The following is a 57671-nucleotide window of genomic DNA, read 5'->3' as shown; positions in this document are numbered from 1 at the left end:
TAATCACTGGAAATTTTCACTTTTTTAATTCTTTCATCTTCTACTGATACCTCGGTGATTGCTACTTTTTGACAAGTTTTTAATTTCTGTAATTTCAATCCTCAATATCTTTATATTAAAAGATCACTCTTCACTATTACTGCTAATTTTAATCCTCTTTATGGTTGGTATCGTAGGAATTAAGATCGTATTACTTTTTGAACTGCTTTGCAGATATGGCAATGAGTTTTTTATTGTGGATTTCCAATCGGCAATCGGGCGGTTAAAATTGTTTTTCCACCCATTGTTAATCCAATCGAGGTACTTCAGCTTCACCGGCTCATCTAAAGAGCTATCGTACATCTGTAATGACTTCACATAGGAGTAAACTTGCTCGAGCGTTGGAATTGGTGTTGATTTCCTTTTATGCAATCGCGTTTCTGGCGGCCATTTTTCAATACTGCGTTCTGGATTTTGTATTTTATGAACTACAGCGTCCGAAATCTTTATCTCCTTTTGCCTTTTACGTGTTTGGTGGACTCTTAGTATCGAAGTGTCTGCTGGCTTAGTTTCTGATTCTAACGTTTGAAATAAATAATCAGGAATGATTGTGTAAGTGCACGCAAGTCCGTTCTTTGTAACGTATTTTATAACTCCGGAGTTTTGAAGTTTCTCCTTGGTAACTTTTACAGTCTTTCTTGTCAATCCTAATTCTTTTCCAACTTTAATATCAGAAATGCTGACACTGTAACTATTTTGATCATGTCCTAGTTTTAACAAGTAGAAATAAATTAATAAAGCTGTAGAGCCCAATGGTTGACTTTTATTGTATTCCCAAAACCGCTGAATTAAATTATGGTAATTCCTAATCATTTTTTGCAAAAAGTTGAAGTGCTTTATCTTTATCTATGACGATAATTTTCCCATTCTGAACGATGGCATCGTCCAAGAGACCCGATCTTTTAACTTCAGAAGCTTTCGAAATTGAGCATCCAAGAATTTTTGCTAATCCTTTTAGTCCAAATTCATAGTTCTTTTCAGCATTAATCAGTTTTGAAACCTCTAAGAATTCTTCAACAGTCAGCTGCCAAATTGGAGTTTTGGGATCGATAATTCTCATCACGTTCTATTTTTGAAAAGCTCCAAAGCTTTTTCCGAATCGATAATTATTTTTCTACCGTTCTGGATGATCGCCTCATCAAAAATTCCAGTACCTTTTAGTTTTCCAGCATGATTTTTTGAACAACCCAGTAGATTTGCCAATCCAGATAAGCCGTAAACATATTTTGTTTTAATATCAGTAAGTTCACTGGCAGCACGTTCAATCTTCGTCGATCTGGAATCTAATATATCTACCAATTCCCCTATTGTCAGTTGCCATATTGGTTTATTGAAGTCCTCCATTGTTAAATCGGGTTTAGTTGTCTATCGTAAAAAATTTCATTTTCTGTAAATCCTTTTTCTTTGTAAAATTGAACAGCGATAAATAATGTTAGCTTATTGCTGTTTCGTTTTGCCAATCCCAATACCGACTGTTGCTGAATACCAAGTCTTTTAGCCAATTCAATACTAAAAGCATTTTCACTTAAAATTTTTTCAATAATTTTTCCACTTACTTTCTGCATTCCAATTATATTTTAATATAAATTATTTACTATATTTGTATTGCAAGTACAAAGCAAATATAGATATTATTCTATATATCACCAAAAAATAATGATAACGTTCAATATTACTGATATGACAATCACTGAAAGATTACAGAAGTATATGGTACACAGAAATTTAAATGCAAATAAAATGACGGTAGATGCGGGACTGTCTGTAGGATTAATTGGCAGAGCCATAAAAAAGGGTTCTGGGTTAAATTCTGAAACTATCGAGAAAATCCTTCTTACTTATACCGATTTAAATCCAGAATGGTTTATTTCCGGTAATGGAGAGATGATTAGAACTAACAATCAAACTATAAACAGTAATGGTTCAACAAACAGTGTAAACAGTAATATCAATGGAAATATTAGTGGTAATATAAACATTTCTCATAGTGAGTTTTCCGGTATGATTGAATTGCAAAAAGGTTGTCAAGCACATCAGGCAGAGTTAGCAGATAGATTAAGAGCAAGCCAGGATCAATTAACAGAATGCATGAAGCAGGTCACTTTAGTTCTAGAACTTTTAAAAAAATAAAATGAAAAGAATTATACTTCTAACCTCACTTGTCTTATCGGGAACTTTCTTTGCGCAAAAGAAAAAAACAAGTCTTAACAACTGGCAAAATAAAGACACCGAAACTGCAAAGAAAATTTTTTCGAGATATGGTGAAAAATCAAAATCTGCTGAGGAAATAAAAAAAGAACTTACCAGATCACAAAAAATCATAAAAATTGAAATCATCAACCAGGGGGATTGGGATCAATTAAAAGAAATTTCTTGGTTTCGCTTTGTGAAGGTCAATGACGGAAATTTTGACCAAATAATTTATTCTGAAAATTTAGACTTGATAGCAAATTCCTCTCATACTAATAATTGGAAGGACGAAAATGGAAATGTAAGTTTTAGATCTGTATCTGAACCTCTGAAAATCTCGCAGGAATTCAACGGTAAGAAGAATGAAAAAGGGCAATTGAATACGCCGTTAACAGAAACACAAATCTATGAAACCACCTTGCCAATTTTCTCATTCTCTTTCCAGATTTACACCCACCGAAAAGATAACAACCCAGCGATTTCAACTAATCTGTCAAAAACCATCAATATTTATGCAGACAATAAATTAATTAAAACATTTACATATGCTTACGCAGATTTAAGAAAAGTGAGCGGTATCTCTTTAAAGGACTTCAATGTAAACGAGGCGAAATAATAAAAGCAATAACAATGGAAGTAAAATATCATGCTCAGTTCTTACTTGATAAAGAAAAAGATAAACCTACTGCAAAAATTCGTTATAGAATTAAGTGGGAAGATAATATTGTGGCTTTTAATTTAGGTTATAGGGTAGAAATTGACAAATGGAGCCTCGAAACTCAACGCTGTAAAACCAATACAACGCATGGTGACAAGAGAGTTAGCGCATCAATCATCAATAAAAAAATCAAACAATTTGAATCGGTTTGCGAGAAACTTTTTCGCAAATTCGAAATCGAAAATTCTACACCTGAAAAAGAGAACTTTAAAAACTTGTTTAATCTTGAAATAGGCAAAAAAGCCGTAGTTCTGATTGAACTAGATAAAACTTTGTTTGAACTATTTGATGTTTTTACGAAAGAAGAGTCTTTGCTGAATCTATGGTCTATTAAGACACAGGCAAAAATGAAAACTTTCAAAAAGCATTTGAAAACATTTGATGAAAATCTAAGTTTTAAATCCCTGGATGAAAACAAATTAATAAAATACCAATATTTTTTACAAGATGATCTAAAACTCCAAAACTCCACAGCCTTAAAAAATTTTTCGTTCCTCCGGTGGTTTTTAAGATGGGCGACTAAAAAAGGTTTTAATGAAAACAAAGCATTTGAACTTTTTAAACCGAAGCTCAAAACTATTCAGAAAAAGATAATTTTTCTTACTCAACCCGAGCTAAGTAAATTGAAGAATTTTGACATTCCAAAAGAGAAAAAATATTTAGAAAGGGTGAGAGATGTTTTTATGTTCCAATGTTTTACCGGTTTGAGATATTCGGATGTAGAAAATTTAAAACGAAGTGACATTAAAGATAATTCCATCGAAATAATAACAGTTAAAACTTCTGATAGTTTAATTATTGAACTTAATGATCACAGCAGAGCAATACTTGAAAAATATAAAGATGAAGTATATGAAAAATCTAAAGCTTTGCCAGTGATTAGCAATCAAAAAATGAATGAATATTTACGGGAACTAACGGAATTGGCAGAAATTGATGAACCGATTCGCGAAACCTACTATAAAGGTAATCAGAAATTCGATGAAGTTTCCCCAAAATACGCGCTTATGAGCTCTCACGCCGGGAGACGAACTTTTATCTGCAACGCTTTGGCTTTAGGAATTCCACCGCAGGTCGTGATGAAGTGGACAGGTCACAGTGATTATTCTGCAATGAAGCCCTATATTGATATTGCAGATCAAACTAAAATAAATGCGATGGCAAAGTTTAATATGCTGTAATCTGATTTAATCTGATTTTGTTTCCGGTAGATAATTATGTGATCTGTGAGGTCTCTCTGTGGAATAACACTACAAGAACGTCTTTCGCGAAGCACATGATTAATAATAAATAATGGCTTACCAAAATACTTTTTCTAACTTATCACCGCGAAAATTTTTGCAATGCAGTAAGGATTCAGAAGATGAAATTAAATTTAGCGGGCTGCGGTCCGCTTTTTCATCACAATCTTCAATTAAGTTAAAAATAATTTCCTATATTTGTACTGTTTTACTTTATAATGCAAGGAAATTTAAAAACTTTATTGCTTTCCCTCACACTCGCGTTATTTCTGGCGCCGGGGATTTCCTTAGCCTGCAGTAAAAAGAACAAGCAGATTTTGAAATCAGAGGCTCATGCCGAAACTTTCATTAAACAGTCATTCGCGAAATTTCATCCGTCTTGCGACAGCGGCGATTGCAAAGATGAGTGCTGTCACCCCCAATCTCACAATTGTCAAACGGAAGGATGCTCAGGAAACTGCAGCGGCAACCTTTGCAGTTCTGCTCAGTACACTGTTTTTGCGGACAATAAATTTTTAGAGGATTCTAAAAATGGAATGTCCGGTTACTATGACAAAAATTCTAATTTCTATTATCAGAATCCCCTGTACTCAGGTGGATTCCATACCATTTGGGAACCGCCCAAAATAGGTTAATACCTTCTATTACATCCCGTATTATGTCCGGTCGTGAAGTGTTTTGGCACTTTATCCCTGATTATTTAACGGCGCTGTATTTCCCTTCGAACTGCCACTTCTCCTTTAAGAGTAAATTTCACAAAAGAATTTTCTTTTTTGAGCAAGGACACCTTGAAGATTAGGATCTTCGTAAGCAGTTTCTAAACACGGAGGCTCAAAAATTAACCTATAATCTAAAATTTAATGAAGAATATTCTTTTGGGAATACTCGCTTTTATAGCAGTATTCCTCGTTTCCTGCACCAATACAAAAGCAGAAAATACCCAAATTACCAATGCACAGTTTAAGACGGGCGACATTGTTCCCCACGACCAGGTTTGTATGGTAAACAATGCCTACATGGGCAAAAAACAGCTCGAAGTAAAACATGATGGTAAGACGTATTACGGCTGCTGCGAAAACTGCAAGCTCAGAATCCCGCAGGAAGAAAACGCACGCATGGCCTACGATCCTATATCTCATCAACTCATCGATAAAGCAACCGCTATTATTGCAATCTCCGATAAGAATGATAACGTCGTGTACTTCGAAAATAAAGCAAACTACGAAGCCTTTTTCAATAAAAAATAAATAACCTTTAAACTTATAAAAAAATGAAAACAGTATTATTCAGCCTTTTGGCCATCGGCACATTTGCATTCACTTCTTGTAAAGAAAATAAAGAACAGAAAAGCACCACTGAAACATCCATGCAGCATGACATGAGCACAATGTCCGACAGTGTAGCGATGGACAATATGCCTATGGACGCAAAGGTAACCGTAATCGACGCAAAAAAAACTTCCGCTGATCTTTCGGAACTTTTTTCCCATTACACCCACCTTACATTCGCTTTGTCCGGAGATGATGATAAAGAAGCGGTAAGTGCAGCAAAAGGGATCCTGGCCTCCTTTCCTAAAATAGAAAAGAGCGGGTTTTCCGCTGAACAGAAGAAAGAATTTGCTGACCTCGAATCAAGCATCCGGGAACACGCCGAGCACATTGCAGATAATGCCGGAAAAATTGATCATCAGCGCGAACACCTGGACATAATGAGTGCAGATTTTTACGACCTACTGAAGGATTTCGGAACTCCAAAACCGGTGTACAAAATATTCTGCCCAATGTTTAATGACAACAAAGGAGCATTCTGGCTTAGCGATTCACGTGAGGTGAAGAATCCCTATTACGGCAAAGAAATGCTGTCGTGTGGCGAGGTTCAGGAAAAGATTAAGTGAAAACATACTGAACCATGATTCAAAATTTAATTAAACTGTCCCTCCGCAACAGGTATTTCGTTTTGCTAATTGCAACCGGCCTTTTTATCTGGGGTATTTTTGCGGTAAGGGACAATCCCATCGATGCGATCCCCGATCTGAGTGAGAATCAGGTCATCGTTTTTACAGAATGGATGGGCAGAAGCCCCCAGATTATTGAAGATCAGGTTACTTTCCCACTGGTCAGCAACCTTCAGGGCATTCCTAAAATTAAGAACATCCGGGCTTCTTCCATGTTTGGGATGAGTTTCGTATATGTCATTTTCGAAGATAATGTGGACATCTATTGGGCCAGAACGCGGGTAATGGAACGGCTCAACTATGCCCAGCGTTTACTCCCGCAAGACGTTACGCCTACTCTCGGACCGGATGGCACCGGTGTAGGTCACGTCTTCTGGTACCATTTCGATGCACCCAAAATGGATTTGGGAGACCAGCGCGCCCTCCAGGACTGGTATGTAAAGTTTGCGCTTCAGACGGTTCCCGGTGTGGCGGAAGTGGCCTCCTTTGGCGGTTTCGAAAAACAGTATCAACTCATTGTAGATCCAGTAAAACTGCAATACTATAACGTCTCCCTGATGGATGTGATGAACAAAGTGAAAGCCAACAATAATGATGTGGGCGGACGTAAATTTGAGATGGCCGATATGGCCTACATCATTCGCGGTCTGGGTTACATCAAGAACGTAGCCGATATCGAAGAAATTGCTTTGGGAAATTACAACGGTATTCCCGTGCGGGTCAAAGATATTGGCTCTGTACAGATGGGTGGTGATCTGCGTCTGGGTATTTTTGATGCAGACGGTGAAGGCGAAGTCGTGGGCGGTATCGTGGTGGCACGGTATGGCGAAAATGCGGATAAGGTCATCAACGATGTGAAAGAGAAAATGAAGGATGTAGAAAAAGGCCTGCCCGAAGGCGTCACTTTCAAAACATCGTACGACCGCAGTACTCTGATTGAAGGGGCAATCGACAATATTAAAACCAAGCTGATCGAAGAGATCATCGTGGTCGCCATCATTGTTATTCTGTTCCTCTTTCACTGGCGAAGTGCATTCAGTATCATTATTCAGATTCCGGTCACCATTGCCATCAGCTTTATTCTGCTCAATGCGTTTGGACTTTCATCCAATATCATGTCGCTTACCGGAATTGCACTGGCAATCGGGGTGATCGTAGATAACGGAATTATCATGTCTGAAAATGCGTATAAAAATCTCTCCGATTGGCAGAACCATCATCAAAATAAAAACCCATAACAATGAAAACCAACTGGTTAAAAAATATATTCAGAAAGAAAGATAAGGAGAAAGACAGTTACGTTAAAATTCCCGAAGACATTCGGATGAAGATTATCGAAAAATCATCCTTACAGGTATCCAGAGGCGTATTTTTTTCTACGGTGATTATCGTGGTTTCTTTTCTCCCCGTATTTATGTTGACAGGTCAGGAAGGTAAACTTTTTCACCCCCTGGCGTTTACCAAAACCTTTATCCTGATCGTTGATGCAATCCTGGTGCTTACCCTTGCACCGGTGCTGATCTCCTTTTTTATGAAGGGTAAATTTAAGGACGATAATAAAAACCCAATAAACAGGGGCCTGGAGCGGGTGTACGAACCCATCATTCGCTGGTGCATGGAATGGAAAAAAACGACCCTCGGAATCAATATTCTTGCCCTTCTCATCAGCATCCCTTTAATTATGAACCTCGGCCGTGAGTTTATGCCGCCCTTAGATGAAGGATCTTTGCTCTTTATGCCGGTCACTTTGCCTGATATTTCCAACTCCGAAGCTAAAAGATTACTGCAGGTACAGGATAAAATCATTAAAGGAGTCCCCGAAGTGGATCATGTCCTCGGAAAAGCAGGAAGAGCCAACACAGCGACAGATAATTCACCCATTTCAATGATTGAAACCATTATTTTGTTGAAGCCTCAGGACGAATGGCGCGACGGCCTTACAAAAGATGATCTTATTAATGAATTGAATGCCAAACTGCAGATTCCGGGCGTAACTAATGGCTGGACTATGCCGATTTCCAACCGGATCAATATGCTTTCCACAGGGATTAGAACTGACGTTGGGGTGAAGGTGTATGGACAGAATCTGGATAGTATCGCGGTCCTTTCCGAAAAAATAAAAAAGGAACTCACCGGTATTGAAGGAATAAAAGACATGTACGTAGAACCGATTACCGGCGGAAAATATGTGGATATTGAAGTGAAACGCGAAGAAATAGGAAGATACGGCCTAAGTGTGGATGACGTAAATGCCGTGGTGGAAAGTGCCCTCGGCGGAATGAAACTCACCACCACCGTGGAAGGCCGACAGCGCTTTTCGGTAAACGCCAGATACGGCCAGGATTTCAGAAATAATTTGGAATCTCTGAGAAGACTCCCAATGCAAACGATGGAATTTGGTTCCATCCCCCTGAGTGCAGTGGCCGACGTTCGCCTGACTGAAGGTCCTCCAATGATCAATTCGGAAAACGCAATGTTGCGCGGAACCGTTCTGTTCAACGTGCGTGACCGGGATTTGGGCAGCACCGTAGAAGAAGCACAGAAAAAACTCAACAGCATGGTCACCAAAATGCCCAAAGGCTATTTCGTGGAATGGAGCGGCCAGTATGAAAACCTGATTCGCGGCGAGCAGACCTTAAAGATGATTATGCCCCTCGTATTAATCGTGATCTTTCTTTCCATGTACTTTGCATTCAATTCTTACCGTGAAGCTTTCTTTAATCTCATCAGTATTCCTTTTGCCTTAATCGGCGGTGTCTTTATGATTTCGATTTGGGGCGTCAATCTCTCTGTAGCTGTAGCAGTCGGCTTTATTGCACTGTTCGGACTTGCGGTAGAAACCGGAATTGTGATGGTCATTTACCTGAACGATGCCATGATTCAGCTTATTGCCAAAAATGGAAACTCACGGGAGACCATTACCAATGAAGAACTTCGTGAATATGTAATCAATGGTGCAGCCAAAAGATTAAGACCTAAAATTATGACCGTGTGTGTCACCCTCTTCGGACTTGTACCCATCCTTTGGAGCCACGGCGTGGGAAGTGATATGATGAAACCAATCGTATTACCCATGGTCGGTGGCGTTTTTACTTCGGCAATTCACATCCTTTTGGTAACACCTGTTATCTTTTATATGCAGAAAGAGTGGGAACTGAACAAACTGGGGAAAATCGACGTGCTCGACGCTTCCCATTAATCCTTAAATGATTACAAAATGAAAAAATTCATAATAACAGCAGTACTTGCTTTGCTTTGCACCACCAGTTATGCTCAGCGGATGCCGTTGCCGGCTGTAATGGACAGTATTGCAGCCAACAATCCTGTGGTTAAAATGTATAATGCGGAAGTCCGGTCAATGGACGCTGCAGCCAAAGGCGCAAGAAGCTGGATGCCACCAACCGTTGGAGCCGGGTTGTTTATGACACCTTATAATCCAAAACTCTGGCAACGCGATGGCGACATGCTCGGCATGGGTTCCGTAGCAGTTTCTGTGGAGCAGATGTTTCCCAACAGAAGGAAACTTGATGCCAACGAAAATCTGATGAAGGCAATGTCTTCTGTAGAAAAGGAAAAACTCTATGCCAACCTCAATGAAAACTTTCAGGATGCGAAAAAACTATATTACAGTTCAATCGTCCTGGATAAAAAGCTGAAGGTCGTAAAGGAAAACGAAAAGATGCTGGATTTCATGATCAGAAACGCCGAGATCCGGTACAAAAACGGACTCGGTAAAATATCAGCCTATTACAAAGCGAAAGCTGCGCTTGGCAGTTCCAAAAACATGCAGCTCATGTACGAGAACGACCTTAGGGTGAACCGGATTCGTCTAAATGCCCTCATGGGAAGAGACGCGCTCGCACCGCTGGAGATTGAACCGGAATACAACCTGAATGACTATTCTCTCGATACTTTTGGTCAGGATCTCTTTTATCAGAACAGAAGTGATCTTCGCGGCATTGATAAGGAAATTAATATTGCCAAACTGAAACAGGATCTGGAAAAACAGAATCTAAAGCCGGAATACGGAGTGAAGTTCGAAAACATGTTCGGTTTCGGCGGCCAACCCATGCAGTTTTCCCTTATGCTGATGGCAAAGCTGCCTTTCGTGTCCTGGGCTTCAGGCATGAGTAAAGCCAATATTGAAAGCCTGAAACTGAAAGAAGAAGCCTTGCAGGCACAGAAAGAAATGATGGTAAACGAATACAGTGGAATGGCCTACGGAATGCGCAATGAACTGGATCTGAATAAAAATCAGCTCAAACTCTATGAAGACACCATCATTCCGGCCTTAAAAAACAACTACAAATCCATGCAGTTGGGCTACGAGCAGAATACGGAAGAACTCTTCATGTTGTATGATGCCTGGGAACAGCTGAATATGACCCAGTTGGAATATTTCGATATCCTTACCAAAGCACTGCAGACGCAAACTGAAATTGACCGCTTAATTGAAAGAAGATGAGAAAGCTAATAATGTACACCATGCTTTTGTTGGCTTTAACGGCCTGTGATAAAGTGAAGTTCTGGGAAGATAAGCACACAGCAGAGGCGGCAATGCACACCTACACTTGTCCGATGCATCCGGAAATAATCTCAGACAAACCCGGTCAGTGTCCCAAATGCGGTATGGATCTGGTCCTGAAAGATGCTCCTGCTAAAAAGGAAGAAGGGATTAAACTCGACGATTTGCTGAAACCCACCAATGAATTTGTCGTCTCGGAATTGCCGGTCGTAAATTTAAAAAAGGAAAATATTCCCACCACCGTTGATGCTTTAGGGACGGTGGAATACGACACGCGGCAGATTGGCAGTATTTCGTCCCGCGTAGCTGGAAGGATCGAAAAACTCTATGTGCGGTACAAATACCAGAAAGTGTCCAAAGGGCAGCGTATTTTAGATATATACAGCCCGGAACTGTTAACCGCGCAGCAAAACCTGCTCTTTGTTCTGAAAAATGACCGCTCAAACAAAACAATGATCGATGCCTCACGGCAGAAACTACTTCTTTTGGGAATGCCTGCTTCACAGATTCAGAAAGTTATCCAGAGAGGAAAACCTGATCTCACAATTCCGGTTTTCAGCAATTACAGCGGACATATTCAGCAAGCAGGAGCGGCAGGAAGCATGGGACCCGCACAGCAACCCGCACCGGAAATGGAGGCTACCAGTGCGGTGACCGCTGAATTACCGCTGAAGGAAGGAATGTACCTGCAGAAAGGACAGAATATTTTCAGTGTCTATAATCCCAACAGAACCTGGGCCCTGATCAATATTTTTTCTGAAGATATTGGCTTGGTCAGCAAAGGACAGTCTGTAATGGTCATTCCGGAATCCAATCCGAACAGCCGCTTCAAAGGAACCATAGGTTTTATTGAACCCTTTTTCAGGCAGGGCAGCAAAACCGTAACGGCGCGCGTCTATTTTGATAATTCCACCGCAAAAATTCCTGTTGGAAGTCAGGTTAAAACGGAGATTATGAGCCACAATAGAATGGCAGACTGGCTTCCGAAATCAGCGGTGGTTTCATTGGGCATTGATAAAATCGCGTTCAAAAAAGTAGAGGGCGGTTTTATTGCCCATAAAGTTGTTACTGGCGCTGTGGTAGGGGATAAAATTCAGATCATAAGTGGTTTGCTTCCTGAAGATGGTGTTGCGGAAAACGCACAGTACCTTATGGACAGCGAAAGTTTCATAAAAATTAACAGATAAAAATTGATAAGATGAAATTCAATATTTTAATGTTGGCCTTGCTGGTTTTTCTTTACTCCTGTAAAAAGGAAGAAGATCCTCATGCGGGTCACGATATCTATTACACCTGTTCCATGCACCCACAGGTGGTATCTGACAAACCGGGAAAATGTCCCATTTGTCACATGGATTTGGTACCGGTGGAGAAGAAAAAGAACGCGGATCCCAATGAACTCATCCTGAATGACGAACAGATTAAATTAGGAAATATAAAGACACTCGCGCTTTCTGACGGTTCCATGGCCGATAAACTCACGCTTACCGGAACACTCAATTTTAACCAGTACCAGATGCAGGCGGTCAGTTCCAGAGTAATGGGCAGAGTTGAACGTTTGTATTATAAAAACATTGGCGATTTTGTTCCGAAGGGGGCGCCGCTGGTCGATATTTACAGTGAAGAACTCAACAATGCAAAGCAGGAATATCTGCTGGCACTGGAAAGACGAAAACTTTTCGTCGGCAATACATCCATTGATTTCGATCAGTTGCTCCAAAGTTCCCGTAACAAGCTTTATTTATGGGGAATGTCGGAAAACCAGATCAAACAATTGGAAAAATCAGGAAAAGCTACGCCTACCACTACCGTGTTCAGCAATGCAGCCGGGTACATCACCGATCTCAGCATTGCCGAAGGCGATTATCTTGCCGAAGGTGGCACCATCGTGAATCTGGCAGATCTTTCATCGCTGTGGGCGGAGGCGCAGGTTTATTCTTCTCAAATGTCACTCCTTCAGAAAGACAGCAAAGTCACGGTGTATATACCGGATATGGATAATTTGAAGATTAATGGGAAGATCGATTTTACAAACCCTGAAATAAGCGCCTCCAGCAGGATAAATCTGGTTCGCATTTCCGTGCCCAACAAAGGAAACCTGCTGAAACCCGGAATGCCGGTATATGTTCTGGTGGAAAACAAATCCCGCGATGGTCTTTCAATGCCTGTGGATGCGGTAATCAGGGATGGTAAATCCTCCACGGTCTGGGTGAAAACCGCGAAGAATACCTTCGTAAACAGAATGGTGGAAACGGGTCTGGAATATGAAGACAGAATTGAAATCACCTCTGGAATTAAAGCAGGTGACGAAGTAGTGGTTTCGGGGGCCTACCTGCTAAACAGTGAATACATATTCAAGAAAGGAGTCGATCCAATGGCGGGTCACGATATGAGCACCATGTAATATGAGAAAATTGAATATCATAGGTTGGCTGTCGGTGATCGTGGTGGCGGTTGTATTAGCCATTCACTTCATACCGGTGGAGCGTAATGTCTCCACCGTTCCGGCAGGTCAAAGTTTTGAAAGAACCGAAAAGGTGCCCGCCAACGTGGCTGCAATACTTAAAGTTTCGTGTTATGACTGTCATTCCAATAACACCCGCTATCCGTGGTATTCGGAATTGCAGCCAGGAGCATCGTTTATGGCTCAGCATATTAAAGAAGGCAAAGAAGAACTCAATTTTGATGAGTTCAATGATTATTCAAAAAGACGTAAAAAAGCGAAAATAAAAAGCATCATCAGCCAGATTGAAAAAGACGAAATGCCCTTGAAATCGTACCGCATGATGCACGGAGGTTTCAACTTATCAACAAAGGACAAAAAGGAGCTGCTCGATTTTTTTAATAAACTTAACTAACTTTTAAAAACGCAAAATATGGAAAATTCACAACACAGCCACAAAGTTTCTCGGAACCATGACGCCTCGGGGGAAACTCATTCTACACAGAATACGGATTCAAAAAAAGAAGATGGGCAAATGGGTCATAGCGGCGCATACAAAAAACTTTTTTGGATGCTTCTGATTTCCTTTGTATCGATGTTTATTTTAATGTATGCGATGGTCGATCGGTTAGCCAACGTAATTCCCAATATCAATCAGTTTTATATGGCCGGGCTCATGGCTTCTCCTATGTTGATCATCGAACTGCTGTTAATGGGAAAGATGTATCCCAATAAAAAATTCAACAAAGTCCTGATAGGTGTCGGTGTGTTGTCGATGGTGCTGTTTTGGTCTGGCATTCGGCAGCAGACCGCCGTTGGAGATATGCAGTTCTTAAAGTCAATGATCCCGCATCACGCCGGTGCAATCTTGATGGTTGAAGAAAGTAATTTAGTTGATCCGGAAGTCAGAAAATTGGGCGAGGAAATTATCAAAGCACAGGAGGAAGAAATTGCTGTCATGAGGGCGAAAATTAAGGAACTTCAAACCCGGAAGTAATCTCAAATAGCAGAATTGAACGCAAAAAAATTAAATTATGAAAAAATACACCTGTCCCATGCATCCCCAGATATTGAAGGACGAACCGGGGAAATGTCCGCTCTGCGGAATGAACTTAATTCCATTGGGAGGAACGGCTCAGGCTGTAAAAGAGCAGCACGGCCAACATCATCAGAATCATGATCATCACACAGAATTAGAAGGTTCTGGGGCGGGATTTGACAAACATGCGGGTCATCATACACCGGATTTCCTGAAGAGATTCTGGATTACACTGGTGCTTTCTGTTCCGGTGCTGCTGCTTTCACATATGATTCAGCAGTGGCTTGGTTTCACCATAGTTTTTCAAGGCGATAAATACGTGCTGTTGGTTTTAGGAAGTATTATTTATTTCTACGGTGGAATGCCTTTTTTAAAAGGGTTTTTGGGTGAAGTGAAAGCCGGAGCTATTGGGATGATGACGCTCGTTGCTTTGGCTATTACTGTAGCTTATGTCTATTCCGTTGCAGTCGTATTCGGGCTGCCGGGCATGGATTTCTTTTGGGAGCTCGCCACCTTAATCGTCATCATGCTGCTTGGCCATTGGCTCGAGATGCGTTCACAGATGGCTGCTTCAAAAGCGTTGCAATCTCTAGTTGCCTTACTACCAAATGACGTCACCGTCGAGCAGAACGGAAGTCCGGTTAAAATAAAACTGGAACAGCTGAAAAACGGAGATACCGTAATCATAAGACCGGGCGAAAAAGTCGCCGCAGACGGTCTGATTGTCGAGGGCAGTTCCTATTTGAATGAAAGTATGCTTACCGGAGAAAGTGTTCCTGTAAGAAAAGAGTCCGGCGGAAAGGTAATCGCAGGGGCTATTAACGGAGACGGGGCTTTAAAGATAAAAGCAACAGGGGTTGGAAAGGATTCGTACCTCAATAAGGTCATAAATTTGGTTCAGGATGCGCAGGCAGCAAAGTCGAACACTCAGAATCTGGCGGATAAAGTAGCCAAATGGCTTACTATAGTAGCAATTGTGGTGGGAGTAGGAACTTTCGCTTACTGGTACATCACCATGGGAGATTTGGCTTTTGCTCTGGAACGGATGGTAACGGTAATGGTAACGGCCTGCCCTCATGCTTTAGGAGTGGCAATTCCTTTGGTTGTGGCCATTTCCACTACGCTTTCAGCTACAAATGGTTTACTCATCAGAAACCGTACAGCTTTTGAAACAACCAGGAACTTATCCACCATAATTTTCGATAAAACCGGCACCCTTACGAAAGGTTCCCACACCGTGCAGAAAATCATTCCTCTAACGGAACACTATTCGGCAAACGATTTACTCCAGTATGTAGCGGCAGTGCAGCAGAATTCCGAACATCATATTGCAAAGGGAATCATGCAGACCCTCGCCGAAAAAAAACTGGACTTATGGAAGTCAGACAATTTCCGCTACATGCAGGGAATTGGAGTTACAGGAATGGTAAGTGGTAAATCGGTAGTCGCGGCCGGTCCTAATTATTTTGTTCAAAACAATAAACAGGTACCTGCCATTCCGGAAGAAATCAACCAGGATGCAGAAACAGTGAACTTTATTCTGATTGATGACGTGCCCGTGGGTATTGTTTCTTTAGCAGATACAATTCGCGAAGGCGCAAAAGAAGCCATTGACCAATTACGCAGCATGAACATTAAATCATTCCTGCTTACAGGCGATAACGAAAAGGTAGCGGCAGCGGTGTCGAAGCAGTTAGGGATGGATGGATATTTGGCCAATGTACTTCCGCACCACAAACAGGAAAAAGTAAAAGAATTCCAGGACAAAGGAGAAATCGTTGCCATGACAGGAGACGGCGTAAATGATGCACCGGCTTTGGCAGCAGCAGATGTAGGCATTGCAGTTGGCAGTGGAACTGATGTTGCTGCCGAAACCGCAGATATTATTCTGGTCAACAGTGACCCTCGTGACGTCGTGAAAATGATAGATTTTGGAAAGAAAACCTACAGCAAAATGATTCAGAATCTCGTATGGGCAGTGGGCTACAACGTCGTGGCTATTCCACTTGCTGCAGGTGTTCTGTATCCCACATTTGTCCTGAGTCCCGCCATGGGCGCAGTGCTGATGAGTGTCAGCACCATCGTGGTCGCACTTAATGCAAGTTTGTTAAAAATTAAATAATCACAAGATGAAATATATATTTTCGCTCTTTCTATTTATGGCAATGTCCATAAACAGTTATTCACAGAGCACCAAAACTGTGTACACCTGCCCGATGCATCCGCAGGTCGTGAAATCAGCACCCGGTAACTGCCCTATATGCGGAATGAGTCTGGTGAAGAAAACCGTTGCCGTAAAAAAGCCACAGGCGAAGCCAGCACCCGTGGTGAAGAAACCACAACCGGCTCCCGCTCCCGCCAAAAAGGCAGCAGTAAAAAAGGTGACACCTCCGAAAGCTAAGGCCATTCCTGCAAAAGCAGTGGCGAAACCTGCAGCTAAGCCGAAAGCGGCGGTCAAAAAACCTACGGCACCCAACGTTAAAGCTGCTGCAAAAGCAACCGATTCAGTACCCGTGCATCAACACGTGGAGCCTAGGACGGACGCCGCTCAGAAAGAAATGGTGCACAAAACGTTTACCTGTCCGATGCACCCCGAAGTGGTTTCTGATAAACCCGGAAAGTGTCCGAAATGCGGGATGAACCTCGTCCCAAAAAACGAAAGTGAGCAGCACACTGCCCCAGTCAATAAACAGGCAGATCCCACTTCAGATAATCATCAGCATGAAGCTACGCAAAAAAAATATACCTGTCCGATGCACCCCGAAGTGAGTTCAGATCAACCGGGCAAATGTCCGAAATGTGGAATGAACCTGGTGCTTAAGGAAGATCATTCAAAAATGGATCACAGCAAAATGAATATGGAAAGTATGGATTCAACAAAACCTGTTTTGCCGCTTCCAAAAATTAAATATACTGACGAAAAAAAGAAAACCTATCACCTGTATGTAAAAGATACGCTCGTGAATTATGCCGGAAAACAAAAAAGAGCAATCGCAGTTAATGGACAGATTCCCATGCCTACGCTGAACTTTACTGAAGGAGATATCGCAGAAATTGTGGTTCATAATTTAATGGATGAAGAAACTTCCCTCCACTGGCACGGCCTGCATTTGCCGAATAAAGAAGATGGCGTTCCATGGCTTACCCAAAAACCAATTCCGCCCCATTCTATCTATACCTATTCTTTTCCGATTATCCAGAGCGGAACGCATTGGTACCATTCGCATTCCGGCCTTCAGGAACAGATTGGGATGTACGGATCTCTTATTCTGGAAAAACGGAATGAAGATCCCACCTACCGGAAAGGAATTGATGATCTTCCCACTGTAAACCTGATATTAAGTGAATGGACAAACATAAATCCTAACAATGTTCAACGAATGTTACGAAACGCAAATGATTGGTTTGCCATCAAAAAACATACTACACAAAGTTATTCCGAAGCCATTAAAGAAGGTCATTTCAAAACAAAGCTCACCAACGAATGGAAAAGAATGCTTGCAATGGACGTTAGTGATGTATATTACGACCGCTTTTTAATTAATGGAACCTGGGATCAGCAACTGTCACAGTTTAAAACAGGTGATAAAGTTCGGTTGAGAATTTCTAATGCAGGAGCTTCCTCTTACTTTTGGCTTACCTATGCAGGCGGCAAAATCACTGTCGTGGCAAACGATGGAAACGATATTGTTCCCGTGGATGTAGATCGTTTAATAGTTGGGGTTTCAGAAACCTACGATGTGGTGGTTACCATTCCTCAAAAGGATCTTTCTTACGAGTTTATGGCAACCCCCGAAGACCGTACAAAATCGGTGTCTGTTTTTCTCGGTGAAGGTAAAAAAGAGCTGGTTGCACCCCTACCGAAACTGAAGTATTTCGAAGGAATGAAAATGATGAACGATATGATGGATATGAACGGAAATATGAAGGATATGGGCATGAACATGAGCCTGCAGAAAATGGATATGAACAGTGTGATGTATCCGGAAGTTACGGGAGACGGCAAAGCCGAAGATCATTCAGAAATGCAGATGGTCGACGATCATTCCGTGCACAACATGAGCAGTTCGGAAATCACCACGCTCAACTACAATATGTTAAAATCTCCTTATGACACCTCACTCCCTAAAAAAGCGCCGGTTCGCGAAATGACTTTTACCCTCACGGGAAATATGAACCGTTACGTTTGGAGTATGGATAACAAGGTCCTGGCCGAAAGTGATAAAATACTGGTAAAAAAAGGAGAAGTTTTACGCCTCAAACTCGTTAATAATTCCATGATGAGGCATCCGATGCACCTTCATGGTTTCGATTTCCGTGTAATCAATGACAATGGAGTACAGTCTCCACTGAAAAATGTATTGGATATCATGCCGATGGAAAGCGATATCATTGAATTTGAAGCAAAAGAAGACGGAGATTGGTTTTTCCACTGCCATATCCTATACCACATGATGGCAGGAATGAACCGTGTTTTTGCCGTTGGCGACTATCAGAATCCTGAACTGCCTGATAAAAATGCCGCCTACAAAAAGCTTCAGCGCGAAAGCAACATGCTTCACTTATTTGCAGAAAATGATTTTGCGTCTAATGGTAATGATGGCCAGGTGATGGTTCACAATACCAGATGGAATATAGGAACCGAATGGCGTTTGGGCTATAACGGTGAACATGGCTACGAAGTAGAAACACATATCGGAAGATATGTAGACCGAATGCAGTGGTTCATGCCGTTCGTTGGCTTTGATTACCGATACAGAACAATGGGCAGTCACGAAATTGAAAAAAATATCTTCGGACAGAAAAACACCAAAAACAAAAGAGCCACCTTTTCTGCTGGTTTTGTTTACACGCTGCCAATGCTCGTTAATTTCCAAACCGAGATTTTTACGGACGGTATTGTAAGGTTACAGTTGTCCAGAGAAGATATTCCGTTATCACCTAGAATGCGCGGTGCATTTATGGTAAATACTGATAAAGAATATATGGCTGGTTTAAAATATATTTTAACCCGAAACGTCGCAATTTCTACTCACTATGACAGTGACATGGGATGGGGAGCAGGATTTACTCTAACTTATTAAAAAGTGTTTACTTAATATTTAAAATTAACAGAAAGGTGCGGCAAGGCGCCTTTTTGTTTTTTATAGTTTTTTAACGCTTTCTGTATTTGTAACAAACAATTAAGAAATACCAATATATATCTGCCAATTGCATAATTGTTAAAAAACAATGAACGAAAGAAATGTCTTTTTCAATTTTTTCCTATATTTGCACCGTGCGTCCACTGTCCTTAATACTCGCAATATTTTTTGCATTCCTTCTCACTGCTCCGTGCGGTGATGTTTCTGCCCGATCTAAAGATAGGCAATCGACAGTTCAACACGACAAAAATTCCGAAAAACAACAACATTCAGATAATTGTACTCCCTTTTGCACCTGCAATTGTTGTGGGGCACAGTTAAGCGTAGTGAGTGTAAAACTTTTGATCTTCCCAGAAGACGCACCCATTTATTCAGAAAAAATCAATTCTTACCATTCATTATTCCAACCTGGAATTCCTTCCGGCATTTGGCAACCCCCTCAATTAGGTTAGTAAATTAAGCAAAAAAGCATGTCTTTTTTGTAAAACTGCATTTCACTAAGAAAATGCTGTCATTTTACGTTTTAATCTAATTTATTTTTCCGATGCTAAATAAAATCATTGAATTTTCTATTAAGAATAAGCTAGTGGTGGGAATATTTACCATAGCTTTAATTATATGGGGCGTTATGTCCCTTCGAACTCTTCCGATAGATGCCGTCCCGGATATTACAAATAATCAGGTGCAGGTCATAACATTAAGTCCATCATTGGCAACCCAAGAAATAGAACAGTTTATCTCTTACCCTATTGAACAAACGATGTCCACTATTCCTGAAATTCAGGAAGTAAGATCTATTTCTCGATTCGGTTTGTCCGTTGTCACAATTATCTTTCATGATGATATTGATATTTACTGGGCTCGTCAACAAGTTTCTGAACGACTTCCTGAAGCCAAAAGTTCTATTCCTGCTGGTCTTGGCAATCCTGAAATGGCACCAGTTTCCACGGGGTTAGGCGAAATTTACCAATATACCGTACATGCTAAACCAGGTTTTGAGGATAAATATGATGCTACAAAATTGCGTACAATTCAAGATTGGATTATTAGAAAACAACTTTTAGGTACACCCGGAATTGCCGAAGTAAATAGTTTTGGTGGTTACCTTAAGCAGTATGAAATAGCATTAAACATAAATCAATTAAGGAGTTACAATTTATCTATATCTGATGTTTTCACAGCGCTTGAAAAAAACAACCAGAATACGGGTGGATCATACATTGATAAGAAACCCAATGCCTATTTTATTAGAAGCGAAGGATTAATCACAAGCCTTGCCGATATAGAACGAATTGTGGTCAACAATTCAGAAAATGGTTTACCTATTACCATTAGAGATGTCGCAAAAGTTCAGTTTGGAACTGCTACACGCTACGGCGCACTTACCCGAAACGACAAGGAAGCGGTGGGAGGAATAGTTATGTTGTTGAAAGGGAGCAATGCTTCTGAAGTAGTTGGAAAAGTAAAGGAAAAAATTGACCAAATACGAAAAACTTTACCCGAAGGTGTTGAAATAGAACCCTTTCTAGACAGGAGTGAATTTGTGGACAGAGCAATGAGTACCGTTCAAAAAAATTTAGTAGAAGGTGCTTTAATCGTAATATTAGTTCTAGTTCTTTTCCTTGGCAATATTCGATCAGGCTTAATTGTGGCTTCCGTAATACCTTTAGCGATGCTCTTTGCGGTCTCCATGATGAAAGTTTTTGGCGTATCGGGAAACTTAATGAGTCTTGGTGCAATAGATTTTGGATTGATTGTGGACGGCGCAGTGATTATTGTGGAAGCAACTATGCACCAGTTAGCAAGGCAAAAAGCAGGAAAAATTTCGCAGGTAGAAATGGATACACAGGTTTCAGGTTCTGCAAAAAAAATGATGAACTCAGCAGCTTTTGGTCAATTAATTATTTTGATAGTTTATTTGCCAATATTAGCTTTGGTAGGAATTGAAGGCAAAATGTTCCGCCCGATGGCACAAACAGTTTCCTTCGCAATATTTGGAGCATTGATTCTTTCGCTAACCTACGTTCCAATGATCAGTTCACTTTTATTAAGTAAAAATATTACTCATAAAAGGAACTTTTCCGATAAAATGATGGATAAATTTCAGAGCGCTTATAATCCTTTAATTAATGGTGCGCTTCGATTTAAGATGGCTGTACTCATTATTGCAATTGCATTACTAGGAGTGTCGGTAGTCATTTTTAATTCTCTAGGAGGCGAGTTTTTGCCAACATTGGAAGAAGGTGATTTTGCAGTGGAAACAAGATTGCTTGTGGGAAGTTCCTTGGATCAAACTGTAGAAAAAATAGAACAGGCATCCAGTTTATTAATGAAAACTTATCCGGAAGTAAAAGAAGTGGTGGGAAAAATTGGCGCATCTGAAATCCCTACAGACCCAATGCCGATTGAGGCTACAGATATTACTATTTTATTAAAACCTAAAAATGAATGGACTAGTGCAGATACCCGCGAAGAATTAGCGGAGAAAATGCAGAAAACTTTAGAGCAGGTTCCGGGTGTTACTTTCGGTTTTTCTCAACCCATACAACTGCGAACCAACGAATTAATTTCTGGAGTAAGACAAGATGTGGGTATCAAGATTTTTGGTGATGATTTAGAAACACTTTCAGATTTAGCAAAGAAAATCGGTGCGCTAATCCCATCAATAGATGGTGCGGAAGATTTGTATATAGAACAGGTAAGTGGTTTGCCGCAAATTTCCATAAAATTGAACAGAGATAATATTGCGCGATATGGATTTAATGTTGAAGAAATAAATAACGCGATAAATACCGCATTTGCTGGTGGTATTGCAGGTACTGTCTTCGAAGGTGAGAAACGTTTTGATCTCGTTGTAAGACTAGAACATGACGAAAGACAAAGTATAGAAGATGTAAAAAGGCTTTTTGTAACATCCAGTAGTGGAAATCAGGTTCCTTTGGAGCAGCTCGCAGACATCAGTTATCAACTTGCACCTAACCAAATACAACGTGAAGATGCCAAAAGACGAATTATTGTTGGCTTTAATGTTCGGGGTAAAGATATTGCCTCGGTAGTAAAAGATGTTCAGGCGAAGATTGACCAGAAAATAAAAATGCCAACAGGTTATTTCATAACCTATGGTGGTCAATTTAAAAATCTTGAAGAAGCCAATAAAAGATTGTCAATTGCTGTACCTGTAGCATTGGGGTTAATTCTCTTATTGCTCTATTTTGCATTTGGATCTATAAAATATTCATTATTAATTTTTACAGCAATACCGATGTCTGCCATAGGAGGAATATTAGCTCTCTGGTTACGAGGTTTGCCATTTAGTATTTCTGCTGGTGTAGGTTTTATTGCCTTATTCGGTGTCGCGGTTTTAAATGGAATCGTTTTAATAACGGAATTCAATCAACTTAAAAAACAAGGTATGAAAGATGTAAAACAGAGAATACTTGCAGGAACTGCCATAAGATTGAGACCAGTATTAATGACGGCTACCGTAGCTTCATTAGGGTTTTTACCAATGGCATTAGCAACCGGTGCAGGTGGGGAAGTACAGAAACCATTGGCAACGGTTGTTATTGGCGGATTAATTACAGCAACTTTTCTTACATTGGTGCTTTTACCAGTGCTTTACGCTTACGCTGAGAATATAAAACCTTCTGGATGGAAAAGGAAAAAATCAAAAATTGTGGGTACAACAACCGTAATTCTCTTATTTCTTTTTTCGGGATTAAATAATGGAGTAAAAGGTCAAATCTCAACGAACTCATCTGCATCTTTAAATGTAATAGATTTGAATTCGGCAATTAATGCCTCAATAGAATCTAATCCAAATACCAGAATTGCTCGATTGGGTGAAGAATACCAATCTGCATTAAAAGGATCGGTCAGAGATTATGGCAAAACCAACATTAACCTAACTTTTGGACAGTACAATAGTCTTATTGCTTACGATAATAATATTACCATTAGCCAAAACATTCCGAATCCGATTTATTTGAAAAGATTGACAGAGCTTGCAGATGCTAATATAAATGCATCGCGAATGCAGGCAGGTATCTATAAAAATCAGATTACGTATCAGGTAAAAAGTATATACTACAGTTTACTTTACAGAAAAGAGCAGAAAAAGCTGAATGAAGATTTAATTACGCTCTATGAGAAAATACTTCGTGCTGCAGATATAAGATTTAGAACTGGAGAAACTAATATTTTAGAAAAATACAATGCGAACACTAGATTGCAGGAAGCAATTTCTCAAAAATTGCAGACTGAAGAATATATAAAAATTCATTTGGAGCAATTGAAAAGATATACCGCAAACCAAACCATCGAAGATATCGCGGATAATACTCTTACCGAAAAGTTTTTAGATCTTTCTGCAGATGGAAAAATGTTTAATAAAAATCCAGACTTGCTTGCTTTGAAGAGCCAAATAGAAGTTGCTAAAGAAGAAATAAGGGTTGAAAAAAGTAAACTGCTGCCAGATTTTAGTGTGGGTTATTTTAATCAATCTTTAGTGGGTAATTTTGAGAAAAATGGGGTCTCGAAGTTTTATGGAGTTGGTAAAAGATTTCAAGGTGTAGAACTGGGAATAAGCATACCTATTTTTGCAAAGGCGCAGAAGGCAAAAATAAAAGCCGCCGAAATTCATCAGGAGTTGCAGGAAGCACAGGTAGATGCATTTTCTTTCAGTCTTTCCCAGCGAGGTTCTACATTGCTTTCTGATCTAAAACGATTGCAAATACAGATTGACTTTTACCGAGAAACAGCATTGCCACAAGCAAAGTTGCTCATTTCCAAATCACAGCGCGCCTTTGAGGTGGGTGAAATGGACTATTATCAAGTGAGTCAATCCATTAATAATGCAGTAGAAGTTCAAAAACAGTACATCGAAAGTTTAAATCAATACAATCAAATAGCCATAGAATTAGAATTAATTTCTGGTTTATAATAAATAATCAAAGTTCAAAAATCATGAATAAATCAAAATATTTATATATCATCGTCTTAAGTTTTTTGTTATCAGCTTGTAATTCCGATAAAAAGGAAGAAACTACTGTAACTGCAAATGTAGAAGTTCCACACGATGCAAATAGTGTAGAATTCAGTGAAGCACAGTATAAAAGTGTCGGTATGGAATTGGGAAACATTACCAATACCAATTTATCCAATTACATAAAAGCCTCTGGTGCCATTGAAGTTCCACCACAAAATTTGACGAGCATCACCTCTTCTTTTGGAGGTCATGTAAAATCAATGAATGTGATTGAAGGAAAATACATTGGAAAAGGAACAGTAGTAGCAACCATAGAAAACCCAGAATTTCTACAAATTCAGCAGGACTACATGGAAAGCAATAGCCAGATGTCCTATTTAAGACAAGATCTCGCACGGCAAAAAGAATTAGTAAAAGAAAATATTGCAGCCCGAAAATCTCTACAACGTGCACAAAGCGAGTACAATAGTATGGCATCAAGAGTTGCCGGACTAAGAGCGAGATTACAAGTTGCCAATATTAATCCAGCATCTGTTGCAAAAGGAAATATCTCTTCCCGTGCAAATATTTATGCACCACAAAGTGGATATGTAACGAAAGTTTATACTAATATCGGCAAATACGTTGGGACTAATGAGGTGGTGGCAGACCTTGCAAATACAAGTAATATGATGGTCAAAGTGCAAGTTTTTGAAAAAGATATTGCAAAAATAAAAGAAGGGCAAACCATTCGCTTTCAGGCTACAGGTGATAGCGAAGAAAAGATTGCAAAAGTTTATTTAATAGGAAAAGACATACACACCGACAGAACTGTAGATGTTTTAGCGCGAATTCAAAACGTCTCTCAAAATATTTTACCCGGAATGTTTGTAAATGCCATTATAGAACTTGGTTCTGCACAAACACCCGCATTGCCAGATGCTGCAATTGTAGGATCGGGAGGTAAAAATTTTATTTTTATTTTAGAGAAAACAGTAGAAAAATCTAAAGACAAAGATGGGACAGAAAAAGAAAAACAATATATCTTTCGCAAAGTAGAGGTGCAAACAGGTGTAAGCGAAAATGGTTTCACAGCAGTTACTTTGCCTGAAAAATTTAATGAATCCAGTAAAGTGGTTTTAAAAGGTGCCTATGATCTGCTTTCCAAAATGAATAATATGGAAGAAGAGGAATGATAATAAAAATCTAAAAAAATAAGGAAATGATCAGCCTTTCAAACATTTTATTATTCGCACTTATTCCTGTCGCCACTATGCTGATAGGAGGTGGAATTGCCATCTTTAAACAGCCATCGGGTAATGTGCGGAGTTTAATACTTCATTTCGCAGCAGGCGTAGTTTTTTCTGTAGTCGCAGTAGAAATTTTACCTGACGTAATAAAAATCCATAAAGCAGTGCAAACCATTATTGGCTTTGCACTGGGTTTTTTACTGATGATTTTTGTAAAAAAATTAACATCCAAAAGTGACACAATAGAAAATTCCTCTGGCAATATTCCGTGGGGTTTATTAATAGCGATTGGCGTAGATATTTTTATCGATGGTTTACTTCTGGGTATTGCTTTTCATGTAGGTAATACAGCGGGAATACTATTGGCAATTGCTTTAAGTTTAGAGTTGTTATCCTTAGGTATCGCTACGGCTACCGAATTAGGGAGCAAAAATTTCTCTAATGGGAAAAAAATATTTTGGATCGGAATTTTAGCCTCACTATTCTTTATAAGTTCGCTTCTGGGGGCTACACTTCTTAATAATTTGAGCCACGGTGCGATGGAAATCGTGTTGTCTTTTGGCCTTGCAGCCTTACTATTTTTAGTTACCGAAGAATTACTGAAGGAAGCACACGAAGAAAGGGAAACCGTTTGGCATACTGCCGCATTTTTTGGTGGATTTTTATTATTTATGATTTTAGGAATGTACGCATAGAGGATGATATTTAATAATTTTCATAAAGCATTAATATCTAGTAGTTATTTTTAATAAATTTTAGAATGAACGCAATAGAGGAAAAATTAACTAAGAATGGCATTCGACCAACGGCAATGCGACTTTTGATCTATCAATTTATGGCGAAAACTAAGGTCGCTGTAGCACTCACAGATATTGAAAATAACTTTGCAAAAGCGGAAAGAACGACACTATTTAGAACACTAAAAACCTTTGAAGAAAAAGGAATTGTGCATCAAGTAGAAGATGGTACGGGAATATTTAAATATGCACTATGTGAACCGGGATGTAATTGTGCAATCAACCAAGATTTGCACTTGCATTTTCATTGCAATATTTGTAATGAAACCATTTGTCTGACGGAATATAAAATACCAACTATTAATCTGCCCGAAGGTTATATCTCAGAGGATGCGAATTTAGTGGTAAAGGGAATCTGTGAAAAATGCAGCGGTCAATAAATGCACTTCTGTTGCATCCTCTAAATAATTAATTTGCGCAAACTTTAAATGCCCCTTTTCCCAAACAATATAAAATTTTTAAAACATATTTAATAAATCGATAATATAATGAGAGATAAAAAACCACATATCCACATCTACGACGAAAACGGCAATCAGCTCTGCTGCACACCTCAGGAAGGAAAAATATATAAAGACGCGGGGGCTGAGAACTTATTAGAAGAATCCTGCTGTGCGACCACAGATAAGGCATACAAAACTCAAAAGAAATCACCTCTTAAAAATAAGGTGCATCCTGATGATGACGGTCAAGGACATGACGCTTCTGCCACTGAAGATGATCATGGTCACAACCACGATAATACAGATAAATCAACCTTTCAGTTGTTCTTGCCCGCAATAATTTCGTTCGTATTACTTATAGTTGGCCTCGCGCTGGACCATTTGCTCAAGCCCGCGTGGTTTGAGGGTTGGATCCGAATTGCGCTTTACAGTTTGGCATATATTCCCGTCGGATTACCCGTTATAAAAGAGGCGGTACAAAGTATTCGTTTTAACGATTTCTTTTCAGAATTCTTTCTGATGAGTATCGCAACAATCGGCGCTTTTGCCATTGGCGAATATCCCGAAGGCGTTGCGGTAATGCTCTTCTATGCAGTGGGTGAAATTTTTCAGACGCTGGCTGTGCAGCGAGCCAAAATGAACATTGCTTCCCTGCTGGATCAACGACCAGATGAAGTCACTATTTTAGAGGGCAACGTTCCAAAAACCATCAAAGCAGAATCAGCGGTAATTGGGCAGATCATCCAATTGAAACCAGGGGAAAAACTGGCTCTGGATGGCAAACTTGTTTCTGATTCAGCTTCCTTCAATACAGCGGCATTAACGGGTGAAAGTAAGCCAGATACTAAAAAGAAAGGCGAGGTCGTTCTCGCCGGGATGATTAATGTAAATTCCGTTTCCTTAGTTCAGATCAACACTGCTTATAATGATTCCAAACTTTCAAAAATCTTGGAACTGGTGCAGAATGCAACGGCACAGAAAGCCAAAACCGAGCTTTTCATCAGAAAATTTGCAAAAGTTTATACTCCAATTGTTGTATTTCTTGCCATAGCAATATGTTTGCTGCCTTATTTCTTTGTACAGGATTATGAATTTCGAACTTGGCTTTACAGAGCATTAATATTCTTGGTTATTTCCTGTCCTTGCGCCTTAGTGATTTCGATTCCGTTAGGTTACTTTGGTGGAATTGGTGCAGGAAGTCGCAACGGTATTCTTTTTAAAGGAAGCAATTTCCTTGATACTTTGGCTGAGATAAAAAATGTGGTAATGGATAAAACCGGAACCATGACCGAAGGAGTGTTCAAAGTTCAGAAAACCTTCATAGAATCTGGATTTGATGAAAAGGAAATGCTTAAATATCTGAATATTATTGAAAGCAAATCTACACATCCAATCGCTACCGCAGTTCATGAATACGTTGGCGAAATTGATCATGCTGTAAATATGGAAAATGTGGAGGAAATTTCAGGTCATGGTTTAAAAGCAACTATTAATGGAAAAGCATTCCTCGCAGGTAATTTTAAATTGATGGATAAATTTACAATTCCTTATGCCGTAGATCATCAATCCGTTGCAGATACCTTAATTGCCATCGCTTATGATGGAAAATTTGCAGGATATCTTACCGTCTCTGATAAAATTAAAGAAGATGCAAAGGCTACTGTTGAAGCATTGAAAAAATTAGGGGTAAAAGCCACAATGCTTAGTGGCGATAAAACCGCAGTAGTGGAAGAAGTAGCAAAACAGATTGGCATTACAGATTATTTTGGAGACATGCTACCGGAAGATAAGGTCAATAAAGTGAAGGAAATAAAAGCCAGAAACCAATCTGTAGCATTTGTAGGTGATGGCGTAAATGACGCACCGGTAGTTGCTTTGAGTGATGTGGGTATCGCGATGGGCGGCCTGGGAAGCGATGCTACAATTGAAACCGCAGATGTCGTCATCCAAGATGATAAACCCTCTAAGATTGCAATGGCTATTAATATTGGAAAGCAGACCAAAAAAATTGTTTGGCAGAATATCATTCTGGCATTTGCCGTAAAAGCCGTTGTTTTAGTTTTAGGAGCAGGAGGTTTGGCAACAATGTGGGAAGCTGTTTTCGCAGATGTTGGTGTGGCCTTATTGGCAATTTTAAACGCTGTAAGGATACAACGGATGAAATTTTAACGAACGCATCGAGTAAAAAATTTATCACTTATTATAAATTCTTATTTTAGTAATTGTTGGAAAATTTGACAGGGAGAATATCGAGAAAACTTATTTGGGCAGGCAAGCACTAAAAATGAGAGAAAAACTTTCAGTGCTGGTATCATGTACAAACTTCCGCTGTTGGTAGATTTGCAGGCAGAAATATTTACAGACGGTATTGTAAGATTCCAATTAAAGCGTGAAGATATTCCGCCAACGCCGCGTTTGCGCGGGGCATTCATGGTGAATACTGATAAGGAATATGGCTGGCCTCAAATACATCGTTACAAAGAATTTTGGTATATCCACACACTACGACAGCGATATGAGCTGGGGTGCGGAACTTACGCTGAATTTATTAAACAAGTTATTGATAAGTCTTCATTAGTGGAGTGCAACAGGTAAAATAGAGACCGGTTGCACTTTATTTTGCTCATACTAGCCCAGATATGCAATAAAGGATAGGAAAAAATACGTATTACGAAGAAAATTGAAGTATAAATTTTTAGTCCCTACTTCTAAAATCAGGGACTAAATCGGGGATTGTTTAATAGTTTATACGATGCCTTATCCTTTTATAAAATTAGCTAACTTACTTACTGTCAATAAAATGATGACGTACATTGCTTTATTGGTTTAAACAAATACTCCCTGTGGGTCTACAATTTTGTTCTAAACGCTCTGAATTTCAGGGCGTTTTTTTTATTACCAAAAAGGTCGCGGAAACTCCGGCAAAAATAAAATGACCGCTCCCGCCGGAACGGCCATTGTTTTTAGGCAAACATCTTTATTTAATCTTTGGTAAAACTAAAAGACTGGCCGCCCTGGTGAAGCGTAAAACTTTTTTTATCTTTTGCAAATTCCAGTTCTATTCCTGCCATTTGAAAGCTGAATTTTTCAGCACCTTCGTAATCCAGCGGGAAAGCGTTTTGCCCGTCAGCTTTTGCGGTAAGGCTGTTGCCCTCAACTTTCGTCACAATTTTCAGGGGTAGCTGCTTGCTCGAAAACGTTCCTTCATAGTCGGAAAGATTCACTTTTTCAGATGATGCCGCCGTCATTTTAAAGATATTATTCCCTACGTTTGCATCGGGCAGACTTCCTTTGGGATCCAGCTGAACAGAAGTGATTTCTTTGGTTGTCGGCACTTCAAATGACCATTCCATATTGCGCTTCCAGATCTCTACAGGTAGTTTTATATTCTGAACGGCGCCATCTTTAAAATGAATATCCAGGCTTACAGGCATCGGTAACTGACCGATGTTTTCAAGTTTAATCACGGCACCTTTGGTGAAGTCGCCATTTACATACCGCACGTTGGTCACGGCCTGATCAATTTTCCATTTGTTTAAAAACCACCCGCGCCAGAACCAGTTCAATTCTTCGCCGGAAACATTTTCCATGGTTCGGAAAAAATCTTCCGGCGTGGGATGTTTGAAAGCCCAACGCTTGATATATTCCCGAAAGGCTTTGTCGAACCGTTCTTCACCAAGAATATTTTCACGCAGGATCTGTAAACCTGCCGACGGTTTATAATAGCCAAGCATGGCAAGATTTCTTTCCTTCAAATTGTCGGGTGCGGTCATGACCGGCTCCAGAGATTCGCTGTAGAATGCCGGCGCCATCATCTGCAAAGATTTCGGGCTGTAATATTCGCCTTTGTTAAAATCTTTTTCAGAAACAGAATTAATGAAGGTGTTAAAACCTTCATCCATCCAGGCGTAAAGTCTTTCGTTGGAACCAACGATCATCGGAAACCAGTTGTGACCGAATTCATGATCTGTGACGCCCCAAAGAGCAGTACCCTTAGAATTCATATGGCAGAAAACAATTCCGGGATACTCCATGCCACCTTCATTACCGGCGACATTAACGGCATTGGGATAAGTGTACTCGTACCAGCGCTCGGAATAATGTTCAATTGAACTTTTGGTATACTCGGTAGATCTTCCCCACGCCTCCTTGCCGTCACTTTCTACAGGATACGCAGAAATTGCGAGGGACTTTTTACCGCTCGGTAAATTAATGCGGGCAGCATCCAGAATAAATGCTGCCGAAGAAGCCCAGGCAAAGTCACGCGTCTTTTCTATTTTAAATTTCCAGGTTTTTGTGCCGGAAGTGCCTTTCGGTGCAGCATTGGCTTCGGCAGCCGAACGGATGATCACCGTATTGTCGCTTTTTCTTGCCTGTGCCCACTTTTTAAGCTGCTCACTGGTGTAAACTTCATTTGGATTTAAAAGCTCACCTGAAGCGACTACATACTGGTTGGCCGGAACCGTAAGATTTGCAGTAATGTCGCCATATTCCAGATAGAACTCACCCGCTCCGAGGTAGGGCAAAGTGTTCCAACCCATTTGATCATCGTATACACACATGCGCGGAAACCATTGTGCTATGGTAAATATCTTTCCGTTTTTGGTGGCTTCTACGCCCATTCTGTCGGAACCGTAATTCGGCGAAATGAAGGAGTAACTGATTTTAAATTTTACAACTCCGCCTTTTGATTTAAGATCCTGAGGCAGATCGATCTGCATTCTTGTATCAGAAACAGTGTAGGCCGGATTTACCTTTAAAGTTTTCCCATTAGCAGAGATCAGCTCTACAGATTTAATCGTGTATCCGCCATCGAAATCCTGACCTTTTGCTCCGTTTCTGCTCCCATTCATGGGTATTACAGCATTTCCGCGGGAATCTTTTTTAAATAAATTCTGATCCAGTTGTAGCCACAGGAAGCTCAGATCATCATAACTGTTATTGGTATATGTGATTTCGGCGGAGGCGGTGATTTCATTCGTGTCCGCATTTAAGGTGGCATTCAAAATATAATCTGCACTGTTCTGCCAATAGTTATGTCCGGGCTGGCCGCTTGCCGAGCGGGTTTCGGTAGCATTATTCTGATAAAAGAAAGGTTTGAAAGCTTCAGTATAGCTGTATTTGGCACTTTCGGACTGGGCAGATAACTGCACGCAGGCCAAGACGGTAAGCGCGAGAAATGGTCTGGAAAATTTAAAATTCATGTTGTTATTTTTAAATAGGTAGAACAAGCGGCGGCTTTTGTTACAAGATCAGTTCACACTGTGCGCCACCATGATAAAGTTAAAATTTTATAAAAGTTATGCAAACGATTACATTGATATTTGTTTTCTCTATTTTTACAGCAACAAATCAAAAATAAAATGAAAAAATTCGCACTGGTTTGCCTGCTCTCATTGGCCGCAATGTTTCAGGCACAAGTCAACAGCATTGAATATTACATTAAAAATGCACCGTTTGAATTTGGTGAAATGGTTTTGCCAACTATCCCGGAAACGTCGTACAACATCAAAGATTTTGGTGGTGTAGGAAACGGAACCACGCTCAATACAAAAGCATTCGAAAAAGCCATTACCACCATTAGTGAAAAAGGTGGTGGAAAGCTCATCGTTCCCGCCGGCATTTGGCTCACCGGTCCTATCGAACTGAAAAGCAAGATCAACTTTCATGTAGAAAAAGGCGCGGTCATTCAGTTTTCTGATGATATCAGCCAATTCCCTGTACGCGAATATTCCAAAGGTAAATTTGATGTAACACCACCACTTTGGGGAGATAAACTTACCGATGTAGCTTTTACCGGTGAAGGCATTTTCGATGGAGCCGGCGAGGTCTGGCGTCCCGTGAAAAAGTTTAAAGTAACCAAAGAGCAATGGGCCGCTCTCCTGCAAAAAGGCAGCGTGGTAAGTGACGACGGAAAGATCTGGTGGCCAAGCGCCAATGCCATGAACGGCGAAAAACTGGCTAAAATCATTGCCGCAAAAAAAGATGCGACCATCGGCGACTACGAGATCCTGCGCCATTATTTACGGCCGATGATGTTTACACTGTCGAAAGTAACCAATCTGCTGATCGACGGACCCACTTTCAGAAATTCCCCAAAATTTGTCATTAATCCAAAAAACATTACAAACCTGGTCATCCGCAACACAACGGTTTACAATCCGAAGTGGGCACAGAACGGCGACGGAATCGATATCAGCGCCTCCAAAAACGTGATCATCTACAATACAAGAGTAAACGCGGGCGACGACGGAATATGCATGAAATCCAGCGGCACGCCAAAAGATGGCGAAGCCAACCTTCAAAACATCATCATCGCAGAATGCACTGTGAATGAAGGTCACGGCGGTTTTGTGATCGGCAGCAATACCGATGGAGGTATGAAAAATATTTTTGTGTCGAACTGTCTGTTCGACGGAACCGATATCGGCGTACGTGTGAAAAGTAATTCCGGTCGAGGAGGCGATGTGAGCCAGATCTTCATTCAGAATATAGTAATGAAAAACATCATTAATGAAGCATTTTCATTTGACACTTTTTACGCAGATGCGCCTGCAGGCAGCAGCAAAGCGAGTCAGGACGCGCAGTTTACGGGCGATAAAGTACCGTATTTCCACGATTTCTATGTGAACAATGTGCAGTGTGAAAGTGCCGACACTGCTTTTAGCTTTACAGGCCTGCCAACTAAATTCATCGAAAATCTCTACTTTAAAAATGTGGATATCAAAAGCAAACATGGTATCGTAGGAAAGTTTGCGCAAAATTTGGTTTTCGAAAATGTAAAGATCAACGGAAATACAGATTATAAAATCGACAGCGCTCTAAAACAGGCCGTCGTTAAGAAATAACTCCATTTACCGCCAGGTCAACGAATTTTTACAACGAAAGGGATGCCTAAAACATCCCTTTTTTAATGGACAATTGCAAAAATTTCCTAACTTTTTTTCTTTGCTTTGATCATCGATTCCAGCATATCCCACATTTCCTGCGGAATCTCTTCGAGCATATTAAATTCACCCGCGCCCTGAAGCCACTCGCCACCGTCGATGGTTACCACCTCACCGTTCATATAAGCGGAATAATCTGAGACCAAATACGCGGCGAGGTTCGCCAGTTCCTGATGTTCGCCCACTCTTCTCAAAGGAACTTTTTTACGCATATCGAATTTTTCTGCCAAGTCACCCGGCAACAATCTTTCCCAGGCACCTTTGGTTGGAAACGGTCCGGGAGCAATGGCATTAAACCGGATATTGTATTTCGCCCATTCCACGGCTAAACTTCTCGTCATCGCCAATACACCGGCTTTCGCACAGGCTGAAGGAACTACATAGGCCGAACCTGTCCACGCGTAAGTGGTGACAATATTAAGAACAGTTCCCGGAATTTTACTGTCGATCCAATACTTCCCAATTGAAAGTGTACAGTTTTTTGTGCCTTTTAGAACAATATCCAGCACCGAATCAAAAGCCGAATGGGTAAGTCTCTCGGTAGGTGAGATAAAGTTACCGGCCGCGTTGTTAAGCAGAATGTCGATTTGCCCGAACTCTTTTATTGCCGCTTCTTTCATGGCTTCGACCTCGTCCCAGTTTCGCACGTCGCAGGCTACACACAGAACTTTTCCACCCGTTTCATCTTCGAGTTCCTTGGCGGTATCCCGAAGCTTATCAAGATTTCGGGAAGTGATGACGACTTTGGCGCCGAGCTGCAGAAAATATCGGGTCATTGCTTTACCGAGGCCACTGCCACCGCCGGTTACTATCGCGACTTTATCCTTCAATGCATCATCTTTAAGCATGGGTTGTGTATACAGATTCATAGGTTTGACTTTTTGTAAATTTAAGGGAATTTGCCGAAAGCAAGTTACGAACAATTATGCAGCGTATAAATTATATGGATGTTTGATGTGAGGATCTTTTTGATGTGATAGTGTGATGATGTCTGGGAGTTAGAAATTAAGAAGCGCGAGCGAAGCGAGCGCCGGTAAGAACAAGGAAGGAACACAGCATATAGCTGATATCGGTTAAGAAAGCGCGAGCGTAGCGAGCGCCATGAAGAGTGCTAAGGTCATGTAGTTTTTTACCTGCGCAGGGACAAGACAGGCGCGAGCGAAGCGAGCGCCGAAAAGAAATCTGGTGACAGCAGCAGGGGTCCAAGTCTTTTGTTATTGATGAAGAAAAGTGCTTTGAACTAAACTTCCGAGGAAGCTCCCTTGAACTATTTCCCGCTCCACCACTCTTCAGACGGCTGGCAAAAAAAACCTCTTCAATCTAAATTTACCTCCCAATTAATGGCCTTCTAAACTCTTTTCCCAGCGAATTCCAAACATTAAGAAAACCATTTTAAATCCCGAATTTGCTTCCGCACAGCTCCTCTCACATGCAGAGGGTTGGGGTGAGGAATTCACAACGAAAAATTCTCTTATAAAAATTTAAAACACTTCGAAAATCAAAATTTTACCGCCAAAATAACCTTTCTCGGCTCCCTCTCCCCTAGAGAGAATTAGGATGAGAAATTCACAACGAAAAATTCTCTCATAAAAATTAAAAACACTTAGAAAACCAAAATTTTGCCGCGAAAATTACCTTGCGCACGGCTTCCTCTCCTTTGTAGAGGGTTGGGTGAGGAATTCACAATGAAAAATTCTCTTATAAAAATTTAAAACACTTAGAAAATCAAAATTTTACCGCCAAAATAACCTTTCGCGGCTCCCTCTCCTTTGGAGAGGGTTGGGGTGAGGAATTCACAGTGAAAAATTCTCTTATAAAAACTAAAAAATTAACAAACCATAATTTTACCCCCAACTTACCTTCCGCATGGCTCCCTCTCCCCTGCAGAGGGTTGGGGTGAGGAATTCACAGCGAAAACTCCCACTCCAAAAATTATTTTATAATGTACGTAATCCGCGCCCCGACCTGAGTGGAGCTCTTTTTATTGGTGGCTGAGCGGAGCCGAAGCAACCAATAAAAAAGCGGGAACGGAGGGCGGAAATGTGCGCCCTAATAAACCATAAAAAAACTGCCCCATTTCTGAAGCAGTTTCCTGTCAATTAAAAAAAATTCTAATACCCAAAAAGTTCTTCGAAAGTGAGTTTTTTTACCTCGCCCAGTTTCTGCATATCTGCCAACGGAACTCTTTTCTCCGACGCTACAATCGCATACGTATAAGGTTTCCCCGCAAAATTTGCAGCATGGAATTTCTTCAGATCGTCCATCGTCATTTTATCAACAGACTCATAAATAGTTTTCCGCACATCATCTTTCAAACCGAGTTCCTGCGCTGCCAGGTAATTGAAGATGATCTTATCCTGCGTAATTCTTTCGGTTTGAATGTCTTTTTTCACCTGTGTTCTGGCGAGATCCAGATTTACGGGCAAGTCCGGCATCTTATTTAAAAGCTCATTCATCGCCGTGGTAGCGTCATTGAATTTATCAGCCTGACTTCCCACATAGCTCAACATAGAATATTCCTGATCTTTTTTCTGAGGCTGCACATAAACACCGTAAGTGCTGTACGCCAAGGCTTTACTCTCGCGAATGGTCTGGAAAACGATCGAACCCATGCCGCCGCCGAAATAGTTGTTAAAGACTTTTACCACCGTATTTTTAGCGGGATCATACACATCTGTATTTCGGATCCACCGTGTTTCTGCCTGTACCATATCATAATCGGCAAATAAAACCTGATTTTTGGTCTGCGGAATCTGTTTGAAAACTTTTGCTGCTGGAGCTACCGCAAATTTTGCCGGAACCTGGTGCGCAGTTTTCAGTTTCGCATCCAATTCTTTCATGGAGATCGGTCCGTAATAAATGACGGTCTGCTCATAACTGTTCAGATTCTTAATACGGTTCACGAGTTCTGCGGAAGTTACGGAAGCCAGATCGGAATCGGACAATACATTGTTGAACTTGTTTTCTTTTCCGTACATCGCGTAACTTGTCAAACCTTGTAAAATGGCGCCTTTATTTGCTTTTACATCTTTCCGCGCTTTTGCCATTCGCTCTTTAAGACCTTTCAGGGCAGCGTCATCGGCTTTTACGTTCAGAATTAGGTCTTCGTATAATTTCACCGCCTGATCGAAGTTTTCCTGTAGACCCTCGATGGAAACCGTGGTGTAATCTTCGCCCGTGGATACATTAAAGCTGCAGGCGATTTTATAGAAGGCTTTTGAAATCTCTTCGGCCGACATTTTATCAGTTCCCAAAAACTGAAGATACTGCGAAGCGACCGGCTGCTTCAGATCGTTTAAAGAACCGATTTTGTATCTGTATTTCAAACGGAAGATCTGGTTGTCTCTATTTGGAACGTAAAGAACTTCCGCATTTCCAAGTCTGGATTTCTGGATGTCTTTTTTATAATCTAAAAATACGGGCGCAGATGGAATACTCGGCATATTATTCACCATTTTTACAAAAGGCGACTGCTTGTCAGCATTGGTTTCTACAGGAGTAATCTGCGGTTTTTCAATTTTTGCCGTTGCCGGAGATTCGCCTTTCCGTTTCAAAACCGCTACGTAATTTTCGCCCAAATATTTATTTGCAAAATTCACAATGTCGGCTTTGGTAATTTTCGACAGGTCATTTACATAAGCCACCTGATCTCTCCAGTTTAATTCCGACGTGAATGCGTTCATCAGCGAACCCGCGCGGTCATCATACTTTTCAGATTCGTAGATTTTCTGCTTTTTAATGTTATTGACAATTGAAGTAATCAGATCTGCATCGAAATTTCCTTTTTTAAGGTTGTCGATTTCTCCCAGTACCAAAGTTTTTACTTCCTCTAAAGTCTGACCGTTGGTCGGAGCAGCATCCAGATAAAGAACGCCGTAATCGATTAAAGTGAAAGTCTCTGCGGAAGCCCGCAGTAATTTTTGCTTTTTAACCAGGTTCAAATCAAGTAAACCTGCTTTTCCATTGGTTAAAACCTGCCCCACAAGATCAGCAATAAGCACGTCTTTATCTTTATTCCCCGGCAATCTGAAACCGATAGTCAGATTTTCTGCATCAGGACCGGTGATTTCTTTTACGATTGGTGCGGTGATCGGAGTTTCTGCAGCGAAAGTATATCTCGGAACTGCTTTAAACTGCATTTCAGAAAAAGCTTTGTCAACTTTCGCAATTACCTCATCCGGATTAAAGTCTCCGGACAGGATCACACCCATATTGTTGGGCACATAGTAGTTATTGAAATATTTGCGGATTTCAACGAGCGAGGGGTTTTTCAAATGTTCTACCGTTCCGATCGTGGTCTGTTGTCCATAATTGTGATTTTTGAAGAGTTCAGAAAACAGTGTTTCGAAAACTTTGCTGCCGTCGCTGTCCAAACTTCTGTTTTTTTCTTCATACACCGCCTCCAGCTCCGTATGGAAAATCCTTAACACAGGATTTCGGAATCGCTCACCCTGAACCGCGAGATATTTATCCAAAGAACTGCTCGGAACATCGTCTGTATAAACGGTCTGCTCAAAACTTGTAAAGGCATTGGTTCCCTGCGCTCCCATGGAAGCCATCATTTTATCGTATTCGTTCGCGATCGCAAATTTGCTCGCTACGCCGGAAACTGAATCGATCTTTTTATAAATGGCTTTTCGCTGGTCGGCGTCTTTCGTTTTATTGTACTGCTCATAAAGTGCATCGATCCTGTCGAGTTCCGGTTTTTCTTTCGACCAGTCCAAAGAGCCAAATTTGTCGGTTCCTTTGAAAAGCATGTGTTCCAGATAGTGCGCCAAACCTGTATTGGTGCGCGGATCGGTTTTGCTGCCGGCCTTCACCGCCACATAAGCCTGAACTCTGGGATCGGTTTTGGTCGGACTTAAAATGACGGTCAGTCCATTTTTCAATGTGTAGAAACGTGCATTCATCGGGTCATTTGTGACATACTTATACGTATATCCGTTTCCGGTGGCTTCCTTCCACTCAAACTGCTTCTGTGCAAAAGTGTGCACCGAAACCAGCAACGTGAGAAGTGCTAAAGAGAATTTTTTGAACATAGTTTATAATTTATTAAGTATTAGACGTGTTTTACTCGCAAATGTTTCAGTAATCCGAATATTATTAATGTTCGCGCTCAAAAAGCAGCCGCTCGCCATGTCTTTCTTCCGAAACTTTGCCGCTTTCGAACGCCGGAAAACCATTTACAAAAGTGTGTGTGACTTTGGACTGAAAAGTTGTTCCTTCCAGCGGGCTCCATCCACATTTGTACAGAATGTTTTCTTTGGAAACCGTGTAGCTTTCATTAAGATCGACCAGTACAAGGTCGGCTTTGTAACCCTTTCTGATGAAGCCGCGCTTTTCGATCTGGAAGAGAACTGCTGGATTGTGACACATTTTCTCCACGATCTTTTCCAAAGAAATTTTATTATTCTTAAAATTTTCGAGCATGATATTTAAAGCATGCTGAACCAGCGGTCCGCCGGAAGGTGCTTTCAGATATTTCTGCGATTTTTCTTCCAGAGTATGCGGCGCGTGATCTGTCGCGATCACATCAATTCGGTCATCCAGAAGTGCTTCCCAAAGTGCGTCTTTATCTTGCCGTGTTTTTACGGCTGGATTCCATTTGATGAGATTTCCTTTGGTTTGGTAATCGTCATCGGTAAAAGTAAGGTGATGAACGCACACTTCAGCAGTAATCTTTTTTTCCTTCAATGGAATGTCGTTTCTGAATAAATCCATCTCTTTTGCCGTCGACAAATGAAAAACGTGTAATCTCGCGCCAGTTTTTTTTGCCAGCTCGATCGCTTTTGAGGAAGAAATATAACAAGCTTCTTCACTTCTGATCAGGTGATGTGCGGTGACCGGAATATCATCACCATATTTTTCCTTAAATATTTCGGTGTTCCGTTTGATTGTTGCCTCATCTTCGCAGTGCACAGCGATGAGCATTTTTGTACTGCTGAATATTTTTTCTAAAGTTTCAGGATTATCTACGAGCATATTTCCGGTGGAAGAACCGAGAAAAAGTTTAATGCCTGCGACATTGCGCGGATTTGTTTTTAAAACTTCTTCCAGATTATCATTGGTGCCACCCATCAAAAAAGAATAGTTGGCAAAGGATTTTTCTGCGGCGATTTTGTATTTTTCCTCCAACAATTCCTGTGTTACGGCATTGGGAACGGTGTTTGGCTGCTCCATAAAACTTGTGATTCCGCCGGCAACCGCTGCTTTGGATTCACTTTCTATATCGCCTTTCCAGGTTAAGCCGGGTTCGCGGAAATGCACCTGATCATCAATAACACCCGGCAGAAGATATTTCCCGGCCGCCTCAATAATCCGGTCTGGATTTTCAACCTCAATAGCCGGCGCAATTTGCGTGATCAGATCGTTTTCAATCAGCAGATCACTTTCAAAGATCTGGTCTTCATTAACAATAAAGGCGTTCCGGATAAGGATATTCATTAATAAAAATTTAAAGGAGTATGGTGTAGACTTACAAAAATAATCTAAATAAATGAGCCACCTGAATTAAACCGCGGCTCCTTTCAATCATAAATCTAAATAATTACATTTGCAAAAAATAAAAATCTGTTTTGAAAAAACTTCTCAACGAAACCATCATCTACGGCATCGGGGCAATTCTCCCACGGATTATTATTTTTATCCTGAATCCACTTTACATTCATTTCATTAATAAAGAGGAGTTTGCACAGTTCACCAATCTCTACGCGCTCATCTCTTTTGTGAATATCATTCTGACTTTCGGTTTTGAAACGGCTTACTTCAGATTTTCCTCGGAACCGGAAAACAAAGACAAGACCTTCAATACCTCGTTTTGGTTTTTGGCCGCAACTTCGGCGGTATTTCTTATTGGCTGCCTGCTGTTTAGCGAACCTTTGGCGGCAAGCATGGGTTACGGGAAAAATCCGGAATTCATCCGATGGTTTGCGTGGATCGCTTTTTTCGACACGCTGTGCGTAATCCCGTTCGCCTGGCTGCGATACCATAACAAACCCATTAAATATTCGATGATACGCGTGCTGCAGTCGCTGGTGCAGACCGTGGCTGTAGTTGCGCTTTTCATCTATATCCCTGCAAGATATTCCCAGGAAATGGGTCTTACAGAGAAGGTTTCATTTCCGTTTTACAGCAATTTGGTCGGCAGTTTTGTAGGTGTTCTCATGCTTTTACCGGTTATTTTCAAAGTAAAATTTGAATTTGCACGAACCCTTTTTTCGCGGATGATCAAATACTCCTGGCCGATCATGCTTGCAGGTTTTGCCTTTATGGTTAATGAAAATTTCGACAAGGCAATACAGTATTATTATATTGATGAAGGCGATGCCGGTGCTTACGGCGGTTGCTACAAACTTGCCGTGTTGATGACTTTATTCGTTACAGCCTACAGAATGGGTATTGAACCGTTTTTCTTTAAACAGATGCAGAACGCCAACGCGAAGATTACTTATGCCAAAGTAACTGAATATTTCACATTTTTCGCCTCTATTGTTGCCATGGGAATTATTGCAAATATTTCCTGGCTGAAGGTATTGTTCATTCCCAATAAATCCTACTGGACCGCAATCGACATTATTCCGATCATTGTGATCGCTAATCTGTTTTTCGGAATTTATTATAACCTTTCAACCTGGTATAAAGTTACGGACCGCACAAGGATCGGAACAGTGATTTCCTGGAGCGGCGCCCTGCTTACCATACTTCTGAACTTTCTTTTTTTAAAGGATTTTGGTTTTATGGTTTCGGCGTGGGCCACTTTAGCTGCCTATTTCCTACTGATGGTTTTATCTTATTTTTTAGGCCAAAAAAACTATCCAATACCTTACAGGATAAAGAAGATTTCCTTTTGCCTCCTCCTTTTAGGTGTATTCAGTTTTGTTTCCTACAATATTTTTGATTCCAATTTTTGGGTGGGAAATATGCTCTTTGTACTGTTTGCATTCATCGTAGTGTATTCCGAAAAAGACTTTATTTTGAACAAGATAAAAAAATAAGAAATGAGAATAAAAATAATCAATAAGTCAAAACATCCTTTACCAAAATATCAGACTCCGCTTTCTGCCGGTCTCGATATTTATGCTGAACTTTCATCGGAAATCCTACTGAAACCGCTGGAACGCAAACTGATTCCCACCGGCCTGTTCCTGGAAATCCCTGCCGGTTTCGAGGTTCAGATTCGCCCGCGCAGCGGTTTGGCGATTAAAAACGGAATAACCGTACTGAACACGCCCGGCACCATCGATGCTGATTACCGGGGCGAAATCAATGTAATTTTAGTAAATTTATCCGCCGAAGATTTTACGGTGCGCGACGGTGACCGCATTGCGCAGATGGTAGTTTCCAAACACGAACATATTATCTGGGAAGAATCCGAAATACTTAGCGATACCCAACGTGGCGAAGGTGGCTTCGGCAGTACCCTCATTAAATAAAAAAAACGGCTACAAATCATGCCGCAAAAAAATTAAAAGATATTATGAAAATCATTGTGCCAATGGCTGGACGGGGCTCCAGATTAAGACCTCACACGTTAACTGTTCCTAAACCGCTGATTCCTATCGCAGGGAAACCCATTGTCCAGCGGTTGGTAGAAGATATTGCAAAAGTCGCAGGCGAAAAAATTGATGAAATTGCATTTATCATTGGCGATTTCGGCCAGGAGGTTGAGGAATCATTAGTAAAAATTGCAGAGAAACTCGGCGCCAAAGGAACCGTTTATACACAGGATGAACCTTTGGGAACCGCACACGCCATTAAATGTGCAGAAAACTCTATGCAGGGAGATGTGGTGGTGGCTTTTGCCGATACACTTTTTAAAGCTGACTTTATTCTGGATACGAATTCCGATGGTGTGATCTGGGTAAAAAAAGTGGAAGATCCCTCTGCTTTTGGGGTGGTGAAACTCGATGATTACGGCTTTATCACAGATTTTGTGGAGAAGCCTAAAGATTTTGTATCGGACCTGGCAATTATCGGGATTTATTATTTTAATTCTGCCGAGAAACTGATGTCGGAGATCAACTACATCATGGAGAACGACATCAAGCAAGGCGGTGAATATCAGCTGACTACAGCCCTGGAAAACCTTCGTCGGAAAGGTGCGAAATTCTCCCTTGGGAAAGTAGATGACTGGATGGATTGTGGCAATAAAAATGCAACCGTAGAAACCAACGGAAAAGTTTTGGAGTACGAGCGCGAAAACGTGGCAGATTACCCAGCCTCGGCGACCATTGAAAACTGCCTCATCATTCCACCATGTTTTATTGGCGAAAACGTGAAAATAAAAAACTCCAAGATCGGTCCGGGAGTGTCTGTGGGTAACAATACAATTGTCATCAATTCTAATATCGACAATTCCCTGATTCAGGAAAACACGATTATCGATCACGGAAATCTCAGCAATTCAATGATCGGCAATTCTGCGGAATATTATGGCGTGGCACGGGAAATTTCGCTGGGCGATTACTCCGTTCTGGATTTCCTGTCCAAAGGAACCGACCATTAATTTCGGGATTTTAGGAATTGTACACATTACAAAACATTCGCAATGGTTTGCCGTTTGTAATGTATTTGAAAAGAAAATCTTATGAAAAAATATATTCTTACACTGCTCCTGCCCGCATTGCTGCTGTCGTGTGCCGTAACAACGCCGGTCAATTCACCGACCGACGCAAATGCTCCCATTGCCAACACCTCAGCTTTTTTTAGCAATATTAAAGCAGCTCCCGATTTTTCCCAGATAAAGATCAATTCACGTGTTGATGTAGAAACAGGGAAATTTATTCCCACCCTCGACGCGACGATTTACATAGAAAAAGACAGAAAAGTGTGGATGAATATGATCGCTGTAATTCTGAATGTTGGACGCGGAGTAGCGACCCCAGAAGGAATCCAGGGTTATGAGAAGTGGAATAAAACCTATATAGAATCCGATTTTTCGTATCTCAACAATTTGCTGCATGTCGATTTCATTGATTTTCAGTCGCTGCAGAATCTGCTCATCGGGCGCACGTTTATTCCGGTAAGCGAAAAGGATTTTGTGCTTTCGAAGAATGCTGAAGGTTATCGGTTGACTTCTGCGAAAAATCTGAAATTCGGCGAAAACGGAAAAGTTTCGGAATATGCGGTGACTATGAAATATTCTTCAGACCTTGATTTAATGGATATTTCCCTGGTCGATAAACACAGCGGCGACACGCTGGAAGTCAATTACTCAAACTGGGTTTCTTTTGAAAACATGCGGCTGCCCAAAAACGTTAAAATAATGATAAAAGGCTCTAAATCAAGCCAGATTTTTTTAGAAAATACGAAATTTGAAAGTTCGAAAATGGAGACGCCGTACTCCGTTCCCAACAATTATACGAAAACAGAGATCAAATGATTAAAAAAGTAAGCTTATTTATAGGAGTTTTTCTTTGTGGGGTTTTATTTTCCCAGAAAAAGGAACAGCTTCAGAAACAAAATATAGAACTTAAAAAACAGATCTCGGCTATCAACGCTAACTTGGCAAAAACTCAGGCACAATCCAAACTTTCTGTAGCTTACCTCAGCGATGTGAATAAAAAGATTCAGCTTCGCGAAAAGGTGTATACCAATACCCAGAAAGAAAAACGCCTGATCGAAGATGACATTTATTTACGTCAGCTCGAAATTAACCGTCAGAACAAGGAACTTTCTGTACTCCGGAAAAATTATGCAGAGGTTTTGGTGAAAGCTTATAAGAATAAGGGCGTTCAGAACAAGGTAACATTTATATTGTCATCCAAAAATCTGGGTCAGGCGTTACGCCGCGTTCAGTATCTAAAGGATTACTCTGACTATCAGGATAAAAAGGCTGCGGAAATTTCAGATGCTGCGCGCAAACTTCTTGAAAATGTTGCCCTGAAACAAAAATCGGTCAAAGATAAAGAGATGATTCTCAGCAACCAGCAAAAAGACCTGTTAACCATTGAAGCAGAGAAAAAACAGAAGGAAAATCTACTGCGGGATTTCAAGAAAAACGAAGAGACACTTACTGCGGAACTGAGACAGAAACAAACTGAATCCAAGAAGCTTGAAGGCCAGATCCGCTCGATCATTGCGGAAGAAATACGGATCGCCAAAGCCAATGAAGCTGCAAGGCTGAAAGCGGAAGCTGAAAAAATACGGTTGGCAAAGATCGCTGCTGAACGCGAAAAAGCACGAATTGAAGCTGAAAACAAGGCACGCCTCGAAGCCCTGGCGCTGGAAAAAAAGAAAGCCGACGATGAAGCCCGGAAACTTCAGGAAATAGCTGAAAAGAAGGCCGCCGAAGAAAACGAAAGAGCGAGGATCGCCGCCGCCGCAGATGCCAAAAAGTCTGAAGATGCGAGAAAAGCTGTAGATGCCGATAAAGCAGAAGCACGCAGAGCCGCCGCCGCCCGCGACGCCGCCATAGCTGCCGCAAACGCAAAAGCTGCCGCCGACAGAGCTGCCGCAGCGCGCGAAAACCAGGCATCACTCCAGAAAAAGAATGACGATGAAGTGAAAGCTGCGGAATCTAAAGCAATGATTAATTACGGCGTCTCCAAATCGGTAGAAAATAATTTTGCCGCAAACCGTGGCAGACTTGGGATGCCCGCGTATGGCACGATCACACACCGCTTTGGCCGACAGCCGCACCCGGTCTTCAAGAATATTGTAGAAGAGAACAATGGAATTAAGATCGCGGTAACCAAGGGAACAGTAGCAAAATGCGTGGCGCCGGGCACAGTCTCCAGAGTTGTAGTTTCAGGAGACGGCACCAAGATGGTGATGGTAAAACATGGTGACTATTTTACAGTCTACGCAAACCTTGGCAGTACAATGGTGTCGGCTAATCAGCAGGTTTCTGCCGGTACACCGATCGGTGCGGTAGGTGCCGATTTCGACGGGACTTATACGCTGGATTTCCAGATCTGGAATGGTGGTACACCGGTTGATCCTTTAGGATGGATCAATTAAAAAATATAATATAACTTTGTAAAAATTTCAAGATGAATACACTTACTATATTAGCCTTATCATGGCAACATTTACTCATCGTTGCAGTTATTTTACTGATACTTTTCGGTGGACGGAAAATCCCGGAAATGATGCGCGGCCTTGGTTCCGGCATCAAGGAATTTAAAGATGCCGTGAAAGAAGATGACAAAAAAACGCCGGAAGACCCGACTGTTAATTCAAATCCACCGCTCTAATATTTCTGCATGAGTATTACTAAGACTGCCTGGGAAATATTCAATCAGTCGATAAGCGACTATCACCTTACCGATAACGTAGATCAAATTTCCAAAAACCCTTATAAATCGGGGACTTTGGAACAACTTTTGTATGCCAAGAACTGGATTGATACCGTTCAATGGCATTTGGAAGATATGATTCGCGAAACAACGATCGACCCCACCGAAGCACTTGCGCTGAAAAGAAGGATAGATTCATCTAATCAGGAGCGAACCGATCTGGTGGAGTATATTGACAGTTACTTTTACAGTAAATTCAACGGTATTACCCCGCACGAAGACGCCAGAATAAATACTGAAACCCCGGCCTGGGCATTTGACCGCCTGTCGATTTTGGCTTTAAAAATTTATCATATGTCCCTGGAGGCTGACCGCGAAAGCGCGAGTGCCGAACACAGAATAAACTGTACACAAAAATTAAATGTTCTGCAGGAACAGCAAAAAGATCTTTCGCAAGCCATCGATTTTTTACTTTCTGATATAGAGCGCGGTATCATCAAAATGAAAATGTATAAGCAAATGAAGATGTATAATGATGAGAGTCTGAACCCGATTCTTTATCAAAACATAAAAAATGATCAACCCCAGACTTAGCTATTTAGCAATATTTATTTTCAGTCTGTCCTGCTCGGTAGAGAAAATCAATCTTTCTCCGGTTGGCGCAGCCGCGTACGAATCCACAGCTAAATCACCCGCATACTCCCTGACCGAAAAACAGAATTTAATTGTGTATTCTTCGGAGATCACCAACCTTTTGGCTACCTTTCCCAAATTTAGGAATGATGCAGTAAACCGAGAAGTGATAAGACTTTCATACTATCTTAAGGATTATATAGGCGCCATTGAAGAGCACAATAAAAAAGGCCTCGAAAAATCAACTGCTAATTTTGAAAAATCATATAAAAAACTGCAGACACTTCGCAGATATTTAAATAAAGATGAAGATGAGGTTTTGAACCGGTATCTGGTCCGTATAAAAACCAATCTTTCCCAGATTAATAATAACCTTCCGAAGGATTCCACTGCGGCTCCTTAAATAAAACACAACCATTTTAATGTTAAAGATTCAAGCGGAAGCTAATGTTCCTACGGAGTTTGGGAGTTTTCGGATCATCGCCCTGTCCGAAGAAACAAACGATTGGATGCCGCATCTGGCGATCATCGCCGAAAACACAGACATGTCGAAACCCGTCAATGTACGTTTTCATTCGGAATGTATTACAGGCGAGGTTTTTCATTCTCAAAAATGTGAATGCGGGCAGCAGCTGAATGCAGCGATGAGATATATTCATGAGAACGGTGGTATGATCATTTACCTGCGGCAGGAAGGGCGGAATATTGGCATCATCAATAAACTGAAGGCTTATTCGCTGCAGGAAAAAGGTTTCGATACGGTGCAGGCAAATCTTGAACTCGGACTCCCGGCCGATGACAGAAGTTTTGAAGCTGCGATAGAAATCCTGAATATTTTAAATGTTAAAGACATCAATCTGCTGACCAACAATCCTGAAAAAATAAAGATCGTGGAAAACAGCAACATTCATCTGAACAAAAGAATTCCGCTACAGATCGGCTCCACTAAGGAGAGTGCCGGTTACCTAAAGGTGAAAAAAGATTATTTTGGCCACCTCCTGGGCGATACTGATATCTTGTAAAAAGAGCCCGGCTTTTTCACCGGGTTCTATTTCATTTGTTTCTTATGGAAGTTTCAATGCTGTTTCAAGCGAGAGCTGAATCATTTGCTTCAATGCTTTTTCCCGCTCATCCGCAGAAATCTGGTCGCCGGTAGGAATTACATCGGAAACAGTTAAGATTGCAGCAGCGTTTTTACCCAGATGCTGTGCGTTGGCAAAGAGCGCAAAAGCTTCCATCTCTACAGCGGAGCAGTTATACTTGGTAGCAACCGCAGGGATTCCCGGATCTTTATGGTAAAAAATATCACTTGTATGAATGGTTGTCGACACAAGCGGCAAACTGTATTCCTTTGCAGTGTCATTGATCAGACCGTAAGCGCTGCCCTGATGTTTCAGGACTTCGCCTTCAATTCCCCAGGCAAATTTTGCATAGGTTGATTCGCTCGCCGCACTTTCCACATTAAGCATATCAAAGACTTTTAAATCTGTAGTATACGCTCCGCATGTTCCGATACGGATGATCGTATCTACTTCATACTCCGTAAACAGCTCATAAGAGTAAATACCGATACTCGGGATTCCCATGCCGCTGGCACCTACCGTAATTTCCTTGCCTCTGTACGTGCCGGTAAAGTAGAAAATATTGCGGGTATCACTTACCAGTTTTACATCTTCCAGAAAATTTTCTGCCATATATTTCGCACGAAGCGGATCGCCGGGCTGCAAAACTGTTTTTGCTATTTCGCCTTTTTTTGCTTTAATGTGAACACTCATTTTATATTGTTTTATTTGAAATCTAAAAATAGGCATTTAGCTTCACTTCGGGAATTTATCGCGTATGATTTTTCATTAAAAAAAGAAACCCACTGAAATATCAATGGGTTACTGATCGTATAGTACTAAAAAACTTTTATTATTTACGGTCAGGTAAATTGTAGTATTTAATTACGCTTTCATAATCGCTGTAATTCACGTTGGCATTCTTACCCTGAGAGGCAGGAACCAAAACCAGACGGAATCTTTGGCTGTTCAGATATTTGTTGGCTTCTGCGCTGGTCATTGTTGCCTGATCAAAGTTAGCCTCCGTATAAACTTCAATTGTTGAAGTATCAAACAGGAAGTTGTAGTCAAGTTCCCTGCCGCCGTCCAGATATTCGGTTTTGGGAAGTAACTGCCAAACTGCAGATGCACTGGTGTTGGAATTGATGTTTCGGTAAACAAGAACCACATCGCCACTGCCAATTGTAATTCCCTGGGTTATTGAGTAGCCGTTTCCACTGTTAAAAGTTCCGGTTACATCGGTCATTTTCGGATACGTATCCTGATCGTTTACCACTACGTCATCATTTCTGTCGTTACAGCTAAAGGCGATAAGACCAAAAATTGCGAGCAGCATTACCGTGAAATATTTTTTCATTTTTAGATTTTTTATGAGTTAGTATGTTTCCTTTTATTTCAAGATGCATGCCACAAAGATCAAATTATAAATATTAAAAATTGTAATTTTGTTCACCACCTTACCCTGTTCGATAATGAAATTCTGCAAAAGTCAAATCTGTTTTTTAATCTGTTTTCTTTTTTCCGTAAAAAGTGCTGCCCAATACGTACCGAAAAATATTCAGCCCGATGAAATCAAAAAAGCTGCACAATGGGTCGACCAAACTTACAGTGCACTCTCACAGGACGAGAAACTCGGTCAGCTTTTTATTATTGCCCTGTACACCAACAGGGGCGAGGATTATATCGCCACCGTACGGAATATTGTAAATACAGAAAAGATCGGCGGACTAATCCTCATGCAGGATGACGCGGCGCGGGAAATCGATTTGGTTAATGAATTCCAGCGCACGGCAAAAGTTCCACTGATGATCGGGATGGATGCGGAATGGGGTCTTTTTCAAAGAATTCCTACGGCTCATAAGTTTCCCTGGGCCATGACGCTCGGTGCGATCCAGGATAAAACCCTTATCACGGAAATGGCTGCGAAGATCGCCGAAGACTGTAAAAGGATGGGAATTAACTGGGATTTCGCACCTGTAGTCGACGTGAATACCAATCCCCTGAATCCCATTATCGGGAACAGAAGTTTTGGCTCAGAAGTTCCTAACGTGATCAGTTCTGCCCTCGCCTATTCCAAAGGTTTGCAGGATAACCAAATCCTCGCGGCCATCAAGCATTTTCCGGGTCATGGTGACACGAGTGCAGATTCCCACCTTGACCTGCCGGTTGTTGCACATGATGCAAAGCGCTTAAACGCTGTAGAACTTGCTCCTTTTAAAGCATTAATGGCGAAGGGAATCGGCGGTGTGATGGTCGCTCACCTGTACGTTCCTGCGCTGGAAAGCGGCAAGGGAATTCCGGCTTCGCTTTCCGGAGAGATTATTACAAAACTTTTAAAAGAGAAATTCGGGTATAAAGGCCTTATCATTACAGATGCGCTGAACATGGGCGCTGTCGCCAAAAGGTATAAACCCGGCGAACTCGATGCACTGGCTTTCAAAGCAGGAAACGACATTATGCTTTTTTCCGAAGGTGTAAAAGAAGGCAAAAGACTCATTCAGTCAGGAATTGATAAAGGCGAAATTTCACAGGACCGCGTAGAGGAAAGTGTAAAAAAAATCCTGCTTACCAAATATTACCTGGGACTCTCAAAATATGAAAACAGAAATCCCGAAAACATTAATGAAGATCTTAACAGCAGGTCACATGTTGAACTTGCGCAGAAGTTGTACAGCAACGCATTAACTTTATTAAAAGACGAGCAGAAACTGTTGCCGCTAAACTGTGCTGAAACCTATTATTACGTTCCGCTCGAGGAAGCGCCTTTCCAGACTTTTGCCGACCAACTGAATTTAGGAACCACGGTTATTGTTAAAAAGACGGATGAAATCAATTCGATTCCCGCCGGTGCAAAAGTTATTGCAGGTCTTCACAAAGATAATTCCACTGCGTATAAACCGTATGTGATCTCACAGGAGAGTAAAAAAATACTCAGCGACCTCAGCAAAAAAAATACAGTGATTTTAAATGTCTTTGGTTCGCCTTATGCCTTAACAGATCTGGACATTTCATCATTTCCGACGGTTTTGGTCGCTTATGAAAACAACGATGATTCCATGCGTGCCACGGCAAAAGCGCTTCTTGGAGAATCAGGGATTTCGGGAAAACTGCCGGTGCTTGTCAATAAGGATTTGCCTGCCGGAACGGGAATCGATTTAAACCCTTCGGCCAGGATCGATCTTACTAAAAAGAATACAAAAACCCAGAATTGAGTAATTTCAATTTTTAAAATTCAACATTCATGAAAATAGGAATACTCTGTTACCCAACTTACGGCGGAAGCGGCATTGTTGCGACAGAACTTGGCATGTCACTCGCCAATAAAGGTTACGAAGTGCATTTCATCAGCTCTGCGCTGCCGGCAAGACTGGATATCACCAACCCCAATATTTTTTTTCACAAAGTAAACTTACAGACTTATCCGCTTTTTCAGTATCAACCGTATGATATCGCACTTTCGTCGATGATTTACCGGATTGTAAATTTGTATAAACTCGATTTGCTGCACGCGCATTACGCGATACCTTATGCCTACGCAGCCTTCACGGCGAAACAGATGCTTAAGGAGGAAGGCAAAGATGTGCCGCTTGTAACCACACTGCACGGGACCGATATTACTTTGGTTGGCCAGCACCCCAGTTACAAACACGCTGTAGAATTCTCGATCAACCAGTCAGATACCATTACTTCGGTTTCGGAAAGTCTTAAGAAAGATACGCTGCAGCTTTTCCACATTAAGAAAGAAATTGAAGTGATCACCAATTTTATTGATAATACCGAATTCGAAAACAAAACCTATTGCCAGCGCAATCAGTTTGCCAAACCCGATCAGAAAATCCTGATTCACGTGTCCAATCTGCGGCCGGTAAAAAGGGTGGAAGAAGTTTTGGAAATATTTAAAAATGTGCAGAAAAAGATCAACTGCATGCTTATTATTATCGGCGAAGGTCCCGACATGGAGAAGGTGAACCAGTTTTTGGAAGAACAACCGCATCTGATCAACAAAATCCGCCTTTTGGGGAAAGTGAACGACCTTTATAAAATCCTGCAGCTCTCCGATGTTTTTCTTCTGCCCTCGGAGCAGGAAAGTTTTGGACTGGCTGCGCTCGAAGCGATGGCCGCCGAAACGCCGGTGATCAGTTCCAACGCCGGCGGAATCCCCGAAGTCAATATTCAGGGTGAAACAGGGTATCTTGCAGAGATCGGAAATGTAGAAGCGATGAGCAACTACACCATCAAACTGCTGAGCGACGACGTACTGCTGGCTCAAATGAAAAAAAATGCAAAAGAACAGGCCATGCGCTTTGATCTGAAAAACATTCTGCCGCTGTACGAAAAAATGTATGAACACACCCTGGCCACCTTCAAGCAACCGGCTTTGCATTAAACGTAATCCCTTTTAACAGCTGTGTAGCACAGTCCCGGAAATGAACGAAAAACTGCTGCAATACCTTTGGAATTTCAAAATTTTTAAGAGTTTTGACTTTAAGGATGTGGCGGGAAATGAAATCGAGATTTTGGATTTTGGTAAATGGAACTTCGATTCCGGACCGGACTTTCTGTTTGCAAAAATTAAAATCGGAGAGCTCGTGCTGGCTGGAAATATCGAACTTCATGTGAAGTCGTCCGACTGGATCTTTCACCAACACGCCGGCAATCCCGAGTTTGAAAATCTCATCCTTCATGCTGTTTATATTCATGATGTAGAAATCAGCGATTTTACAGAGAAAAACATTCCGACTCTGGAGCTCAAGGATTATATTGATGAGAAACTTCTGGGGAAGTATGAATCCTTTCTCAAAGAAAACCAATTCATTCCCTGCTCGTCGCTTTTCTCGCCAGAAAAAGTTTCGTTTGGCTTTCTGGAAGAGACACTGCTAAAGAAACTCGATGAGAAATCAATTGAAATCGAAGAATCTTTAAGAAGAAATAAAAATAATTACGAAGCGGTACTTTTTCAGAATCTTGCCTATGCTTTTGGCTTAAAGGTGAACGCTCAGATCTTCCAACAGTTGGCAGAAAGTCTGGATTTTTCTGTCGTTAATAAAATCCGCCAAAACCTGACGCAACTGGAAGCGCTTTTCTTCGGGGTGAGCGGCTGGCTTGAAAAGCCGTTAGACGACGATACGAAGGTCTGGAAGCGGGAGTTCGATTTTCTTCAGGCAAAATATTCAATTACTCCACTGCGTTTCACACCTAAATTCTCGAAGTTACGGCCACCGAATTTCCCGACCGTAAGGCTCGCCCAGTTTGCGGCGCTCTATCACTTCAATCAAAACCTTTTCTCACAGGTGATGGCTGCAAAAAACACTGAAGAGATGTACCGCATTTTTCGGACTGTAAAAGCCGGAACTTACTGGGATTCACGGTTCAACTTTGGAAAGATATCGTCAGTCACCGGCGAAAAGTTTTTGACAGGTGATTTTATTGACCTTCTTCTTGTGAATGCCATTTTGCCGCTTAAATACACCTATCAAAAACATTCGGATGAAAATATTCATGATGAGATCGTGGATTTCTACCGAAGTATCCCCGCGGAAAAAAACACAGTTTTACAGGGATGGCTGCAGCTGGGAATGAAGATCGAAAACGCCCTCGAAAGCCAGGCTATGCTTTTCCATTATAAAAATTTCTGCCTGCGGAAAAACTGCCTGAACTGTGCCATCGGTTACAAGCTTCTGCAAAAATAGACACAGGCCCAATACCGAAAGTGATTTAACTCACGGTCAAAACGTGGATCTTCAGACATTTTAGGCCTAATTTTGTATAAAAGTTATCACATGTTCGATTGGTTAAAAGTTCTTTTGTTTCCTGTAGAAAACCCTACCGTAACCCACTCTATCGTGGCGCTGATGCTCGCAATCGGTACCGGTGTTTTTATCGGCAGGCTGAAGTTGGGGAAAATAACCTTCGGCGTATCTGCAGTCATGTTCACCGGTTTGTTTTTGGGGCATCTCGGTTACCGCATCGAGGGAGGGATCCTGGATTTTGTACGGGATTTCGGCCTGATACTTTTTGTGTATGGCATTGGTTTGCAGGTCGGTCCATCGTTCTTTTCCTCCTTCCGCAATGAAGGTTTGAAGTTTAACATCCTGGCCGTATCCAGTGTGTTGTTTGGCGGCGTGATCGCAATTATCCTTTTTAAACTAACGGGTTTGAAGATTGAAGACCTGGTGGGGATAATGAGCGGTTCTGTAACCAATACACCAGGTCTGGGCGCCGCCAAGAACACGATAGAAGAAATCAAAAACTCATTCCCCGACAGAATGTTCAACGATCCTGCAATAGGTTACGCGATTACTTATCCGCTGGGTGTTTTTGGTATTATAGGAACGATCATCGTAACCAAGTTGCTTTTAAAAATAAAGCCTGAGGAAGAGATGAAAAAATTCCGCAAGGCAAAGATCGCCATGGAACTGCCGCTGGTACATCAGAAAATGCGCGTTACAAACCCGGAATTGGTAGGAAAGACACTGCACCAAACGCTGAAAACATTTGGCCGGGACATCGTGGTTTCCCGTCTGAAACACAGCGGCAGTGTTGCCGTGAAATCGCCAACCTTAGATACTGAACTTCAGGACCGCGATGTGCTGATGCTGGTAGGCCAGGAAAAAGATGTGAATGATTTTACAGCGCTCGTCGGCAGACCTTCTACCGACCTTTTTATAGAATCTGAATCCGATATCCGCAGAAAAAATATTTTCGTTACCAATGCAAAGGTTATTCACAAAAACCTGTCAGAACTCGATCTGTTCAACACCTATGATCTGAAGGTAACACGTGTGTTCCGTGCCGGCCGGGAAATTCTGCCGCGACCGTCGCTGGAACTCTTCTATGGTGACAAAATCCGCGTAATCGGCTCGGAAGAAGCCATTAAAGAAGTGGAAAAGCTCATTGGCAATTCCGAAAAAAAACTTTTGGAACCGGATTTTCTGTCGCTGTTTGGTGGTCTGTTCCTGGGTGTAATTCTGGGCTCCATACCAATCGCCATTCCAAGCCTGCCGGTTCCGATCAAGCTGGGGTTTGCAGCCGGCCCGTTGATTGTGGCGCTTTTGATTTCGCGTTACGGTGGCATTTCTTTCATCCATTCCTACATCAACACGGGTGCTATATATTTTATGAAGGATTTTGGTATCTGTCTGTTTTTTGCCGCTGTGGGAATTCACGCCGGCGATGGTTTCTACGATAATTTTGTGCAGTATAACGGCTGGATGTGGTTGCTTTACGGGTCCGCGATAACATTTATTCCTTTGATCGCGATGGTTATAGTAGGCCGGTTCTTTATGAAGATCAATTTTCTGCAGCTTGCCGGCATTATGAGCGGAAGTTATACAGATCCGGCCGCACTTTCTTTCAGTACAAACTTTTTGGATTCCGATATTCCGATACAAAGTTATGCGCAGGTTTATCCTTTAGTGACCATTTTCCGGATTTTTGTGGCGAGCTTGCTCATACTGATCTTCAGTTAAAACAAAAAAGCAACCTGCGAAAGGTTGCTCTTAAAATATGGCCTGAAGTTATTTCTTGTCATCGGGCGCGCTGTCGGGGAAACGCTGCTGCGTAAACTCCCGGGATATGGCTGCCTTTTCGAATTTCAGTTTACCGGAAAGGGTTTCGATCACCACGCCATCGTCCTGGATCTGGGAAATACGTCCGTGCATTCCCGAAGTGGTAACCACGCGGCTCCCCACTTTCAAAGTTTCCTGAAAACTTTTTTCCTGCTTCGATTTTTTCATCTGCGGGCGGATCATCAGAAAATAAAATCCGACAAACATAAGGCCCATCATCAGCATAGTTGGCATCATAGAACCTTCCGGTCCGCCTGCTGCCTGTAAAAATATTGTAATCATCTCTTTAGTTTAAATTGGTTATTAAGGCTGAATGTCCGCTGAAAAAGTGATTACCATCGGTGCTTTTTCTACATTGGCGTAAATTTCTGCCTGCTTATTTACAAGACCGTCGAAATTTGAAGAATCGAACTTAAGGGTTATTTTTCCTTTTTGTCCCGGCAAGATCGGGTCCTTGGTATAATCCGGTACCGTGCAGCCACAGCCGGGTTTCACCTGCGAAATGATCAAAGGATTCTGTCCGGTATTCGTGATCTCGTAAGTATGTTCTTTGTGTTCTCCTTTTTTAATTTTACCGAATTCAAAAGCTGCTTCCGACAGGGCAACTGTGGTAAGCGGGTTGCTTTGGGCCTCCTTTAACATGGCATCCTGAGATTCTACTGCAGGTGCCTGAACCGCAGTGGCGGAATCTTCGGTTACGACCAACTGATCAGCCTGCTGGTTTTTTTTACAGGAAGCCAAACTCAGCACTACTGCAAGCGGAAGAATTTTTACTAAATTTTTCATAAACTTTCTATTAATTTCTATTGATGTCTTTGGTGTATTTGTCTAAAATTCCGTTAATGAAAATGTTGGAACGGTCGGTTGAAAAAACCTTTGAAATCTCGATATATTCATTGATGATAACCCTACCCGGCGTGAGCGGAAAATAATCGAGTTCGGAAATCGCGGTAATCAGAATGATCTTGTCGAGCAGTGAGATACGTTCCATATCCCAGTTCTCCAGGCGGCCACTCAGCTTTTCCTCAGTCTCCTCCCAATGGGTAAGAACCTGCTGCAAAAGTTTATGGGCAAATTCCCGGTCTTCCTCGCCTTTAATCATCTTGATCAAAGTATGACTCGGCTCATCTTCTTTCAGAAAACCGATGGTTTTCTGAAGCATTGAGTTGGAAATGTGAAAATCATCAGCCCAGCTCATTTCCTTTTCTTCCACATGTTCATGAAAATCATCGTTTTCCGCGATATATCTTAAGAAAAGTTTACCGATAAATTTCTGGTCTTCTTCGAAAGAATAGGTATCGACCTTCATAAAATCCTGATACCGTTTCCCGGCAGTCATTCTTTGAAAAGTCTTTACAAGTAGTTCATCGTGCAGATCCCATTTCAATTCCTGATGTTTCGAAGTAAAGGAAAGCCGCTCGGTATTTTCCTCCAGTTTTTTCAGCACCTGGTTGTTGATGAATTTTTGGTTTGGGTTGGTATTGTCGTCTGTCTTGATGTATTTGCCTTTACCAATTTCAATCTGTTTTTCCGCCAATGCTTTCAGAGCCACGAGGAAGTTGAGCTGATAAATATAAAGGTGATAGATTTTCTCGATTTCAGAGAACATATTTTTCTCTAAAACTTCGAATTTTAAAGGGTTTTGGGAATAAGAATAGAGTGATTCTACAACCTTTTCGCGAATTTGTCTTCTTCCTAACATTTCAAAGAACTTTTTGTGGCTGCAAAGATAGCATTTTTTTAGAAACGCTTCCGCATTATGACGCCATCGTATCACCGCAATTCTGCAATTCAATTTTCAATTTATTACTTTTGCATCCTTGCATTGCCTATCTTAAAAGCGCGTGCCTGCACAATAAAATGAATGCACTCAAAACATTAAATCCTTATTTCTGGAAACACAGAATCCTGCTTTTCTGGGGTTTTTTGTTCATCATTGCGAGCAACTTTTTCAGTATTTACAAAGTTCAGTTCGTGGGGCGGTCCATTGATGAGATTTCGAAAAACACCGGCCTCGGATTCAACAGGCAGGTTTTGGTGTATGTCGGGATTATAGTGATCTCATCGCTGCTCACCGGTTTCTTTTCTTTCATGATGCGGCAGACGATCATAGTTTCGTCGCGCAGGATCGAGTATGAACTTAAAAATAAAATTTACGAACACTACCAGGAACTTTCGCTCACAGATTTTAAAAAAACCACGATCGGCGACCTGATGAACAGGCTGAGTGAAGACGTGGTCGCTGTAAGAATGTATCTGGGACCCGGTGTAATGTATATTGTAAACCTGCTCGTACTGCTGATCATTACCAGCATTTATATGCTGAAGACCGATATTTCAATGACTGTATGGTCGCTCGTTCCGCTGCCCATTCTGTCATTTGTGATCTATCATGTGAGCTCGGTTATCAACAAAAAATCAAAGATCATGCAGAAAAGCCAGTCTGCGATCTCCACTTTCGTACAGGACAGTTT

Annotated in this window: 49 protein-coding genes (1 of these 49 cut by a window edge); 36 read left to right on the top strand and 13 right to left on the bottom strand. The window is 41.3% G+C overall.

The features are described from left to right. Nucleotides 1–123: 123 nt before the first annotated feature. The 4 genes from H562_RS0102520 to H562_RS0102505 form a co-directional block, all read right to left on the bottom strand. Nucleotides 124–759, bottom strand: a complete 636-nt coding sequence (locus H562_RS0102520; RefSeq protein WP_219729256.1) for a hypothetical protein — start codon at nucleotides 757–759, stop codon at nucleotides 124–126. Between the two features lie 85 nt (nucleotides 760–844). Next, nucleotides 845–1099 carry a DUF3853 family protein gene (locus H562_RS0102515; protein ID WP_027376070.1) on the bottom strand — a complete coding sequence of 85 codons (255 nt, stop codon included), beginning with the start codon at nucleotides 1097–1099 and terminating at the stop codon, nucleotides 845–847. Next, on the bottom strand, nucleotides 1099–1383 hold the full coding sequence (locus H562_RS0102510) for a DUF3853 family protein (RefSeq protein WP_027376069.1): 285 nt from the start codon (nucleotides 1381–1383) through the stop codon (nucleotides 1099–1101). Before H562_RS0102510 ends, H562_RS0102515 begins: the two co-directional genes overlap by 1 nt. A 2-nt stretch (nucleotides 1384–1385) precedes the next feature. Then, on the bottom strand, nucleotides 1386–1604 hold the full coding sequence (locus tag H562_RS0102505; protein ID WP_034690458.1) for a hypothetical protein: 219 nt from the start codon (nucleotides 1602–1604) through the stop codon (nucleotides 1386–1388). Between the two features lie 115 nt (nucleotides 1605–1719). Here H562_RS0102505 and H562_RS15305 point away from each other — a divergent pair, with 115 nt between their 5' ends. From H562_RS15305 to H562_RS0102395, 21 genes are all read left to right on the top strand, one after another. Continuing rightward, entirely contained in the window at nucleotides 1720–2169 is a 450-nt protein-coding gene (locus H562_RS15305) for a hypothetical protein (RefSeq protein ID WP_156831947.1), read from the top strand. Between the two features lies 1 nt (nucleotide 2170). Next, nucleotides 2171–2845 carry a hypothetical protein gene (locus H562_RS0102495; protein ID WP_027376066.1) on the top strand — a complete coding sequence of 225 codons (675 nt, stop codon included), beginning with the start codon at nucleotides 2171–2173 and terminating at the stop codon, nucleotides 2843–2845. Nucleotides 2846–2859: 14 nt separating this feature from the next. Further along, nucleotides 2860–4128 (top strand): site-specific integrase, encoded by a 1269-nt coding sequence (locus H562_RS0102490; protein WP_027376065.1) that lies wholly within the window; start codon nucleotides 2860–2862, stop codon nucleotides 4126–4128. Between the two features lie 920 nt (nucleotides 4129–5048). Then, nucleotides 5049–5435, top strand: a complete 387-nt coding sequence (locus H562_RS0102480) for a hypothetical protein (RefSeq protein WP_027376063.1) — start codon at nucleotides 5049–5051, stop codon at nucleotides 5433–5435. Nucleotides 5436–5458: 23 nt separating this feature from the next. After that, nucleotides 5459–6082 (top strand): DUF3347 domain-containing protein, encoded by a 624-nt coding sequence (locus tag H562_RS14525; protein ID WP_034690455.1) that lies wholly within the window; start codon nucleotides 5459–5461, stop codon nucleotides 6080–6082. Nucleotides 6083–6096: 14 nt separating this feature from the next. Continuing rightward, entirely contained in the window at nucleotides 6097–7380 is a 1284-nt protein-coding gene (locus tag H562_RS15820) for an efflux RND transporter permease subunit (RefSeq protein ID WP_027376062.1), read from the top strand. A 2-nt stretch (nucleotides 7381–7382) separates the two neighbouring features. Continuing rightward, nucleotides 7383–9341 (top strand): efflux RND transporter permease subunit, encoded by a 1959-nt coding sequence (locus tag H562_RS15815; RefSeq protein ID WP_027376061.1) that lies wholly within the window; start codon nucleotides 7383–7385, stop codon nucleotides 9339–9341. 18 nt (nucleotides 9342–9359) lie between these two features. After that, a complete protein-coding gene (locus H562_RS0102460) occupies nucleotides 9360–10607 on the top strand; it encodes a TolC family protein (protein WP_027376060.1) in 1248 nt (415 codons plus the stop codon). Next, complete coding sequence (locus H562_RS0102455) at nucleotides 10604–11854, top strand: efflux RND transporter periplasmic adaptor subunit (protein WP_233701962.1); 1251 nt, start codon at nucleotides 10604–10606, stop codon at nucleotides 11852–11854. Before H562_RS0102460 ends, H562_RS0102455 begins: the two co-directional genes overlap by 4 nt. Before the next feature lie 11 nt (nucleotides 11855–11865). Continuing rightward, nucleotides 11866–13071, top strand: coding sequence for an efflux RND transporter periplasmic adaptor subunit (locus H562_RS0102450; RefSeq protein WP_027376058.1), 1206 nt, complete (start codon nucleotides 11866–11868; stop codon nucleotides 13069–13071). Nucleotide 13072: 1 nt separating this feature from the next. Then, entirely contained in the window at nucleotides 13073–13525 is a 453-nt protein-coding gene (locus H562_RS0102445) for a heme-binding domain-containing protein (RefSeq protein WP_027376057.1), read from the top strand. A gap of 18 nt (nucleotides 13526–13543) precedes the next feature. Continuing rightward, the gene (locus H562_RS0102440) at nucleotides 13544–14107 is read left to right on the top strand and encodes a DUF305 domain-containing protein (protein ID WP_048499414.1); all 564 of its coding nucleotides are present in this window, start codon (nucleotides 13544–13546) and stop codon (nucleotides 14105–14107) included. Nucleotides 14108–14144: 37 nt separating this feature from the next. Next, entirely contained in the window at nucleotides 14145–16271 is a 2127-nt protein-coding gene (locus H562_RS0102435; protein ID WP_027376055.1) for a heavy metal translocating P-type ATPase, read from the top strand. 7 nt (nucleotides 16272–16278) lie between these two features. Then, complete coding sequence (locus H562_RS14520; protein WP_456236130.1) at nucleotides 16279–19233, top strand: multicopper oxidase domain-containing protein; 2955 nt, start codon at nucleotides 16279–16281, stop codon at nucleotides 19231–19233. A gap of 161 nt (nucleotides 19234–19394) precedes the next feature. Further along, on the top strand, nucleotides 19395–19745 hold the full coding sequence (locus H562_RS15850) for a DUF6660 family protein (RefSeq protein ID WP_394330161.1): 351 nt from the start codon (nucleotides 19395–19397) through the stop codon (nucleotides 19743–19745). Nucleotides 19746–19837: 92 nt separating this feature from the next. Next, complete coding sequence (locus tag H562_RS0102420) at nucleotides 19838–24235, top strand: CusA/CzcA family heavy metal efflux RND transporter (RefSeq protein ID WP_027376054.1); 4398 nt, start codon at nucleotides 19838–19840, stop codon at nucleotides 24233–24235. A 23-nt stretch (nucleotides 24236–24258) separates the two neighbouring features. After that, nucleotides 24259–25455: an efflux RND transporter periplasmic adaptor subunit gene (locus H562_RS0102415; protein WP_034690451.1), complete on the top strand. Its 1197-nt coding sequence runs from the start codon at nucleotides 24259–24261 to the stop codon at nucleotides 25453–25455. Nucleotides 25456–25481: 26 nt separating this feature from the next. Further along, entirely contained in the window at nucleotides 25482–26204 is a 723-nt protein-coding gene (locus tag H562_RS0102410; RefSeq protein ID WP_027376052.1) for a ZIP family metal transporter, read from the top strand. 65 nt (nucleotides 26205–26269) lie between these two features. After that, complete coding sequence (locus H562_RS0102405; protein ID WP_027376051.1) at nucleotides 26270–26686, top strand: Fur family transcriptional regulator; 417 nt, start codon at nucleotides 26270–26272, stop codon at nucleotides 26684–26686. Between the two features lie 108 nt (nucleotides 26687–26794). Further along, nucleotides 26795–28918 carry a heavy metal translocating P-type ATPase gene (locus H562_RS0102400; RefSeq protein WP_034690448.1) on the top strand — a complete coding sequence of 708 codons (2124 nt, stop codon included), beginning with the start codon at nucleotides 26795–26797 and terminating at the stop codon, nucleotides 28916–28918. 144 nt (nucleotides 28919–29062) lie between these two features. Continuing rightward, the gene (locus H562_RS0102395; RefSeq protein ID WP_027376049.1) at nucleotides 29063–29344 is read left to right on the top strand and encodes a hypothetical protein; all 282 of its coding nucleotides are present in this window, start codon (nucleotides 29063–29065) and stop codon (nucleotides 29342–29344) included. Nucleotides 29345–29730: 386 nt separating this feature from the next. Here H562_RS0102395 and H562_RS0102385 read toward each other — a convergent pair whose 3' ends face one another. Continuing rightward, a complete protein-coding gene (locus H562_RS0102385) occupies nucleotides 29731–31953 on the bottom strand; it encodes a M1 family metallopeptidase (protein ID WP_027376048.1) in 2223 nt (740 codons plus the stop codon). A 159-nt stretch (nucleotides 31954–32112) separates the two neighbouring features. On the opposite strand from H562_RS0102385, the gene H562_RS14515 reads away from it, so the two are divergent. Then, entirely contained in the window at nucleotides 32113–33597 is a 1485-nt protein-coding gene (locus tag H562_RS14515) for a glycoside hydrolase family 28 protein (protein ID WP_051190367.1), read from the top strand. An 86-nt stretch (nucleotides 33598–33683) separates the two neighbouring features. Here H562_RS14515 and H562_RS0102370 read toward each other — a convergent pair whose 3' ends face one another. The 3 genes from H562_RS0102370 to H562_RS0102360 form a co-directional block, all read right to left on the bottom strand. Beyond that, complete coding sequence (locus H562_RS0102370) at nucleotides 33684–34565, bottom strand: SDR family oxidoreductase (protein WP_027376047.1); 882 nt, start codon at nucleotides 34563–34565, stop codon at nucleotides 33684–33686. A gap of 1242 nt (nucleotides 34566–35807) precedes the next feature. Next, on the bottom strand, nucleotides 35808–38735 hold the full coding sequence (locus H562_RS0102365; protein WP_027376046.1) for a M16 family metallopeptidase: 2928 nt from the start codon (nucleotides 38733–38735) through the stop codon (nucleotides 35808–35810). A gap of 64 nt (nucleotides 38736–38799) precedes the next feature. Beyond that, a complete protein-coding gene (locus H562_RS0102360) occupies nucleotides 38800–40140 on the bottom strand; it encodes a dihydroorotase (RefSeq protein ID WP_027376045.1) in 1341 nt (446 codons plus the stop codon). 131 nt (nucleotides 40141–40271) lie between these two features. On the opposite strand from H562_RS0102360, the gene H562_RS0102355 reads away from it, so the two are divergent. The 9 genes from H562_RS0102355 (at nucleotide 40272) to ribA (ending at nucleotide 47590) form a co-directional block, all read left to right on the top strand. Next, on the top strand, nucleotides 40272–41690 hold the full coding sequence (locus H562_RS0102355) for a lipopolysaccharide biosynthesis protein (RefSeq protein ID WP_027376044.1): 1419 nt from the start codon (nucleotides 40272–40274) through the stop codon (nucleotides 41688–41690). A gap of 3 nt (nucleotides 41691–41693) precedes the next feature. Further along, nucleotides 41694–42128 (top strand): dUTP diphosphatase, encoded by a 435-nt coding sequence (gene dut / locus H562_RS0102350; RefSeq protein ID WP_027376043.1) that lies wholly within the window; start codon nucleotides 41694–41696, stop codon nucleotides 42126–42128. Between the two features lie 44 nt (nucleotides 42129–42172). Next, a complete protein-coding gene (locus tag H562_RS0102345; RefSeq protein ID WP_027376042.1) occupies nucleotides 42173–43201 on the top strand; it encodes a sugar phosphate nucleotidyltransferase in 1029 nt (342 codons plus the stop codon). Nucleotides 43202–43282: 81 nt separating this feature from the next. Next, on the top strand, nucleotides 43283–44077 hold the full coding sequence (locus H562_RS0102340) for a DUF4292 domain-containing protein (RefSeq protein WP_027376041.1): 795 nt from the start codon (nucleotides 43283–43285) through the stop codon (nucleotides 44075–44077). Continuing rightward, nucleotides 44074–45657 (top strand): murein hydrolase activator EnvC family protein, encoded by a 1584-nt coding sequence (locus H562_RS0102335; protein ID WP_027376040.1) that lies wholly within the window; start codon nucleotides 44074–44076, stop codon nucleotides 45655–45657. Before H562_RS0102340 ends, H562_RS0102335 begins: the two co-directional genes overlap by 4 nt. A 32-nt stretch (nucleotides 45658–45689) precedes the next feature. Further along, nucleotides 45690–45893: a Sec-independent protein translocase subunit TatA/TatB gene (locus H562_RS0102330; protein WP_027376039.1), complete on the top strand. Its 204-nt coding sequence runs from the start codon at nucleotides 45690–45692 to the stop codon at nucleotides 45891–45893. Between the two features lie 9 nt (nucleotides 45894–45902). Beyond that, the gene (locus H562_RS0102325) at nucleotides 45903–46529 is read left to right on the top strand and encodes a DUF4254 domain-containing protein (RefSeq protein WP_027376038.1); all 627 of its coding nucleotides are present in this window, start codon (nucleotides 45903–45905) and stop codon (nucleotides 46527–46529) included. Beyond that, nucleotides 46510–46971: a hypothetical protein gene (locus tag H562_RS0102320; RefSeq protein WP_027376037.1), complete on the top strand. Its 462-nt coding sequence runs from the start codon at nucleotides 46510–46512 to the stop codon at nucleotides 46969–46971. Before H562_RS0102325 ends, H562_RS0102320 begins: the two co-directional genes overlap by 20 nt. A gap of 19 nt (nucleotides 46972–46990) precedes the next feature. Next, nucleotides 46991–47590, top strand: a complete 600-nt coding sequence (gene ribA / locus H562_RS0102315) for a GTP cyclohydrolase II (protein WP_027376036.1) — start codon at nucleotides 46991–46993, stop codon at nucleotides 47588–47590. A 42-nt stretch (nucleotides 47591–47632) separates the two neighbouring features. Here ribA and deoD read toward each other — a convergent pair whose 3' ends face one another. Together deoD and H562_RS0102305 are read right to left on the bottom strand one after the other, a co-directional pair. Then, on the bottom strand, nucleotides 47633–48343 hold the full coding sequence (gene deoD, locus H562_RS0102310) for a purine-nucleoside phosphorylase (RefSeq protein ID WP_027376035.1): 711 nt from the start codon (nucleotides 48341–48343) through the stop codon (nucleotides 47633–47635). A 139-nt stretch (nucleotides 48344–48482) separates the two neighbouring features. Continuing rightward, the gene (locus H562_RS0102305) at nucleotides 48483–48986 is read right to left on the bottom strand and encodes a hypothetical protein (protein WP_027376034.1); all 504 of its coding nucleotides are present in this window, start codon (nucleotides 48984–48986) and stop codon (nucleotides 48483–48485) included. Between the two features lie 115 nt (nucleotides 48987–49101). Here H562_RS0102305 and H562_RS0102300 point away from each other — a divergent pair, with 115 nt between their 5' ends. The 4 genes from H562_RS0102300 to H562_RS0102285 all read left to right on the top strand — a co-directional run bounded on the left by H562_RS0102300 (nucleotide 49102) and on the right by H562_RS0102285 (nucleotide 55098). Then, nucleotides 49102–50841, top strand: coding sequence for a glycoside hydrolase family 3 protein (locus H562_RS0102300; protein WP_034690442.1), 1740 nt, complete (start codon nucleotides 49102–49104; stop codon nucleotides 50839–50841). Nucleotides 50842–50870: 29 nt separating this feature from the next. Further along, nucleotides 50871–52016, top strand: coding sequence for an N-acetyl-alpha-D-glucosaminyl L-malate synthase BshA (bshA, locus tag H562_RS0102295; RefSeq protein WP_027376032.1), 1146 nt, complete (start codon nucleotides 50871–50873; stop codon nucleotides 52014–52016). 40 nt (nucleotides 52017–52056) lie between these two features. Continuing rightward, complete coding sequence (locus tag H562_RS0102290; RefSeq protein ID WP_027376031.1) at nucleotides 52057–53319, top strand: DUF2851 family protein; 1263 nt, start codon at nucleotides 52057–52059, stop codon at nucleotides 53317–53319. 90 nt (nucleotides 53320–53409) lie between these two features. After that, nucleotides 53410–55098 carry a putative transporter gene (locus tag H562_RS0102285; protein ID WP_034690439.1) on the top strand — a complete coding sequence of 563 codons (1689 nt, stop codon included), beginning with the start codon at nucleotides 53410–53412 and terminating at the stop codon, nucleotides 55096–55098. Nucleotides 55099–55146: 48 nt separating this feature from the next. Here H562_RS0102285 and yajC read toward each other — a convergent pair whose 3' ends face one another. From yajC to nusB, 3 genes are read right to left on the bottom strand one after another with little or no spacing between them, the layout of a single operon-like run. Continuing rightward, a complete protein-coding gene (yajC, locus tag H562_RS0102280; protein ID WP_027376029.1) occupies nucleotides 55147–55479 on the bottom strand; it encodes a preprotein translocase subunit YajC in 333 nt (110 codons plus the stop codon). A gap of 21 nt (nucleotides 55480–55500) precedes the next feature. Then, nucleotides 55501–55983 carry a DUF1573 domain-containing protein gene (locus tag H562_RS0102275; RefSeq protein ID WP_027376028.1) on the bottom strand — a complete coding sequence of 161 codons (483 nt, stop codon included), beginning with the start codon at nucleotides 55981–55983 and terminating at the stop codon, nucleotides 55501–55503. Between the two features lie 10 nt (nucleotides 55984–55993). Beyond that, nucleotides 55994–56899 carry a transcription antitermination factor NusB gene (gene nusB, locus H562_RS0102270; protein ID WP_027376027.1) on the bottom strand — a complete coding sequence of 302 codons (906 nt, stop codon included), beginning with the start codon at nucleotides 56897–56899 and terminating at the stop codon, nucleotides 55994–55996. A 158-nt stretch (nucleotides 56900–57057) separates the two neighbouring features. On the opposite strand from nusB, the gene H562_RS0102265 reads away from it, so the two are divergent. Beyond that, nucleotides 57058–57671, top strand: the beginning of a protein-coding gene (locus H562_RS0102265; protein ID WP_027376026.1) for an ABC transporter ATP-binding protein. Its footprint extends 1048 nt past the window's final position; 614 of the gene's 1662 nt are visible here — the first part of the coding sequence; its start codon is at nucleotides 57058–57060; the stop codon falls past the right edge of the window.

The sequence above is a fragment of the Kaistella palustris DSM 21579 genome (genome assembly GCF_000422265.1).
Taxonomy (GTDB): Bacteria; Bacteroidota; Bacteroidia; order Flavobacteriales; family Weeksellaceae; genus Kaistella; species Kaistella palustris.
Note: the sequence above shows the minus strand (reverse complement) of the source record. Positions and strands in the feature narration are given on the sequence as shown.

Coding starts and splice junctions, on each gene's coding strand:
- H562_RS0102345 (WP_027376042.1), top strand. CDS start 42,173: ATGAAAATCATTGTGCCAATGGCTGGACGGGGCTCCAGATTAAGACCT.
- H562_RS15815 (WP_027376061.1), top strand. CDS start 7,383: ATGAAAACCAACTGGTTAAAAAATATATTCAGAAAGAAAGATAAGGAG.
- H562_RS0102460 (WP_027376060.1), top strand. CDS start 9,360: ATGAAAAAATTCATAATAACAGCAGTACTTGCTTTGCTTTGCACCACC.
- H562_RS0102330 (WP_027376039.1), top strand. CDS start 45,690: ATGAATACACTTACTATATTAGCCTTATCATGGCAACATTTACTCATC.
- yajC (WP_027376029.1), bottom strand. CDS start 55,479: ATGATTACAATATTTTTACAGGCAGCAGGCGGACCGGAAGGTTCTATG.
- H562_RS14525 (WP_034690455.1), top strand. CDS start 5,459: ATGAAAACAGTATTATTCAGCCTTTTGGCCATCGGCACATTTGCATTC.
- H562_RS0102420 (WP_027376054.1), top strand. CDS start 19,838: ATGCTAAATAAAATCATTGAATTTTCTATTAAGAATAAGCTAGTGGTG.
- H562_RS0102370 (WP_027376047.1), bottom strand. CDS start 34,565: ATGAATCTGTATACACAACCCATGCTTAAAGATGATGCATTGAAGGAT.
- H562_RS0102410 (WP_027376052.1), top strand. CDS start 25,482: ATGATCAGCCTTTCAAACATTTTATTATTCGCACTTATTCCTGTCGCC.
- H562_RS0102450 (WP_027376058.1), top strand. CDS start 11,866: ATGAAATTCAATATTTTAATGTTGGCCTTGCTGGTTTTTCTTTACTCC.
- H562_RS14520 (WP_456236130.1), top strand. CDS start 16,279: ATGAAATATATATTTTCGCTCTTTCTATTTATGGCAATGTCCATAAAC.
- H562_RS14515 (WP_051190367.1), top strand. CDS start 32,113: ATGAAAAAATTCGCACTGGTTTGCCTGCTCTCATTGGCCGCAATGTTT.
- H562_RS0102510 (WP_027376069.1), bottom strand. CDS start 1,383: ATGGAGGACTTCAATAAACCAATATGGCAACTGACAATAGGGGAATTG.
- H562_RS0102340 (WP_027376041.1), top strand. CDS start 43,283: ATGAAAAAATATATTCTTACACTGCTCCTGCCCGCATTGCTGCTGTCG.
- H562_RS0102495 (WP_027376066.1), top strand. CDS start 2,171: ATGAAAAGAATTATACTTCTAACCTCACTTGTCTTATCGGGAACTTTC.
- H562_RS0102300 (WP_034690442.1), top strand. CDS start 49,102: ATGAAATTCTGCAAAAGTCAAATCTGTTTTTTAATCTGTTTTCTTTTT.
- H562_RS0102445 (WP_027376057.1), top strand. CDS start 13,073: ATGAGAAAATTGAATATCATAGGTTGGCTGTCGGTGATCGTGGTGGCG.
- H562_RS0102435 (WP_027376055.1), top strand. CDS start 14,145: ATGAAAAAATACACCTGTCCCATGCATCCCCAGATATTGAAGGACGAA.
- H562_RS0102325 (WP_027376038.1), top strand. CDS start 45,903: ATGAGTATTACTAAGACTGCCTGGGAAATATTCAATCAGTCGATAAGC.
- H562_RS15850 (WP_394330161.1), top strand. CDS start 19,395: ATGTCTTTTTCAATTTTTTCCTATATTTGCACCGTGCGTCCACTGTCC.
- deoD (WP_027376035.1), bottom strand. CDS start 48,343: ATGAGTGTTCACATTAAAGCAAAAAAAGGCGAAATAGCAAAAACAGTT.
- H562_RS0102360 (WP_027376045.1), bottom strand. CDS start 40,140: ATGAATATCCTTATCCGGAACGCCTTTATTGTTAATGAAGACCAGATC.
- dut (WP_027376043.1), top strand. CDS start 41,694: ATGAGAATAAAAATAATCAATAAGTCAAAACATCCTTTACCAAAATAT.
- H562_RS0102505 (WP_034690458.1), bottom strand. CDS start 1,604: ATGCAGAAAGTAAGTGGAAAAATTATTGAAAAAATTTTAAGTGAAAAT.
- H562_RS0102515 (WP_027376070.1), bottom strand. CDS start 1,099: ATGAGAATTATCGATCCCAAAACTCCAATTTGGCAGCTGACTGTTGAA.
- nusB (WP_027376027.1), bottom strand. CDS start 56,899: ATGTTAGGAAGAAGACAAATTCGCGAAAAGGTTGTAGAATCACTCTAT.
- H562_RS0102285 (WP_034690439.1), top strand. CDS start 53,410: ATGTTCGATTGGTTAAAAGTTCTTTTGTTTCCTGTAGAAAACCCTACC.
- H562_RS0102400 (WP_034690448.1), top strand. CDS start 26,795: ATGAGAGATAAAAAACCACATATCCACATCTACGACGAAAACGGCAAT.
- H562_RS0102405 (WP_027376051.1), top strand. CDS start 26,270: ATGAACGCAATAGAGGAAAAATTAACTAAGAATGGCATTCGACCAACG.
- H562_RS0102480 (WP_027376063.1), top strand. CDS start 5,049: ATGAAGAATATTCTTTTGGGAATACTCGCTTTTATAGCAGTATTCCTC.
- bshA (WP_027376032.1), top strand. CDS start 50,871: ATGAAAATAGGAATACTCTGTTACCCAACTTACGGCGGAAGCGGCATT.
- H562_RS0102455 (WP_233701962.1), top strand. CDS start 10,604: ATGAGAAAGCTAATAATGTACACCATGCTTTTGTTGGCTTTAACGGCC.
- H562_RS0102385 (WP_027376048.1), bottom strand. CDS start 31,953: ATGAATTTTAAATTTTCCAGACCATTTCTCGCGCTTACCGTCTTGGCC.
- H562_RS15305 (WP_156831947.1), top strand. CDS start 1,720: ATGACAATCACTGAAAGATTACAGAAGTATATGGTACACAGAAATTTA.
- H562_RS0102305 (WP_027376034.1), bottom strand. CDS start 48,986: ATGAAAAAATATTTCACGGTAATGCTGCTCGCAATTTTTGGTCTTATC.
- H562_RS0102365 (WP_027376046.1), bottom strand. CDS start 38,735: ATGTTCAAAAAATTCTCTTTAGCACTTCTCACGTTGCTGGTTTCGGTG.
- H562_RS0102440 (WP_048499414.1), top strand. CDS start 13,544: ATGGAAAATTCACAACACAGCCACAAAGTTTCTCGGAACCATGACGCC.
- H562_RS0102320 (WP_027376037.1), top strand. CDS start 46,510: ATGATCAACCCCAGACTTAGCTATTTAGCAATATTTATTTTCAGTCTG.
- H562_RS0102275 (WP_027376028.1), bottom strand. CDS start 55,983: ATGAAAAATTTAGTAAAAATTCTTCCGCTTGCAGTAGTGCTGAGTTTG.
- H562_RS0102335 (WP_027376040.1), top strand. CDS start 44,074: ATGATTAAAAAAGTAAGCTTATTTATAGGAGTTTTTCTTTGTGGGGTT.
- H562_RS0102415 (WP_034690451.1), top strand. CDS start 24,259: ATGAATAAATCAAAATATTTATATATCATCGTCTTAAGTTTTTTGTTA.
- H562_RS15820 (WP_027376062.1), top strand. CDS start 6,097: ATGATTCAAAATTTAATTAAACTGTCCCTCCGCAACAGGTATTTCGTT.
- H562_RS0102395 (WP_027376049.1), top strand. CDS start 29,063: ATGTACAAACTTCCGCTGTTGGTAGATTTGCAGGCAGAAATATTTACA.
- H562_RS0102490 (WP_027376065.1), top strand. CDS start 2,860: ATGGAAGTAAAATATCATGCTCAGTTCTTACTTGATAAAGAAAAAGAT.
- H562_RS0102290 (WP_027376031.1), top strand. CDS start 52,057: ATGAACGAAAAACTGCTGCAATACCTTTGGAATTTCAAAATTTTTAAG.
- ribA (WP_027376036.1), top strand. CDS start 46,991: ATGTTAAAGATTCAAGCGGAAGCTAATGTTCCTACGGAGTTTGGGAGT.